At 68.5% G+C, this 55,656-nt stretch carries 49 protein-coding genes and 13 pseudogenes (1 of these 62 only partly in view); 35 read left to right on the top strand and 27 right to left on the bottom strand.

The genetic code is table 11. The features are described from left to right. Positions 1-199: transposase (locus ACZ5WG_RS23030; RefSeq protein WP_468725545.1), on the top strand; the 199-nt coding region annotated here is incomplete at its 5' end. A 117-nt stretch (positions 200-316) separates the two neighbouring features. On the opposite strand, the gene ACZ5WG_RS23035 is transcribed toward ACZ5WG_RS23030, so the two are convergent. After that, positions 317-625 (bottom strand): putative quinol monooxygenase, encoded by a 309-nt coding sequence (locus tag ACZ5WG_RS23035; RefSeq protein WP_468725546.1) that lies wholly within the window; start codon positions 623-625, stop codon positions 317-319. Positions 626-867: 242 nt separating this feature from the next. Between ACZ5WG_RS23035 and ACZ5WG_RS23040 the strand changes: the two genes are divergently transcribed. The 3 genes and pseudogenes from ACZ5WG_RS23040 to ACZ5WG_RS23050 form a co-directional block, all read left to right on the top strand. Further along, positions 868-1,356, top strand: coding sequence for an isochorismatase family protein (locus tag ACZ5WG_RS23040; RefSeq protein WP_468725547.1), 489 nt, complete (start codon positions 868-870; stop codon positions 1,354-1,356). A 371-nt stretch (positions 1,357-1,727) separates the two neighbouring features. Next, positions 1,728-2,381, top strand: a complete 654-nt coding sequence (locus ACZ5WG_RS23045; RefSeq protein WP_468725548.1) for a DinB family protein — start codon at positions 1,728-1,730, stop codon at positions 2,379-2,381. A gap of 243 nt (positions 2,382-2,624) precedes the next feature. Next, positions 2,625-2,798: pseudogene (locus ACZ5WG_RS23050) on the top strand (IS110 family transposase); the annotation flags it as partial. Positions 2,799-2,832: 34 nt separating this feature from the next. Here ACZ5WG_RS23050 and ACZ5WG_RS23055 read toward each other — a convergent pair. Together ACZ5WG_RS23055 and ACZ5WG_RS23060 are read right to left on the bottom strand one after the other, a co-directional pair. Beyond that, a complete protein-coding gene (locus ACZ5WG_RS23055; RefSeq protein WP_468725549.1) occupies positions 2,833-4,011 on the bottom strand; it encodes a serine hydrolase domain-containing protein in 1,179 nt (392 codons plus the stop codon). Between the two features lie 462 nt (positions 4,012-4,473). Further along, positions 4,474-5,397, bottom strand: coding sequence for a LysR substrate-binding domain-containing protein (locus ACZ5WG_RS23060; protein ID WP_468725550.1), 924 nt, complete (start codon positions 5,395-5,397; stop codon positions 4,474-4,476). A 79-nt stretch (positions 5,398-5,476) separates the two neighbouring features. Between ACZ5WG_RS23060 and ACZ5WG_RS23065 the strand changes: the two genes are divergently transcribed. From ACZ5WG_RS23065 to ACZ5WG_RS23090, 6 genes and pseudogenes are all read left to right on the top strand, one after another. Then, positions 5,477-6,205 carry an SCO6745 family protein gene (locus ACZ5WG_RS23065; protein WP_468725551.1) on the top strand — a complete coding sequence of 243 codons (729 nt, stop codon included), beginning with the start codon at positions 5,477-5,479 and terminating at the stop codon, positions 6,203-6,205. Positions 6,206-6,284: 79 nt separating this feature from the next. Beyond that, positions 6,285-6,702: pseudogene (locus tag ACZ5WG_RS23070) on the top strand (hypothetical protein). A gap of 396 nt (positions 6,703-7,098) precedes the next feature. Then, on the top strand, positions 7,099-7,581 hold the full coding sequence (locus ACZ5WG_RS23075) for a hypothetical protein (RefSeq protein WP_468725553.1): 483 nt from the start codon (positions 7,099-7,101) through the stop codon (positions 7,579-7,581). A 113-nt stretch (positions 7,582-7,694) separates the two neighbouring features. Continuing rightward, entirely contained in the window at positions 7,695-7,883 is a 189-nt protein-coding gene (locus tag ACZ5WG_RS23080) for a hypothetical protein (RefSeq protein WP_468725554.1), read from the top strand. Further along, positions 7,840-8,310 (top strand): transposase, encoded by a 471-nt coding sequence (locus ACZ5WG_RS23085; protein ID WP_468725555.1) that lies wholly within the window; start codon positions 7,840-7,842, stop codon positions 8,308-8,310. The genes ACZ5WG_RS23080 and ACZ5WG_RS23085 overlap by 44 nt, the downstream gene beginning before the upstream one ends. Before the next feature lie 58 nt (positions 8,311-8,368). Beyond that, positions 8,369-8,677 carry a hypothetical protein gene (locus tag ACZ5WG_RS23090; protein ID WP_468725556.1) on the top strand — a complete coding sequence of 103 codons (309 nt, stop codon included), beginning with the start codon at positions 8,369-8,371 and terminating at the stop codon, positions 8,675-8,677. A 142-nt stretch (positions 8,678-8,819) separates the two neighbouring features. Here the strand turns inward: ACZ5WG_RS23090 and ACZ5WG_RS23095 are convergent, their stop codons facing one another. The 7 genes and pseudogenes from ACZ5WG_RS23095 to ACZ5WG_RS23125 all read right to left on the bottom strand — a co-directional run bounded on the left by ACZ5WG_RS23095 (position 8,820) and on the right by ACZ5WG_RS23125 (position 12,098). Further along, complete coding sequence (locus ACZ5WG_RS23095) at positions 8,820-9,578, bottom strand: serine hydrolase domain-containing protein (RefSeq protein WP_468725558.1); 759 nt, start codon at positions 9,576-9,578, stop codon at positions 8,820-8,822. Positions 9,579-9,696: 118 nt separating this feature from the next. Then, a pseudogene (locus ACZ5WG_RS23100) lies at positions 9,697-9,939 on the bottom strand (hypothetical protein); the annotation flags it as partial. A gap of 58 nt (positions 9,940-9,997) precedes the next feature. Next, a complete protein-coding gene (locus ACZ5WG_RS23105) occupies positions 9,998-10,126 on the bottom strand; it encodes a transposase (RefSeq protein WP_468725957.1) in 129 nt (42 codons plus the stop codon). 67 nt (positions 10,127-10,193) lie between these two features. Continuing rightward, positions 10,194-10,301: pseudogene (locus ACZ5WG_RS23110) on the bottom strand (Lsr2 family DNA-binding protein); the annotation flags it as partial. A gap of 141 nt (positions 10,302-10,442) precedes the next feature. Further along, positions 10,443-10,883, bottom strand: a pseudogene (locus ACZ5WG_RS23115) (SMI1/KNR4 family protein); the annotation flags it as partial. Positions 10,884-11,286: 403 nt separating this feature from the next. After that, a pseudogene (locus ACZ5WG_RS23120) lies at positions 11,287-11,508 on the bottom strand (RHS repeat-associated core domain-containing protein); the annotation flags it as partial. A 272-nt stretch (positions 11,509-11,780) separates the two neighbouring features. Continuing rightward, complete coding sequence (locus ACZ5WG_RS23125) at positions 11,781-12,098, bottom strand: RHS repeat domain-containing protein (protein ID WP_468725559.1); 318 nt, start codon at positions 12,096-12,098, stop codon at positions 11,781-11,783. Between the two features lie 395 nt (positions 12,099-12,493). Between ACZ5WG_RS23125 and ACZ5WG_RS23130 the strand changes: the two genes are divergently transcribed. After that, positions 12,494-12,838, top strand: coding sequence for an IS110 family transposase (locus ACZ5WG_RS23130; protein WP_468725560.1), 345 nt, complete (start codon positions 12,494-12,496; stop codon positions 12,836-12,838). A gap of 317 nt (positions 12,839-13,155) precedes the next feature. Here ACZ5WG_RS23130 and ACZ5WG_RS23135 read toward each other — a convergent pair whose 3' ends face one another. The 3 genes from ACZ5WG_RS23135 to ACZ5WG_RS23145 are packed head-to-tail and all read right to left on the bottom strand — an operon-like array spanning position 13,156 to position 15,703. Further along, positions 13,156-13,812 (bottom strand): hypothetical protein, encoded by a 657-nt coding sequence (locus tag ACZ5WG_RS23135; RefSeq protein WP_468725562.1) that lies wholly within the window; start codon positions 13,810-13,812, stop codon positions 13,156-13,158. Beyond that, positions 13,809-15,296, bottom strand: a complete 1,488-nt coding sequence (locus ACZ5WG_RS23140) for a hypothetical protein (RefSeq protein WP_468725563.1) — start codon at positions 15,294-15,296, stop codon at positions 13,809-13,811. The genes ACZ5WG_RS23135 and ACZ5WG_RS23140 overlap by 4 nt, the downstream gene beginning before the upstream one ends. Continuing rightward, complete coding sequence (locus ACZ5WG_RS23145; protein WP_468725564.1) at positions 15,293-15,703, bottom strand: hypothetical protein; 411 nt, start codon at positions 15,701-15,703, stop codon at positions 15,293-15,295. Before ACZ5WG_RS23145 ends, ACZ5WG_RS23140 begins: the two co-directional genes overlap by 4 nt. Positions 15,704-16,625: 922 nt before the next feature. Between ACZ5WG_RS23145 and ACZ5WG_RS23150 the strand changes: the two genes are divergently transcribed. From ACZ5WG_RS23150 to ACZ5WG_RS23160, 3 genes are all read left to right on the top strand, one after another. Beyond that, entirely contained in the window at positions 16,626-17,276 is a 651-nt protein-coding gene (locus ACZ5WG_RS23150; protein ID WP_468725566.1) for a hypothetical protein, read from the top strand. A gap of 163 nt (positions 17,277-17,439) precedes the next feature. After that, a complete protein-coding gene (locus tag ACZ5WG_RS23155; protein ID WP_468725567.1) occupies positions 17,440-18,357 on the top strand; it encodes a DUF6891 domain-containing protein in 918 nt (305 codons plus the stop codon). 318 nt (positions 18,358-18,675) lie between these two features. After that, complete coding sequence (locus ACZ5WG_RS23160; protein WP_468725569.1) at positions 18,676-19,812, top strand: hypothetical protein; 1,137 nt, start codon at positions 18,676-18,678, stop codon at positions 19,810-19,812. Here ACZ5WG_RS23160 and ACZ5WG_RS23165 read toward each other — a convergent pair. Then, complete coding sequence (locus ACZ5WG_RS23165) at positions 19,704-20,306, bottom strand: SMI1/KNR4 family protein (protein WP_468725570.1); 603 nt, start codon at positions 20,304-20,306, stop codon at positions 19,704-19,706. The two genes, ACZ5WG_RS23160 and ACZ5WG_RS23165, sit on opposite strands and share 109 nt — an antisense overlap. Positions 20,307-20,397: 91 nt before the next feature. Between ACZ5WG_RS23165 and ACZ5WG_RS23170 the strand changes: the two genes are divergently transcribed. Then, positions 20,398-20,577, top strand: coding sequence for a JmjC domain-containing protein (locus ACZ5WG_RS23170; RefSeq protein WP_468725958.1), 180 nt, complete (start codon positions 20,398-20,400; stop codon positions 20,575-20,577). Between the two features lie 267 nt (positions 20,578-20,844). Here the strand turns inward: ACZ5WG_RS23170 and ACZ5WG_RS23175 are convergent. Further along, positions 20,845-22,156: pseudogene (locus ACZ5WG_RS23175) on the bottom strand (IS3 family transposase). A 446-nt stretch (positions 22,157-22,602) separates the two neighbouring features. On the opposite strand from ACZ5WG_RS23175, the gene ACZ5WG_RS23180 reads away from it, so the two are divergent. The 3 genes from ACZ5WG_RS23180 (at position 22,603) to ACZ5WG_RS23190 (ending at position 25,144) form a co-directional block, all read left to right on the top strand. Beyond that, complete coding sequence (locus ACZ5WG_RS23180) at positions 22,603-23,412, top strand: alpha/beta fold hydrolase (protein WP_468725571.1); 810 nt, start codon at positions 22,603-22,605, stop codon at positions 23,410-23,412. 23 nt (positions 23,413-23,435) lie between these two features. Next, the gene (locus tag ACZ5WG_RS23185; protein WP_468725573.1) at positions 23,436-24,326 is read left to right on the top strand and encodes a helix-turn-helix domain-containing protein; all 891 of its coding nucleotides are present in this window, start codon (positions 23,436-23,438) and stop codon (positions 24,324-24,326) included. Positions 24,327-24,637: 311 nt separating this feature from the next. Further along, positions 24,638-25,144 carry a DinB family protein gene (locus ACZ5WG_RS23190; protein WP_468725574.1) on the top strand — a complete coding sequence of 169 codons (507 nt, stop codon included), beginning with the start codon at positions 24,638-24,640 and terminating at the stop codon, positions 25,142-25,144. Positions 25,145-25,156: 12 nt separating this feature from the next. Here the strand turns inward: ACZ5WG_RS23190 and ACZ5WG_RS23195 are convergent. Next, positions 25,157-26,046: pseudogene (locus tag ACZ5WG_RS23195) on the bottom strand (IS5 family transposase). A gap of 410 nt (positions 26,047-26,456) precedes the next feature. Between ACZ5WG_RS23195 and ACZ5WG_RS23200 the strand changes: the two are divergent. The 7 genes from ACZ5WG_RS23200 to ACZ5WG_RS23230 all read left to right on the top strand — a co-directional run bounded on the left by ACZ5WG_RS23200 (position 26,457) and on the right by ACZ5WG_RS23230 (position 32,752). After that, entirely contained in the window at positions 26,457-26,819 is a 363-nt protein-coding gene (locus tag ACZ5WG_RS23200) for a transglycosylase family protein (protein ID WP_468725575.1), read from the top strand. Positions 26,820-27,405: 586 nt separating this feature from the next. Beyond that, positions 27,406-27,783: a DUF6766 family protein gene (locus ACZ5WG_RS23205; protein ID WP_468725576.1), complete on the top strand. Its 378-nt coding sequence runs from the start codon at positions 27,406-27,408 to the stop codon at positions 27,781-27,783. 216 nt (positions 27,784-27,999) lie between these two features. Next, positions 28,000-28,545 (top strand): hypothetical protein, encoded by a 546-nt coding sequence (locus ACZ5WG_RS23210; protein ID WP_468725577.1) that lies wholly within the window; start codon positions 28,000-28,002, stop codon positions 28,543-28,545. Between the two features lie 113 nt (positions 28,546-28,658). After that, positions 28,659-29,030, top strand: coding sequence for a hypothetical protein (locus ACZ5WG_RS23215; RefSeq protein ID WP_468725579.1), 372 nt, complete (start codon positions 28,659-28,661; stop codon positions 29,028-29,030). Between the two features lie 1,332 nt (positions 29,031-30,362). Continuing rightward, positions 30,363-31,001 carry an HAD family hydrolase gene (locus tag ACZ5WG_RS23220; protein WP_468725580.1) on the top strand — a complete coding sequence of 213 codons (639 nt, stop codon included), beginning with the start codon at positions 30,363-30,365 and terminating at the stop codon, positions 30,999-31,001. Between the two features lie 391 nt (positions 31,002-31,392). Continuing rightward, positions 31,393-32,052 (top strand): MSMEG_1061 family FMN-dependent PPOX-type flavoprotein, encoded by a 660-nt coding sequence (locus tag ACZ5WG_RS23225; RefSeq protein ID WP_468725581.1) that lies wholly within the window; start codon positions 31,393-31,395, stop codon positions 32,050-32,052. 151 nt (positions 32,053-32,203) lie between these two features. Beyond that, complete coding sequence (locus ACZ5WG_RS23230) at positions 32,204-32,752, top strand: GNAT family N-acetyltransferase (RefSeq protein ID WP_468725959.1); 549 nt, start codon at positions 32,204-32,206, stop codon at positions 32,750-32,752. 357 nt (positions 32,753-33,109) lie between these two features. Here ACZ5WG_RS23230 and ACZ5WG_RS23235 read toward each other — a convergent pair whose 3' ends face one another. The 3 genes from ACZ5WG_RS23235 to ACZ5WG_RS23245 all read right to left on the bottom strand — a co-directional run bounded on the left by ACZ5WG_RS23235 (position 33,110) and on the right by ACZ5WG_RS23245 (position 36,210). Continuing rightward, positions 33,110-33,400, bottom strand: coding sequence for a chaplin (locus ACZ5WG_RS23235; protein WP_468725583.1), 291 nt, complete (start codon positions 33,398-33,400; stop codon positions 33,110-33,112). A 402-nt stretch (positions 33,401-33,802) separates the two neighbouring features. After that, positions 33,803-34,762, bottom strand: coding sequence for a hypothetical protein (locus ACZ5WG_RS23240; RefSeq protein ID WP_468725585.1), 960 nt, complete (start codon positions 34,760-34,762; stop codon positions 33,803-33,805). A 482-nt stretch (positions 34,763-35,244) separates the two neighbouring features. Then, positions 35,245-36,210, bottom strand: a complete 966-nt coding sequence (locus tag ACZ5WG_RS23245) for a LysR family transcriptional regulator (RefSeq protein ID WP_468725587.1) — start codon at positions 36,208-36,210, stop codon at positions 35,245-35,247. Between the two features lie 157 nt (positions 36,211-36,367). Here ACZ5WG_RS23245 and ACZ5WG_RS23250 point away from each other — a divergent pair, with 157 nt between their 5' ends. Then, positions 36,368-37,528 carry a M6 family metalloprotease domain-containing protein gene (locus ACZ5WG_RS23250; protein ID WP_468725589.1) on the top strand — a complete coding sequence of 387 codons (1,161 nt, stop codon included), beginning with the start codon at positions 36,368-36,370 and terminating at the stop codon, positions 37,526-37,528. Positions 37,529-37,596: 68 nt separating this feature from the next. On the opposite strand, the gene ACZ5WG_RS23255 is transcribed toward ACZ5WG_RS23250, so the two are convergent. Beyond that, a complete protein-coding gene (locus ACZ5WG_RS23255; RefSeq protein ID WP_468725590.1) occupies positions 37,597-39,351 on the bottom strand; it encodes an ABC transporter substrate-binding protein in 1,755 nt (584 codons plus the stop codon). 216 nt (positions 39,352-39,567) lie between these two features. Here ACZ5WG_RS23255 and ACZ5WG_RS23260 point away from each other — a divergent pair, with 216 nt between their 5' ends. Both ACZ5WG_RS23260 and ACZ5WG_RS23265 read left to right on the top strand, forming a co-directional pair. Continuing rightward, entirely contained in the window at positions 39,568-40,890 is a 1,323-nt protein-coding gene (locus ACZ5WG_RS23260; protein WP_468725592.1) for an alpha/beta fold hydrolase, read from the top strand. A 29-nt stretch (positions 40,891-40,919) separates the two neighbouring features. Beyond that, the gene (locus tag ACZ5WG_RS23265; protein WP_468725593.1) at positions 40,920-42,098 is read left to right on the top strand and encodes a M6 family metalloprotease domain-containing protein; all 1,179 of its coding nucleotides are present in this window, start codon (positions 40,920-40,922) and stop codon (positions 42,096-42,098) included. A gap of 377 nt (positions 42,099-42,475) precedes the next feature. Here the strand turns inward: ACZ5WG_RS23265 and ACZ5WG_RS23270 are convergent. The 3 genes and pseudogenes from ACZ5WG_RS23270 to ACZ5WG_RS23280 form a co-directional block, all read right to left on the bottom strand. Continuing rightward, a pseudogene (locus ACZ5WG_RS23270) lies at positions 42,476-42,751 on the bottom strand (ATP-binding protein); the annotation flags it as partial. Then, a pseudogene (locus ACZ5WG_RS23275) lies at positions 42,675-43,052 on the bottom strand (ATP-binding protein); the annotation flags it as partial. The pseudogenes ACZ5WG_RS23270 and ACZ5WG_RS23275, both read right to left, overlap by 77 nt. A 143-nt stretch (positions 43,053-43,195) precedes the next feature. Continuing rightward, positions 43,196-44,161, bottom strand: coding sequence for an SDR family NAD(P)-dependent oxidoreductase (locus ACZ5WG_RS23280; RefSeq protein WP_468725595.1), 966 nt, complete (start codon positions 44,159-44,161; stop codon positions 43,196-43,198). 527 nt (positions 44,162-44,688) lie between these two features. Here ACZ5WG_RS23280 and ACZ5WG_RS23285 point away from each other — a divergent pair. Together ACZ5WG_RS23285 and ACZ5WG_RS23290 are read left to right on the top strand one after the other, a co-directional pair. Beyond that, positions 44,689-47,169 carry a SpoIIE family protein phosphatase gene (locus ACZ5WG_RS23285; protein ID WP_468725597.1) on the top strand — a complete coding sequence of 827 codons (2,481 nt, stop codon included), beginning with the start codon at positions 44,689-44,691 and terminating at the stop codon, positions 47,167-47,169. Positions 47,170-47,474: 305 nt separating this feature from the next. Further along, positions 47,475-47,909, top strand: coding sequence for a hypothetical protein (locus ACZ5WG_RS23290; RefSeq protein WP_468725599.1), 435 nt, complete (start codon positions 47,475-47,477; stop codon positions 47,907-47,909). 32 nt (positions 47,910-47,941) lie between these two features. On the opposite strand, the pseudogene ACZ5WG_RS23295 reads toward ACZ5WG_RS23290, so the two are convergent. Continuing rightward, positions 47,942-48,573 (bottom strand): annotated as a pseudogene (locus tag ACZ5WG_RS23295) (transposase family protein). Positions 48,574-48,627: 54 nt separating this feature from the next. On the opposite strand from ACZ5WG_RS23295, the pseudogene ACZ5WG_RS23300 reads away from it, so the two are divergent. Beyond that, positions 48,628-49,145 (top strand): annotated as a pseudogene (locus tag ACZ5WG_RS23300) (putative immunity protein). 270 nt (positions 49,146-49,415) lie between these two features. On the opposite strand, the gene ACZ5WG_RS23305 reads toward ACZ5WG_RS23300, so the two are convergent. After that, entirely contained in the window at positions 49,416-50,537 is a 1,122-nt protein-coding gene (locus ACZ5WG_RS23305) for a hypothetical protein (protein WP_468725601.1), read from the bottom strand. A gap of 153 nt (positions 50,538-50,690) precedes the next feature. Between ACZ5WG_RS23305 and ACZ5WG_RS23310 the strand changes: the two genes are divergently transcribed. Together ACZ5WG_RS23310 and ACZ5WG_RS23315 are read left to right on the top strand one after the other, a co-directional pair. Continuing rightward, positions 50,691-51,524, top strand: a complete 834-nt coding sequence (locus tag ACZ5WG_RS23310) for a hypothetical protein (RefSeq protein ID WP_468725602.1) — start codon at positions 50,691-50,693, stop codon at positions 51,522-51,524. Between the two features lie 193 nt (positions 51,525-51,717). Beyond that, entirely contained in the window at positions 51,718-52,728 is a 1,011-nt protein-coding gene (locus ACZ5WG_RS23315; protein ID WP_468725604.1) for a hypothetical protein, read from the top strand. 43 nt (positions 52,729-52,771) lie between these two features. Here the strand turns inward: ACZ5WG_RS23315 and ACZ5WG_RS23320 are convergent, their stop codons facing one another. After that, on the bottom strand, positions 52,772-53,062 hold the full coding sequence (locus tag ACZ5WG_RS23320; RefSeq protein ID WP_468725960.1) for a DUF5958 family protein: 291 nt from the start codon (positions 53,060-53,062) through the stop codon (positions 52,772-52,774). Between the two features lie 23 nt (positions 53,063-53,085). On the opposite strand from ACZ5WG_RS23320, the gene ACZ5WG_RS23325 reads away from it, so the two are divergent. Continuing rightward, positions 53,086-53,883 (top strand): hypothetical protein, encoded by a 798-nt coding sequence (locus ACZ5WG_RS23325; protein ID WP_468725606.1) that lies wholly within the window; start codon positions 53,086-53,088, stop codon positions 53,881-53,883. Between the two features lie 661 nt (positions 53,884-54,544). On the opposite strand, the pseudogene ACZ5WG_RS23330 reads toward ACZ5WG_RS23325, so the two are convergent. Next, a pseudogene (locus ACZ5WG_RS23330) lies at positions 54,545-54,946 on the bottom strand (DEAD/DEAH box helicase); the annotation flags it as partial. Positions 54,947-55,057: 111 nt separating this feature from the next. Between ACZ5WG_RS23330 and ACZ5WG_RS23335 the strand changes: the two are divergent. Then, on the top strand, positions 55,058-55,656 hold the 5' portion of the coding sequence (locus ACZ5WG_RS23335) for a cytochrome P450 (protein WP_468725608.1). The gene runs 637 nt beyond the window's last position; only the first 599 of its 1,236 coding nucleotides appear in the window; it begins with the start codon at positions 55,058-55,060; the stop codon falls past the right edge of the window.

Consider the following 55,656-nt stretch of genomic DNA (forward strand, 5'->3'; position numbering starts at 1 on the left):
CGCCAAGGATCTGGTCCGGCTCGCGAAGTCCCGCTGGCGGATCGAGCACGACTACCGCGAACTGAAAACCCTCCTGGGCCTGGACCACTTCGAGGACCGCTCGTTCACCGGATGGCACCGGCACGTCACCCTCGTCACCGCCGCCCACCTCTTCCTGACCGAACAACGGAGCAACCTAAAAGCCCCTGCCAGGGCCTGACCCTCTACCAGGCCCTGGACCTCCTCCAACACCTACTCGCCACCTGGACCGGCACCTGCCCAACCTGCCAACAACCCGCCCCATGGCAGCCCTACGACACCAGGTAACAAAGCACTACTAGGACCGCTCACGCCCGGCCACACTGACGACGTCGAACGTGCCCGGCTGGAAATCGTCGAGGTGCTCTCGCATACGAGCGACATGGTCCCCGAATGCGGGGTCGGAGCGCCACGCGCTGACGGTCTCTTCGTCAGGCCACGGACCGAAGCTGATGAATCGATCTGGCGTCACCCGGTCACGTAGCAGGGTGCCGTGTGCCTCCGGGAACCGCGACAGAGTCCACTCCGCCAACGCATTCCATTCCGCCACGAAGGCAGGCCCGTGCCCGGCTTTAGCCGTCCAGATGCCCACTGTATAGATCACCACCAGATTCTCCCTCGCCTTGTGACCTTGTGCCGGCGTTGTGGTGGCCAAGGCGTGTCGTTGCGGTGGACGACCGCTCGTGGAACCGACCCGCGGGGGCGGCGGGATCGGGGTTCGCGAGGGCCCATCGGGTGGAGGTCGGGGGATCCCAGATGATTCTTTCGCGCAGTTGCAGCCTGGTCTATTGGCTCCCATCGCATTCCCACCTGGATCCCGGTCCACCGAACGGCCCTACGATCGTCGCCATGACCTCCGCATTGATCCTCATCGACCTGATGCCGCGCATCATCTCCCTCCCGCTCGCACCGCACTCCGGCGACGAAGTGCTCACGCGCTGCCGCGCGTTGGCCCGCTCATTCCGGGCCAGCGGACAGCCGGTGGTGCTGGTCCGGGTGGAGCGCCCGAAGGTCGCCGAGCAGCCGCCGGGCAGCGACTTCGCCGATGGCCTGGTACAGGACGGCGACATCGTGGTGGTCAAGCGCACCATCGGAGCGTTCTACGGCACCGACCTGGACGAGCAGTTGCGCAAGCTCGGTGTGACCACCGTGGTGCTCGCAGGGCTGGTCACCACGATGGGTGTCGAATCCACCGCACGGGCCGCGGCCGACCACGGCTACGAGGTGGAATTCGTGGCCGACGCGATGTCCGGACTGGCCGCGGACGAGCACGAGTTCGCCGTAGAGCGGACTTTCCCGCGCTTCGGCGAGGTCCGGAACACCGCCGACTACAGCTGATACCAGCTCAGCCCGGCACACCCCGCCGACTGGGCGGCGACCGGGTCCGGGCGGTTGCGGGGGCGGCCTACCGGCCCAGCGCACCTCGGCCTTCTCGAGGACCGCGACGAATCGGGGGCTGTCGGCGGACCCCGGCCCACCCGCGCGGATTGGGCTCTTGCCCGCCTGCCCTTTCGCTTCCCCGGAGCCTTCCGCTCTCGAACCGCCTTTCTCGCGAGTCTCCGGGGGCTCCACTGGAGGACTCACGCAGCGCGCCCACACACCGCCGCCCACGCCGACTGCCGGTAGAACGCAGTGATGTGAGGCTGCATCGCCTCAGCGTGGCTGTGGCAGCGCAGGAGCGCATCGGTCCGGCTTTGTAGGCTCCTCGCATGCCACAGTCCAGAGAACCGCTCACGCCAGTGTCGGGAAAACACGTACGCCGGGCCGTCGCCCAGTGCCTCGACGCCCTCGAAGGCATCCCCGCTGCCCAATGGCACGACCGGGCCGGAGGCCTGGAGTGGACGCGCTGGGAGACTCTTGACCACCTCGCGGATGACCTGCTCACCTACGCGCTGCGGTTCGGACTCGCGCAGCCCATGGGCGTGCCGCGCGTCCCGCTGCGCGTTTCCCGCGATCGACCCGATGGCCCGGCCAACGTCATCTTCGGAGACCATGAGGCAGGGCCAGAGGGACTCCTGACCGTCGTGGAGGCGTGCGGCGGACTGCTCGCAACCGTCGTGGACACTGCGCCCGCAACCACCTTGGCCCCACACGTCTTCGGAGCCTCCGACCCGGAGGGCTTCGCAGCTATGGGCGTCGTCGAGACACTGGTCCACACGCACGACATCACCCAGGGCCTGGACCGTGCCTGGGAGCCCCCGCAGGACCTCAGCGAGCGGGCCCTCGCGCGTCTGTTCCCCGACGTGCCCGTCATCGACACCCCATGGTCGACCTTGCTGTGGGCCACCGGACGCATCGAGACGTCCGATCGCCCCCGCCGGACCGACTGGCGCTGGCACGGCGCGCCGCACGGCCGCAGCTGACTCGAACGACGCGGCAATGCATGAATTGCGCACGTCAGTTCGGTCCCGTGCTGCTCGGGGTACAGCAGGACGAAGGTCCACGCTCCCCCCGCCGGGATCGGGGGGAGCGCGGGCCTGTGGATGTTGTCTACACGAGGGTGACGGCCGGCAGTGCGCGGGTCGGCGGTGCGTTGATGCCGCCGGTGGTGGCCTGGACCGCGGTGAGGCAGGGCCCGGGAAGAACTCGTGCAGGGTGCGGAGCTTGCCTCCGGCAAGAGCCACGAGGTCATGTCCCACCGGGTGAAGAAGCAGCGGCTCACCGCCGTCTGCAACGTCTGGGCCTTCGCCTCCCTGAACGCCTCACCCGGCGCCAGGGCCCACTACGACCGCCGACGCGACGCCGGCGACCGCCACACCTCCGCTCAGCGCAATCTCTGGAGGGGGTAGCGGGCGGCCGGCCTCCGCCGGGGAATCACCGGCCCTTCAGCAGTGCGCAGACGAAGTCTTCCTGGACCGTGCGGAGCCGGGCGAGGAGGGCGGGTTTGATCCCCTTGCTGGTCTGGGTGTTGATGGAGAACGTGAGGGAACGCGTCCCGTCGGGGGTGGCGGCGGCGAGCTGCGTGTAGCCGGGGAAGTTGCCGGTGTGGCCGTGGAGCACGCCGCAGCGGGTGGTGTAGCGGAAGATCGCGAGCCCGGCGGCGTTGGTGCCGGGTCCGGCGGGCTCGGAGGAGTCGCCGGGGCGGAAGGTGAGCTGCTCCTTGCGGGTCTTCTCCGACAGCAGGGCGGGGCCGGCGTACGCCCGGATGAAGGCGCCCAGGTCCCTGGGGGTGGAGACGATGCCCCCGGAGGCCCAGACCCCCGAAGCGCTCAGGGCCTCGCTGATGTCCTCGGGTTCGGCGGGCGGGGTGACGTCGTAGCCGTGCAGGAACGGGTGCGGGAGGCGGTGGCCCAGGGGCAGGCTGGTGCGGTGCAGCCCCAGCGGGCGGTACACGAGCTCCTTGAGGAGGTCCTCGTAGCGGCGGCCGGTCGCGGCCTCGGCCATGAGGGCGACGGCGATGTTGTCGGAGTTGGAGTACTCGTACAGGGAGCCCGGGCGGAAGAGCAGCGGCTCGTGCGCGACGTAGTTGAGGAGCGTGCGCGGGTCGAAGACGTGGCGGGGGTCGGCCTGCAGGATGCTCAGGAACTCGGGGTCGGCGGTGTAGTCCGGCAGGCCGCTCGTGTGCTGGAGGAGCTGACGCAGGGTCACCGGGTGCCAGGCGGCGGGCTGGGCGGGCAGCACGCCGCCGATGGTGTCGTCGAGGGAGAGGGCCCCCTGGTCGACGAGCCGGAGCGCGACGGCCCCGCTGAACGCCTTCGCGATGCTGGCGATGCGCATGTGGTCCTCGAGCTGCGGCGGCCGCCCGGTGGCCAGGTCACCGACGCCGGCGGTGTACACCTGTGTGCGGTCGCCCCGGGTGAGCACGGCGATCACCCCGGGCGGGCCGTCTTCCTGGCCGACGAGCTGTTCGAGCTGCCGCTGGAGCCGGCCATCGTGGCCGGGGTCGGCCCCCGCCGCCTGCGCGGGCGGGAGGAGCGAGCCGAGCGCGGCGGCGGTGAGCGCCGCGACGGACAGTCCGGCGCGGAAACGGTGTGCGGGGGCGCGGGTGGGCACGGATGTCTCCCGGTGTGCGGTGGGGCGGCAGTGGGCGTACCTGCCGGAGCTGTCTGCCTAGCAGCCGGGCAGGCGTCACGGGCCCGCGCCGCGCGCTGCCGGGGGCCGGTCGGCGGACACGGGGTCCCCCGCACCGGGGCGTGTCCGGCCCCGGAGCGGCGGCACGGCTTGGTGGGCCGGACGGGGGCCGGGTGCGGCACACGAGGTGACTGTCCGCGGCACGGATAAGCCTGGCGGTCACTGCGGGTAGCGAAGGGGGCGCCGGATCCAGGACCGGATCCGCTCCCTCCGACCGCGAGGAGCAGCACCATGACCTGCCACCCTGACAGGTCGGGGCCCGGGCTGCGCGCCGGGCAGGGGGAGGGGTCTGCAGGGCGGGCCACTGTGCTTCCTGGCGCACCGCACCGCACCGCACCCCACGACATGGTCCGGGCCGCTGCCGTGGGGGAAGCGGCCGCAGGGTCAGGCCTCTTGGCGCTCCCTGTCCCGGGTTTGACCTTCCTGGGCGGCTGTGCACAGTGCTGCGATGACGGCGGTGGTTGTCGGGTTCGCGTTCTCGGTGTGACGGGTCGCGGCGAACAGGAAGCGTTGGATCGGGTGGTCAGCGATGGGAGTCGTACGAATTCCGGGTGTGGTCGCGTCGATGGCCGTGCGGGGGACGAGCGCGGTGGCGAGGCCGGCTCGTGCGAGGGTGAGCTGGGTGGTGATGTCGGCGGTGATGTAGCGGGGTGTGGGCGTGAAGCCGGCCTGGTGACACGCCTGCAGGATGGCTTGTCCGCAGTCCGTGGTCGGCGGGGGTACGGCGAGATCGTGCGCGGCCAGCTCCTGCAGGATGACGGGCCGGTCGTCGCCCTGGTCGGCTGAGGTGACGACGAGCAGTGGATCGTCGAGCAGCGGTGAGACGTTGATGCCCCGGGGTGTCGTATCGGGCAGGTGGTGATAGCGCTGTCCCAGCACCACATCGACGGTGCCGAGTGCGAGTTCGCGTAGTTGTGCCTGGTCGGTGATGAGGCAGGTCACGGTGAGCTGCGGGTGGCATGAACCGAGTGCGGTGAGTGCGGGGGCCACGATCCCGGCGACGGTGGACGGCAGAGCGGCGAGCGTGGCCGTGGCGCCGACCGTGCCCTTGACCGCCGCGATGGCACTCTCCGCCTCCTCCAGGGCGGCGAAGATCAGGTCGGCGTGCTCGAGGAGGACACGGCCGGCCTCCGTCAGTGCGACGGTTCGCCCGTCGGGGCGCAGCAGGTCGACTCCCACGTCGTTTCTCAGAGCGGCCAGTTGCTGGGACACGGCACCGGCGGTCAGCGCCAGGGCGTGAGCGGCAGCGGTGATGGAGCCCCGGGCGGCGACGGTCTTGAGCATGTGCAGGCGGCGGACATCGAGCATGACTCGATAGATTAGCTAAAGGATGCCATCAGAAGAGCGCCTCTTGACCTACTGAGTTGTGGTGGGCGACCTTCGGGCCATGGAAATCTCTCAGTGCATCGCCGCTGTGGCCCGCCCCATCCACGATTTCGGTGACGAGTTCATGTCCGACGAGGCGACCGCCGAGATCGGTCTGCGCGCCGGGTTCGCCCCAGGCCGCGGCTTCTACTGCCGCGGACGCTTCGGAGTGCTCGGCGAGGCTCCGGTCACGGTGGTCCAAGCGGTACAGGGCTTCCTCGGCCCCCGGCTGGTGACGACAGGCTGGCTGACGGGACAGCCCGTGATGCCGGCGCAAGAGGCCGCCGCCTGTTACGCGCAGGCTGTCCGCGCGTGGGGGCGCGCACACATCCCCGCCGACATCGACGTGGAGCACTTCAACCACCTGGCACAGCAGCTGATCGATGCCGCCGACGCCGACGCCCTGCCCCTGTTCGCCGGCTGGCGCGCGCAACCCTGCCCCGTCGACGACCCGGCCGGCTCGGCCATGCAGCTCCTGCACGTACTACGCGAACACCGGGGCGCCTGCCATCTGGCGGCGGTGCGCCTGTGCGGGCTGAGCGCCCGAGAAGCCATGGTCATCAACCTCGGTGTCGAACAGGCCGCCCACTATGGCTGGCAGGAGCCGCAGCACGTCGACACAGCCCGGATCCCCCGGCGGCAACGTGCCGAGCGGATCACCGACGAGATGCAGATGCCCCTCTACGCCGGTCTGACCAACCGGCAGCGCACCGAGTTCGTCGGCATCGTCGATGCGCTGACCGCCTCCTGACGAGCGGGCCGGCGCCACCATCAGCGACCTGAGCGCGCACTTGGCCGGCCAGGCTGACCGGGTGAGATCGCCGGCTGCCATGGGACTGACCGCAGAGACAGCCGCGTATCGGACCGGTACCGGGGATCCCGGACGACTGGTGGGTGAGTTCCGGCGGGCTGTGCTGCTTGTGCCCCTTGCCGGTGGTTCCACGGAAGCCGACAACGGGTTGCTGTCAGCTGTCTCGGGCGGGATCCGCTGGTTCTACGCGTTCACGGACGAGGATGCCCTTGCCTGATTCGCCGAGGCTGGTGGCGAAGCCGACCGGGAGTGGCTCTACCTGGCAAATTCTGGGCGCGCGTCTGGTCGATGCGGTCGTTCCGGAGGTGGCCGGCGCCGCCGGAGTGGCGGTGAACGTGGCCGATGCGGACGGGTCGATGCTGTTCCCGCCCGTCGCCGGGATCGTTCCCGACGCATGTGCCGTGGACGTCGAAGCCGAATCCGCGGCGGTTGCCTGATGCCCGGCGACGTCATTGTTCCCCATGGCCACCCATGAATTCCGCCGCCTCGGTGCAGTATGACGAAGCGGCGCTCCGCCGACCCCAACGGACTCGGCGCGCTCGGCTGATGTCCGACTGCTGACGCGCGTCGGGCCGGGACAGGATGCGGTGTAGCACTGTGCAGTTTCACCGGCCATCGACCGAGATGTCGCCGGTCAGCGGATCTGATCACTCCGGCCGCCGTCTACTGCGAGACGGGCCGGGGCGGGCATCCGGCGGTGGGGAAGGTTTCGCCCCGCAAGCTTCCTGCGGAGTGTGTCGGTTGCGGGGCCCCGAGAGAAGCCGCAAGTTTTGAGCATGTTCAAATGGGGGCGTGCAGCCGCGGGGCCGACGCCCAACCTCTGGGGGAGGCCTGTGAACATGCGCGGATGGTGTGCGATCGTTCTCGCGGTGACCGGGGCGGTGCTCACTGCGTCCTGTGGGTACGCCGCAGCGATCCACTCGGCGGAGATTCCGCAGGAGCAGTTGGTAGGGACGTGGACGGGCCCTGCTGGGACGTCCCTGACCTTCTCGCAGGATCACACCTTCACGGGAACGGGTTTCGACAAGGTCGAGGCGATGGGTGACTGCGCTCACCCTGAGGTGCGGTCCACTGGTCGCTGGGCCTTCTATGTCAGCTCTGAAGGCAACGGCCTCATCGTCCCCGACGAGACTGCCACGCGTGGTAACGAACTTCAGTTGTCCTTCGCCGATGATCCGGCGTGTACGGTGCGGGTCTACCTCTACGGATACTTCGGCGATGCAGAGGACCCCAGCATGTGCCCCACAAGGGACCCAGATGCCGGCTGCCCTGCGGGCGGCTATCTGAAGCGGGATGAGGTCACTTCCCGATCCTGACGCTCACGGGTGCCAGAGAGGTCGCCTTCTCCTGATGTTTCATCCTGGATTAGTCGGCGCGGCGCCAACCTCCGACTCTGGCTGCCCAGCTGCCCACGTGGAAACTCCGACTGATGCTGACCAACGCGGGCCGCAAGCGCGGGATCACCGAGTACGCCGAGCGGCTCCACACGCTCTTCCGGCAGCCCGCCGCCCGCCTGGCGCCCGCGGTCGAAGAGGCCATGGGCATCCAGGCCAAGGCCCTGCTCACCCAGCTCAATGCCCGCCTGCAAGGCCGTCGACGAGCTTTCGAAGGCGGTTGAGCGGACCTTCCGAACCCACCCCGACGCGCCGATCATGCTCAGCTTCCCCGGCGTCGGGCCCGGAGTCGGCGCTCGCCTCCTGGCCGAGATCGGTGACGGCCGCACCCGCTTCGCCACCGCCGGCGGCCTGAAGGCATACGCGGGCGCGGCCCCGATCACCCAGGCTTCCGGCAAACGCAAGTACGTAGGCCGCCGGTTTGTGAAGAACAGCCGACTCAACCAGGCCGGATACCAGTGGGCCTTCGCGGCCCTCAGCCACTCACCCGGAGCCATCGCCCGCTACCGACGCCGGCGCGAGGCAGGAGACTGGCGTGCCCAAGCCCTGCGGCACCGGTTCAACCGCATGCTCGGACAACTCCGTCACTGCCTTCCAGAATCATGTGCTCTTCGGCGCATCCATCACGTTTCCTCCTCCCGCGGCAGCTGACTGATCACTGAGGATCCGGCTCATGACAGGCTGTCCTCCTGAGCACGGAGGGGGAGCCATGACAGAAGTTGGCGGATGGATCTGGGAACGCAACCTGCGGTCGTTCCTGGAATTGTTGTCGCACTATGTCGGCTACGGCTTCGATGCCACCGACTGGGAGACGGTGACACTGGCGGTCGAGGCGACCGACGATGAGCGGGCCGACGGCTGGTACTCGTATCCCTTGGTCGGCGAGCATCGACAGGTCGAGATTCGGCTTGCCCGCGCGGTCGGCGGCGATGAGGTCATGTTGGCCGTGAAGGGAGTTCTGACGCCCGAACTGGAAGTCCGGGCTGACACCCTGCTGGCCGCCTTTGCGGCTGGCTGACCAAGGTCAACTTGACCCGTTACTGAGGTTTTCAGGGTGGGGTCGGTGGGTTGATAGACAGACGGTCAGCCATCGTGCAGGTCTCTGAGGAGTTCGACGCCCATGCGGTCGGTGTCGCTGGAGGTGCCGCCGATTCGGTGGATCAGGACCCAGGCGCCGTTGGGGAGCGCGCCGGCGAAGGCGGTGGAGGTCCCGGTTGCGCCGTTGTGCCAGGTGACGAGGCCGGTGGTCTGCCAGGTGGGAGCGGTTTCCCGAGTTTCCGGTCGACGAGCAGGCCCTTGAGCAGGTCGGCGGTGGCGCGGGGGGTGGCCCAGAGGCCGCCGGAGGGGAGGATGGCGCCGTCCAGGGTCCACTGGGGTCGTCTGCGTCCGAAGAGTCCCGTCGGGTACAGGCAGCGCTCCGCCGGGGGGCGGACGGTGATCTCGCGGATGCTGAGGGGTGTGAGGACGTGGTCGTGGATGAGTTGTTCGTAGGGCTGCTGGGCCGCGGCGGACAGGGCTGCGCCGAGAGCGGCGTATCCGAGGCTGGAGTATTCCTTGGTCGTGCCGGCGGGTGCGACGGTCATCTCGTCGCAGGTGCCCAGCAGTCGGTGCAGGGCGGCGGTGTCGAAGCTGCGGTAGGGGTCTTTGCCCGGCAGCCCGGGAGGCTGCCGGGGGAGACCGGAGGTGTGCTCGGCCAGATGCTGCAGGGTGATGCCGGTCCCGTGGGGCGCCGGGAGCCAGCGTTCCACCGGGTCGGCGGCGTCGAGCAGGCCGGCTGAGGCCATGCGGCCGAAGGCGGTGCCGGTGAGGACCTTGGTGAGTGAACCGATCTGGACGTAGCGGTCCGGGTGGTGGCCATGTGTGGTGCGGGGCGCGGAGGCGCTGGTGAGGACACATGTGGGCGCGGGTGTCCGTAACACGGGTTCGGATCCTTTCAGGGGCGGGCGGGTGGAACGGCGCAAGTCGGGGTCCGGCGGGCATGCGGTGCCGGTGGCGGGCCACCCAACGGTAGATGGGTCGTGCGGCGGTGCGCAGGAGGGGGGCCTGGATGGCTGCCCCGGCCAGTTGGTAGCGGCGGCCGGGGGAGTGGCGCATGTACTCGGCCAGGGCCTGTGCGCCGCCGGCGATCACTTGGTCGTGGCGGAGCAGGAGGACTTCATGGTCCAGGCGGGCCCGATGCGGCTGGGTGACGGTATCGGGGAGGAACTGCCAGGGGGCGGGCGCGCAGGGTCGGTTGGCCCCGGGCGGAGATCCGGTTGATGACGGCCTGGCAGAAGGCACAGTCTCCGTCGGAGGCCAGGACGGGCTGAGGGTGGGCTGTCGGGCTCATGAACGCCTTCTACATAGATCCGGCCCCACGGCCCGTACCCGACGGCACGTCGCGCCACGGCACACCGGTACGGACCCGGAAGCGGATGCCGTCGATCAGCTGCCGCCGGGACCAGACGGGCGGCAGCCCCGCCTTCATCCTCTTCGGCAACAACGGCTGCAACACCGCCCACTGTTCGTCCGTGAGGTCTCCAGGTCGGCAGTGTTCAGCTGTTGTGGCGTTCCCAGGCTTCGCGGACTCCGGAGGGGATTCGTCCTCGGGGAGGAACGTTGTAGCCGTTGGCCCGGGCCCATGCGCGGATGGCAGCTGTATCGACTGGGGGCTGGTCCGGGATCGGTTCGGGTTTCCACAGGACCGGTTGTGAGGGAGTGAAGGACGGGCCGCCCTCGAGGAGGCCGCGGGGGAACTGGGAGACCTTGGTCTGCCCGCTGAGTACGGAGGTGAGGAAGTCGGCGAGGGTTCCGTCGAAGGTGAACCATTGCGGGCCGCGGGCTTCGTTGACTGCGATCCGCCAGCGGTCGGGTTCCTGGGCGGGGTCGGTGATCCAGAAGATGTGTTCACCGTTGTCGGTGCCGCCGATGGTGAAGAGCTGTTCTGGGTTGTATGGGACGGGGTGGGTGCCCTGGTCGAAGTCCTTGCGCAGGTATGCGCGGATACGGGCGGGCATGGGGCCGGTGAGGTTGACGAACTCGGTCGGCCCGTGGGGGTGGTAGATGTGGATGTAGTTGTTGAAGGCGCCGGCGCCGTAGTGCTGCGCGAGTTGCTTGTAGTCGGTGGGCAGTGTCATGCCGAGGGTGGATTCGACGTGATCCCAGGCAATGTGCATGGCCGGGCGGGGGGCCGGGCAGAGCCGGGTGAGGGCGCTCAGGTCGGTCACGGGTTTCCTCGGCGGCATCGCTGCTGCTGGGCCGCGTGGTTGGGGTTGGGGAAGGCGGTGTCCAGCTGGGAGCCGTTTCTGCCGTCGGCTGCCATGTAGATCCGTGCAGGCACGGAGTGATGGTGAACAGGTTGTCCAGCGTGTCGCCGGACCCGCCGAGCATTCTGGCCAGCATGGGCCCCCGGGCCTGGTTGTGCTCGGCGCCGTGGATGAAGCCGGGCGGCTTGAGCGTGTTGCTGGCGTGGGTGCCTTCGTTGAGCATGTTACGTGTCACGGTGGCGTGCATCTCGAAGGGGCGCTCGTGCTCGTCACGGACAAAGACTACTTTCCCGCCCCAGATGGGGTCTGCGTCGCAGCCGGCCAGACCCAGGGGGTCCCACAGGGTGAACGGGTTGGGTACGTAGGTGTAGTGGTTGAACGCGTGGGCGAGGCCGAGCGGGTCGGGGCTGATGTACCGGCCGGTGGCCGGGTCGTAGTACCGGTTGAAGTTGTGGTGGAAACCGGTCTCGGGATCGAGGATCTGTCCCGGGTACCTCAGCGGGGTGAAGGCGCTCGCGTCGCGGTTCCACTGGGTGGCGCCCCACGCCGTGCTGCGAGCACGCCAGGCGACCGAGCCGTCGGGGGCGACCAGGACCGAGGGCATGCCTGACAGGTCGGAGATGATCGCGAAGAACCGGCGATCGGTCTCCCTCTGGGCGCTGTCCTTCTTCACCTCTCGCTGGGCCAGGGGAAAGAGCCCGGCGTAGTCCCACACGATCGTGGTCCTGCCGTCGTCCTGTTCGGCCAGCTGGCAACCGTCCCAGGTGTAGGTGCAGGACTCGGCGACCGTGCCATCGGGCGCGAGGCGCTCCTTGCCTACCCGGCGGCCCAGTGCGTCGTAGCCGAAGCGCGTGACGCGCCCGTTGACGCTTTCGCTCAGGTGGCGACCGGCGCGGTCGTGCTCCAGGACGATGTCGGCATGAGCGTTGGTATCCGTTGGCAGTGTCCTGCCGGCCCGTAGGAGAAGATGGAGGCGGCACCGTCGTCGTGGACAAGGCGAATGACCCGGCCGAGAACGTCCCGCTCGAAGGCGATGCTCTGTCCGGCCGCATTGGTGCGGCGGGCGAGCTGGCCTGCGGCATCGTGCTCGTAGGTCAGAGTGCGGCCGTCGAAGTCCGTCTCCGTGACGAGCCGGCCAGCGGCATCGTAGGCGTACGTCCACGTGAGACCACGGGGGTTTTGATGCTGGTCCACCCAGCCCACCTCACAGGGATTCGTGGCCGCAAGACCGACCGAAACGATGCGGCCTTCCTCGCCCGAGCCGGTGCCGCAGGAATGGTGATCGCCTCGTTCGTGGCAGGTTGCGACATCCGTGAGCTACGAGATTTCACGCGACGGCGGACTGAGCTGGCGAGGGCTGCGGGCTGGGAAGCCCAGCGTCTCGAGAAGGAGCTCGAGGACACAGGGATGAAACTGTCCTCCGTCCTCAGCGACGTGGACGGGGCCAGAGGCCGGGCCATTTTGGAAGCTCTGATCGGCGGGGAACGAGACCCGGCCCGGCTTGCCGACTTCGCGATCCGTCGCGCCCGGCCAAGATCCCCGAACTCGTCGAAGCCCTCGACGGGGAGTTCACGGACCATCACGCATTCATGGTTCGGCACTGCCTGGACGAGATCGACCGGTGGAAGAGCATCATCACAACGTTCGATACCCGGGTCTCCGTGCTACTGGCGGACCAGGAGAGGTACCTGGCCGATCTGGCCACCATCACCGGCATCGGTCGTCTTGTCGCGGAGATCATCCTCGCCGAGACCGGGGGTGACATGGCCGAGTTCTCCTCAGCCCACCGCCTCGCGTCCTGGATCAGCGTCTGTCCCGGGCAGAACGAGTCGGCCGGCTTGAACAGGTCCGGCCGCACCCGGCCGGGGAGCAAGAACCTAAAACGCCTGCTCGGGATCGCCGCCATGGTCGCCATCAGGAAGAAAGACTCCTAGCTCGGTGTCTGCTTCCGACGGCTCGCAGCCAGACGCGGAGGCAAACGGGCCTTGGCCGCCGTGATGCAAAAACTCGCCATCGCGATCTGGCACGTCCTTCGGGACAAGACCCCCCTACCGGGAACTCGGAGCCGACCACTTCACACGCCGCGCTCCCGAACGTTCCATGCGCCGAATGATCAAGGAAGCCAACAGCCTCGGACTGACCATCCGCTTCGAACCGACCAATTCCTGACCGGTCAACCAGGGGGTCATTTTCGTGTCAGTCCCCGCACTGCCGTCGACCGCGGCCAGCCTATGGACGGCACCGGGAACCGTCAGCGCGGCTGATTCGACCGGGTCGGAGGCAGTGCCTCACCGTCAGCCGCCGGCTTTCCGATGGGCGCGTCGCTGCCGGCCCAGATGTAGATGCGTGTGGTGCCGGGCTGGAACTCGTGCGCATGGATCTCCGCACACAACCGGAGTGCGCCGCTTTCGGGCGTCTTCGCCTCGCGAGGGCAGACACTGGTGATGCGCATGCCCTCGACGAAGGTCTCGGGCTCGGGCAGGCCGAGGTGGCTGAAGCCGTCGCTGCGGGTGTACCCCGGCTCTTCCGGGTGCCGGTTGCGGGCCATTTGGGTGCCCTCACGCCGAAGCGGCTGCAGGAACCGGTCAGCCTCCGCGGTCGGCACGGTGAAGGCGAGTAGCGCAACGTCATACTGCACGTTGGTATGGAGCCCGGCCCGCCGGTCGCTGGCCGTCTCCGGCACCCGGAGGCCGGTCACGCTTGCCGCCCACTCGGGCGTGGCGTTCTGCTCCCAGCAGCACTTCTTCTGATCCTCGGTGGGGTACCGCAACCCGTACGCGACCATCAGGACCGTGCCGAGGACGCCGAGAATACACAAGGCCGAGAACACCCAGGCGCCGACGGCGAGGCGCCGCCGCCAGGACCACTTTTGCTTCCCGCGCTCGGCCGGAGCCGCCGGACCGCTCATCGGTCGATCTCCCCGCCGCCGTCGCGGGCGTGGCGTCCGGGGTCACTGCGCTCGCCGGCCCGTCCGGGATCATCGGGGGCGGGCACTGCCGCACCGTTACCCAGTTCGTAGTGCTTGACCGAACCGCTTCCCGCCATGTTGAACTCCTGGGCCAGACCGATTTTGTGTTGCTGGCCCGGCTCGCCGTCGGGTATTTGAAACTTCCCGATGTGTACGCCCTTGCCCTCGTCCCAGTTGTACCGGTCCCAGACGTTGACCTGGTAGTCGAGCCCGACCACCGGTCTGCCGTCGGCGCCCGGCACGACGGTCACCACCCCTGTCACATTCGACCGGGCGGAGCCGACCGCGTAAAACCAGTTGGGGTCCGCCCCCTGGGAGAAGGAGTAGTCCTCATTCCTTGTCTCGACGGGCATGACAACCGGGCGGCCACCGCTCTTTTCGTATTCCGCCAGCGCCTCCTCCCGCCACGTCGCCTCGTTGTTCTGGAGCAGCACCTGGTCCACGTGGGCCCGGAAGCCCTTGTCGTCGGTGAGCATCTTGTCGACCGGGAGCTTCATGGGGGTGCCGGTGTTGTCGAGGTAGTGCTTCATGTTGCGCGAGGCATCGTTCAGATCGCCCCCGTCGGCGCCCACCACGAGCATCTGCATCTTCGTCCTGGTGACCCAGTCGTCCCATCCGGCTCGCTCCGCTCCGTGCTTGCCGGACCCTCGGTCGGGTGCTACCTGCTTAACCGACGGGCTGAAGAGTCCGGCGGCGAGCAGGTCGTCCCTGTGGGCGGTCCACAGCTGTGCGCGGGCGTCAGGGCTGAGCGACTGCCACAGCCTTCGCAGCTCGGCCTGCTGGGCCGGCTTGGCTTCCTTGCCCAGCGCGGCCAGCTTCATGGCTCGCGGCAGCTGGTCCTGGTCCAGCGAGGTGTATTCGGCGTGGCCTGCGTTGTACGGGTCGGCGCCATGGGCGGCGCGCAGAGCCCGGGTGGCGGCCGCGTCCACCTCCGCCGCGTGGCTGACGATGCCGGTCAGAGTCTCGGCGTACCAGCGCACCATGTCCTGGGTTCGTTGGTTGGGGCCCTTCGCATCGCAGATGGACGGTTCCACGCGGACCTTGCCGCCACCGCCATCCGACACCAGCAGCCCAGGGTCCGGCTCGGGTGTGTGCAAGGGGTCGCCCTGCCTCGCCTCGTCAGCCAGCTCCTTCGCCCGCTTCTGGATCTGCGTCAGCTCGGCATGAGCGTCCGCGAGCACCGCGTGGATGCTCTTGGCCTCGCGTTGAAGGTCGTCCACCTCCTTCGCAGCGCTGCGGACGAACTCCCGGGTGACGGTGGAGTTGACCCCCTCCCAGCGGGCCGCCTCCGACTTCTTCACCAGGCCGTCGCGCACGGTGCCATGCAGCTTCATGAGTTCCTCCGAAGCTGTCTTCCACTCCGTCACCGCCTCGTTCAGCTTGCCCAGGTCGAGGGTGATGAGGTCGGTCCAGGTGAGGGTCACTTCACGTACTTCTGTATCTCGGAGACCGACATCGCGGACCCGTCGCGGTGGCGCAGGCTTGCCGCGATGGCCTCGTCGTCGTTCGCGTGAGCTTTCTTTGAGAAGTCGAGGTGGTTGGAGATGTGCGCGTACATCTGCAGCACCGTCTTGACCTGTGAGTCCCAGGTGGAGAGGGTGACCGACAGCTCCGGCCCCACGCCCAGGTTCCGGGTGGAGCATTCGGCAGCGGCACGGGCGGTCGCCCCGGTGCCGGCGATGTCCGACTTCTTGCGCAGGTCTCCGTGGACGACGAACGCCTCGTGTCCGACGGCACCCAGGTCGTCCTGGGTGACGACCAGGTCGTACGACGAGCCGCCCTCCGTGGCGGCGTTCTGCTTGGCGGCTGCCCATTCCTCGTCGAAAGTCACCGAAGCTCTCCCCCTGGTGTACGAATCGGAAGGGATCACCCTAACAACCATCGCCAGAAGGGGCGTTCAGCGCGGCAGGTCCAGCTCGGCAACGACGGTCTTGCCGACGGCACCCGCTCCCGCACCTCCCAGCGGGCCGCCCGGGGCCTGTACAGGATCAGACCGGGGCCGGTGTCCGCGAGCGGCGAGGGCCAAGGGGACCGCGCAGGGGGCCGGCGGGCGTCGCTCGCCGCGGGTCTCGGAGACCTCGTTACGGAGCGTGTCCTTGGACCGTGTCCTATGTGGTGAGGCGGATTCGGGATTTACCGCTGAAACGTTGGGTCAGCGCGGGGTGACGGCGGCCATGTCTGCCCTCTTGGCTGTGCGGCGCCGGCCGCCGACGTAGGTGGCATCGTGGTGGGCACCACGTCGCCGAGACTTCCGGTCGCGGTGATCCCACGGGTTCCTCATGCGGATAAGTCGCGTGACCGCGTCACGGGTTGAGTGTCTTGTTGAAAACCTCTGACCCGACAGCTCAGGCACTTGAGTCATCCGGGGGTTGCCCTCCAGCCGGGCGCTCCACCTCAACGCCGAGTGCGGCGAGTCGGCCAACGATATGCGCGCTAAGCGATTCCCGGGCGACATCGAGGTGGCGCAGTTCGGCCTCCGCTTGTGCGACGAGTTCCTCAGGCAGCGGGCACCCGGCCTCCACGCACTCGGTCAGGGTGTAGGCCGCATCCCCCAAGACATGCCCGGGGGTGGTCACGTCGATCGCGTGATCGTTCCGGACTCCGTACGACATCAGAGGGTCGGGACCCAACAGCGCAGCGGCGGCACCGACACGGCCCGTGCTCGAACTCCACCTGGTCGAGCGAGTGCCATTCCGCAAGGTCAGCGGCCACCGGTGCTGTGCCTGCCGTCACGGCCAGTCCAGAATACTGCCGTGGCCGAAGACAAGCAGAGCGGCATAGAAGCGCGTTCATTCCTGACATGCACGATAGAGGTGGCTCGGCAGCTGGGCGTCGGAGACGTCGCCATGAAGGCGAGCGACAATGCCCGCAGCCTCGCCCTCGCGGTGCGTAAGCCCTTGCTCGAACGCGCTCGTCTGCCGGAGGAGTTGTTCGCTCCGCTGATGGCTGCAGCCGTGTACGACCCAGATCCCAGCTTCTGCCGCTGGTTCGTTGAGCCGGCGGTCTACGCATTCGGACGCCGCCGTGTGATGGCGGCATTGGTCGACTACCTGAGGAATGGCACAGGTGCCGAGCGAGCGGGTGCCGTGCGGGCCTGGTACAGCGCCCATGTGCCCTTACGTGCAGATCGATCCCCAGCGTACGGACCCGGCGGGGTACGTGATCCCGCTCTGGACAAGTCACAGGACATCAAGGACTCGTGGCTGGAGGCATCCATGCGAGTGTTCGCCAAAGCCACTGACCTGCAGATGCGCCACCAGGTCCTGCTGGGCCTGCCCACCTCCCGCGCGGCCTACCCCCCATCTCTGCACAAATTACTTGAAAGCACACTCGCATCCGCCCAAGTCCATCCCGACCTACACATCCGTCGCTGGGCCGCAGCAGCAGGCCACGAGGGGGTCTGAGCCCGATTCGTCCCTCCTGGCAGATACGGGACAGCCCTTAGGGTCTGCCGTCAGACCTCGGCCAGCGAGTATCCAGGATCAGGGCTGGTCGAGTTGTCGCAGCAGCGGTTGCGTCGAGGATCCCGGGAGGTCTGATGTAGCAGGGGTGTGCCAGAGTCTGCGCATGCTCGAGATCGTGGTGAAGACGGAGAACTGGGAGCGGCACGTCCGTGTGTCCGCCGAGGAGCTGGCTGGGTTGGTCCGGCGGATCGGTGGTGACGGCGACCTGTTCCTGGTGGTCCAGCGGATACCCGACCTGCCGGACGTTTTCGCTCAGGTCTGGCACAAGGCCGGTGGTGACTACACGCTGGAGTATCGCGATGGTGCCGCCGACCGGCACTTCCAGGTGATGGCCGACGGACCCGAGGCCGTGATTGCCGCGATGACCGGCTGGGCCCGCCAAGAGGCTGGTTGGGATGCTGGCCTCGCCTGGTCGCTGCTGGACATGGGACCCGCCCGCGAGGTGCCGCCGCTCGAACTCGACGAAGACGAGCGTGCAGAGTTGGAGAAGCGCCTCCGCGAAGTGCTGGTCGGCGGCTATACCTCCCGCGCTGAACTGGCTGAACTTGCTGAGGAGTACCTGGTCACCCAGGACCGCCGGCCCGTTTCGCGAGAGCAGGCGCAGGCGCTGGCTGACCGGTTGTGGCTGGAGCGGGTCGCGGAGCAAGCCTCATGGCAGGGCGAAACCGACCCCGAGCGGCTCACCCGCGCGTTCACCGCCATGGAGCAGGCGGGGATCACCGCCCGCGAGAATTTCACCTGTTGCCGTAGCTGCGGCCAATCCGAGATCGGCGGCGAAGCCGGACCCAACGCCCGCGGCTTCGTCTACTTCCATACCCAGTGCACGGACTCCGCTGCAGCCGGCCACGGACTGATGCTTCTCTACGGCGGCTTCGACGGCTCCTCCGAGACCACGGCAGTCATCGGCCAGGAGGTCGTGGCTGCCCTCGAAGCGGTCGGCCTCCATGCCGAGTGGGACCACGACCCGGGCCGCGCCATCACCGTCACCCATTTGGACTGGCGCCGCCGCGTGATCGGCTAGGGATCGACGTCAAAGATCACACCCACATGAGGAGCGAGGCGAGGGCGACGGCTGCCCGGCCCGGCGGATTTCCTCGCTCCGGGGGTGTCATCGAGGAGCCCGAGGAGCACATTCAGCGCCCGGGCCTCGCGTTACGTTCTTGTCGCGGATCTCGGCGATCTTCTTGGTCTCGCCGGCGTCGAGACCGACGACTGAGATGTACTGCCCGAAGGCCAAGTACATCGGTGAGCTGACAATGAGCGTTCCCGGTATGCTAACTGTCCCCGTCGGCATCGTCACCGGTTGAATATCACGCATGGCTCCCGCCGAGACAACGACATGCAGAAGCAGCCCAGCCCGCTGGGGTCGGCACCGCTGGTTCTCAAGGAACCCCAAGCACCTTCTTCGCTTTTCCTGAATGCTCCCGAAGCCTGCCGAGAAACCGACCAGAAGGGGGTTCTTCAGTGCACAGCAATCGATTACAGCATCGGTAAGTACCAGCCAAGTTCTGCTCAAACGTCTTCAGGCGGGCAGCAGGCGACGAATGACGCTCCGCTGGTCTCCTGGTGCAATGAGCCGAGCGTGACCGGATACACTCTCAAATGTCGCCAAGGCTGCCACAAGCTGGCAGTCCTCACCAGGTGGGAGAAAGATGGGAAGACGATCGGTACAGCCGTCTTCCTGGTTCGGGAGGAAACACTCCTCAGTGATTCGGCGCGCTTCGAGCAGCGCATGTTCATCAGCCCGATGTCCATCAGCCCCGAGCTGGGTAATGTGACGCTGGACTACTGGGACGCGCTCTGTACGACGAACTGCAGCAGTTCCCTCAGCGGAGCCTGGAGCGGTCTCACGACCTGGGTGCCGGTCGTGGACAGCCACACTGCTTCCGCGACACGCACGTTCACGTGGACCAAGCCGACCTCTGGAACGTCCGAGGAATTCGACCGCGGAACGATTCTGAAGTTCAGCGCGGCCTCGCCAGCCGCAGCGGGGGCAGTGAAGACAAAGGCCCCGAGCTGGTCCTTCTTCGATGAGATGTGTGACAACAGCCTTGCGGTCGCCAACTCGACCGGATGTGTGTTCGCCAAGCACATTCCGACGTGGTCGGATAGCACCGACAGGTATCCTCCTGCAGCCGCCTACTACTGGGTGATGCGAGAAGGGCTTGCCTCGCACCCGGGAAGCAAGAAGCATGGAACCGTTGCACATCCAGAGGCGACGCCCGACGATAAGGGAAGAGTCCAGTGCGACGAATTCCCGTTTGCGGCGAGCGAGGAAAGCGGCGGGCAGTCCCTCACCAACGGTGGCGGCTGTGTGCAGCTCTGGGGTCCGGCCGGAGCCGGACCCCAGTACCGTGCCTGGGAAAGCTACCGCCAGTCGATGTATGCCGCCCCGTCAGGCGATTGCACCAGGGATGAGCGAATCTCGTCCCCGGTCACATCACTGATCGGGGTCCCATCGGACAGCGCTCGATAGGTGGAATCAAACATCTCGGCCAGGCTGCTCCAGCGCTTCATTCCCCAGACCTCGAGATCGGAATCGATTTCTAGAACGGATCCGAAGTCCGGCCCTTCTCGGTGATCGACCACCAATTGGGACCCGACGTGAGTTTCAGCTATCGGAACCCACCGCACATGCGCCACGTTTCCCACCACGAAGTCGACGAGGTCGTCCTCAAGGCTCCACGCAACGGCCTTCTCCATGTCGCGCTGCCCCAGCCGCATACTTTCCGAGCCTAGGAGAAAATATCCTCCCGGAATGAACCCACCTGGTCCGGTAAGCCCCCGGTCGGCACGAACCCCGTCATGAAGGGCAAGCCATTCCCTCAGTTCGGAATGGAGGGTGAATCGGTTCGCCGATATCGACCGGATATCCTTCGGATCGGCAGCAGGGTTGAGGCGACCGATATCGTCCGGAGCATTCGTCTCGAGCCATCCCCTGAGAAGGGCCACCGACGTTGCGAGATCCATCAGACCCACCCTCATGTGAACTGCCGACTTCGCGCATCCTAGCTGCACGACCCGCTCACGTTCGAATGCTCACTACAAAGAACCTCCTAACCTGGGTAGTTTCGGACAGGAGGGTCTTCGGCCCCGTTGTTTCCAGCTCGAAGGCGCGAAGCGGTGGAACCTGTACGGGGCGACCCGCACGGACCCGCTCCGCCTGGACGTCGAAGCGCCCGAGAAGCCCGAGGGGCCGCCATTCGCCGAGGTGGTTCTGCAGGCCGGGGACATGCTGTAGGTGCCGCGGGGATGCTGGCACGCGGTGGCCGCCACCTGGGGCCGGTCCCTGGACCTGACATGCGGGCTGACCTCGGCGACTGGACACCACCTCCTGGTGTGGCTGGCCGGACAGCTCCTTCACTGGCCCACCCTGCGCGTGAGCGTACCCACGGTGGCCGGTGCCGCCGAGCGCACCCTCCCCGTTACCCCGAACTGCTGGAGGCGGCTAAGGAACTCGAAGAAGGTTAAGGCCGCCAGGGGCTTTGACCCCGGATTTTGAACACGTCTATGCGGCTTGGGCCAGGGTAGTTGTTGCTGGTTGGAGGTCGCTTTCGTAGGCGATCGGAGATCGCTGCCCGAGGCGGGAGTGCCGGCGTCGGGTGTTGTATCGGGTCAGCCAGCGGAAGGCGTCGAGTCGCGCCTCACGCTCGCTCGACCAGCCTTTGCGGCCCTTGAGTGTCTCTCTCTTGAAAGCGGCGTTGAAGCTTTCCGCCGCGGCGTTGTCCGCGCTGGACCCGACCGCGCCCATGCTCTGCCGGACCCTGCTGACCTGCAGAGTTCAGCGAAGGCCCTACTCGTATATTGCGAGCCGTGATCGGTGTGCATCACCGCTCCGGCCAGGCCCCGCGGGTCCGCTCCGCTGCCGCCAGGGCGTCGATGACGAGCTCGGTTCGCTCTACGTTCTTCCTGGGAGGCCCCAGCCATTCGTAGGGTTGCGGCACCCAGGGGAGGCGGGTGTGGCTCTCGGTTCGCTGCCGCCTTGTGGCTCCACATGCATGTGATCGGCGATCGCCCACCCGGCCAGACGGCGTGAGGCGAGGTCGATGACAGGCGCAAGGTAGAGCGGCTTCGCGCCGCTGATCGGCAGATAGGTGATGTCGCCGACGTACTTCGTGTTCACCGCGGCCGCGGTGAAGTCACGACCGATCAGATCCGGCGCCTTCGCCACCGTCGGTTCCGCGACAGTGGTCCGGTGCCGGCGGCGCAGACGGACTCCCCCGAGCCCAATGCTCCGCGTGATCCTCGCGACACGCTTGTGGCTGACCACCAGGCCTCGCTCGCCGCGGAGTTCGGCGGTGATTCTGGGGGCTCCGTAGCTGCCGTCGGACTCCTGGTGGATCTCGCGTATCCGGGCCGCGAGCCGGTCCTCGACGGTCTGCCGGGCCGTCCGGGCGGCCGCGGTACGGCGCGCCGGTAGTAGAAGCTCGAGCGGGAAACGCCGAGAATGTCGCAGAGCCGCTTCACGCCGTGACGGCGGTGGTGATCATCAACGAATTGGCAGCGGTTCACCAGCGCGTCTCCGTCGCGAAATACCGGGCCGCCTCGCGGAGGATGTCGCGTTCCTCCTCCAGCTCACGGATCCTCTTCCGTGCCGTGGCCAGCTCCGCCTGAACGTCGTCACCGCCCGCCTTCGCAGCGGACAGCGGTGCGGAGTGGGCCCCGGGCCGGCGCCCGTCGGCGGCCCGGATCCAGTTCCGCGGGGTCTCGGTATTCACCCCGAGATCAGCGGCGACCGACTTGACCGTCGCTCCCGGCCTCGACCGGTACAACGCGACCGCGTCCTCCTTGAACTCGGCGGGGTAGTGCTTCATCCCCACGGGGACTCCGTTCTCCTGGACATCAAGATCCAAGTCTCTCCGGTGTCCAAAATCCGGGGTCAAGGCCCGCCGGGTTCTCCCCCTCAGGCCTGACCCTGGCGGTCCCCACCAGTAGCGACCTCACCCTCTGGACCCGACCTGAGCTCTACTTTGACGACTGAGCGGACAGCGGACGACGACGCCAGCGCAACCCTCGCCTGCACGGGAGTTCGACAAACTGAGCAGTGACAGTCGTCGTTGTCCTGTCGCGGTGCAGCTGGTACATAGGGACTCGTTGACCTGCATGAATGCCAGGTGGTTCGAGACTGCCGATGGCTGCCGATCTCAAACGTCCTGGCTTTCGCGGAAGTCCCGCTCGCCGTGGAGACGAAAGTCCTGGCGATCGTCGGCCCCGTGACGACATTTGTACAAGACCGAGGGCCGGCAGCCCAGGCATCCTCCCGTGTATGGGTATCTACGACGGTAAGCGTTTGCACGGAATGCACGTGGTCCACGACGGCCCGCGGGAGGCGCCGCCGCTAGTGCTCATCCACGGATCGGGGGCCTCGGGCAGCTTCTGGGGCCCGGTAGTGCCGGCACTGGCCAGCCGGTATCACGTCATCCGGATCGACCTCCCGGGCCACGGTCAGTCCGCGCCCGCGCCGTCGTACGACGTGCCTGAGCAGGCAGCCAGCCTGGCCGCGGCGCTCGATGAGCTCGGCCTTCGTCCGGTCACCGTGGCCGGGCACTCCAGCGGCGGATACATCGCCACCGCCCTCGCCGAACAGCGTCCGGACCTGGTGGGTTCGCTCGCACTGATCAGCAGTGGCCCGAGTCCCGACGCGCTCCTTCCGCAGCCCGTCCTCCTTCGGGTCCTGATCGACCCGCCGCTCGGCCCGCTTCTATGGAGAATCCGTTCCGACGCGATGCTCCGCCGGGGGGTGACCGCGGTGTGCAACCGCCCGGTGGACGTCCCGGACGACCTGGTCGCCGAGGTACGGGGCATTGGCTACCGCACGTTCAGGACGCTGCTGCGCCAAAACGGCGCGTACATCGCCGAGAGGAGCGTACCCGCGCGCCTGACCGCACTCGACGTCCCTGTTCTGGTGATCTTCGGCGCTGCCGACCGCCGCTGGGATCCGTCTTCGGCGCACCACTACGACACGGTGCCGAACGCGCGAGTCGAGCAGCTGCCCGACGTCGGGCACTTCCCCATGCTCGAAGCGCCGGAGCCGACCGGCGAGTTGCTGCTGCGCTTCGCAGCGACGGGCCGCTGACACCCATCGCCTAGCCTGGTGCCGTGAGGTCCACCGAATCACCACCTGACTGGGCGTCGGTGGAGGTCGCCGTGCCCCGGCAGCCGAGCCGGCTGCCGGGGGTCAGCATGGCTGGATTCCGCCAGCGTGCTCCGGCGCGCGTGGATATCGCCATGGTCGCGCACCCATCGGTCACTCTGTTCGTGGACCTGAGCGACGGAGACAGCCTTGTCTACGACGCCCACGGCGGGCGCGAATGCGGCAGCACGGTCGTTGGACTGGTACCGGGTGACCTTCGGCTCGGAGGCCGGGCGGCCAGGGGGATCGAGTGCCTCCAGATCCGGTTGTCACCGGTCCTGGCGGTTGCGGTGTTCGGCGCATCGACCGACCTCAGCGGGACGGTGGTCTCCCTGGAGGATGTCTGGGGCCGCGACGCGGGGCGAGTTGAGGAAAGGCTGCGGGCCGCCGCGTCGTGGGACGAGCGGTTCACGATCGCAGTGGATGCCCTTGGCCGACGAATGAGCGCCCGCCCGTCGCCTGATCCAGAGGTGGCCGCTGCCTGGTGGCTGATGCTCACCAGCCGGGGACGGGTGCGCGTCGACAGACTGGCGAACGAGGTGGGATGGAGCCGCAAGCGCCTGTGGTCCCGCTTCCGGTCCCAGATCGGCCTCACCCCCAAGCACGCCACCCGGCTGGTGCGTTTCGACCACGCCGCCCATCTCCTCGCGGCGGGTGACCCCGCCGCCCAGGTGGCGGCCGCAAGCGGCTACGTCGACCAGGCCCACCTCCACCGCGAGGTCAAAGCGTTCACCGGGGTGACACCCACCGCCGTAGCCGCTGCGCCGTGGCTCGCCATCGATGACGTCGCGTGGCCGACCTCGTTCGCGGACCTGAAACCGTCGACGTCTCCGATCCGTCAGATTCCGGCGAAGTGAGCTGAGGTCCCACGAGAGACGAGGCATCGTCTCTCAACACGTGCCCGGATGAGAAGCGGACAGCACGAACGAGAACGGGTGGGAATCCGACAGGCTCAACGCGACAGGACAGTCCTGCTCAAGTGACAACCATCTTGCTCAGGAACACGGTGACAACAACCGTGTCAAGAGCCTGTCCGGCGGATCTTGCCGGGCAGCCCGCCCGCGCTGACTGGCTGTGGCGACTCACCGGACAAGGAGCTGGTGGGGCAGGTTGGGCCCGCCGTTAAATGCCTCGACATCGGGCGCGGTGATCGGGGACGCTTCGCGCGATGACAAGAATCGACGACACGCCGCCCGCGTGGGACGAGCGCACCCAGCTCACCACGTTTCTCGACTACGCACGTGACACCGCCCGCGCCAAGTGCGATGGCGTCTCGGTGGAGAACGCCCGCAAGGCGCTCTTGCCGGGCTCACCGCTGATGACCATGAGCGGATTGATCAACCATCTCCGCTGGGTCGAGTACTACTGGTTCCAAGTGGTCTTCCTCGGCGAGGAAGACCAGGGCCCCTGGACCGAGGAGGACCCCGACCGCGAGATGCGCATCGCCGTCGACTTCCCGCTCACGCAGTTGCTCGACGAATACGCCGAACAGAGCGCCCGTTACCGCGAACTGGTCGCCGCGAACGGTCTGGACAAGCAGGCCCAGCGAGCCGTCCGCGACGGCCTCCATGTCGACCTGCGCTGGATCCTCCTCCACCTCACCGAGGAGACAGCCCGCCACAACGGCCACCTGGACATCCTGCGCGAGATGCTCGACGGCACGACCGGCGACTAGATCCGGCAGAGATCACGGGCGAAGCCAGAGTCGGATCGAGGCGACGGTGACGGTGCCTTGGAAGACGTAGCCGCGCTTGTCGAACCTCGTCGCCACGGCCCGGAAGTTCTTCAACGCGTTGATCGTCCCCTCGACTTCGTTCCTGCGCTTGTAGATCGTCTTGTCGAAGCCTGCGGGCCGGCCGCCCTTGCTGCCCCTTCGTCGGCGGTTGGCCCGCTGGTTCTTCGGTTCGGGAATGGTGTGCTTGATCTGGCGTCGTCGCAGGTAGCGGCGGTCGCGGCGGTTTCGGCGGGAGGAGTACGCCTTGTCGCCGCCGAGATGGTCGGGCCGCGTGCGCGGGTGTCCGCCGCCGAGGCGGGCGACATGGATGCGGTCCATGACCGAGATGAGTTGCGGAGCGTCGCCCCACTGGCCCGGAGTGATCAGCAGGGCCAGGGGGCGGCGTCCACCCTCACCGGTGAGGTGGATCTTGCAGGTCAGACCGCCCCGGGAGCGTCCGAGTCCCTCGTCGGGGCGGTGCTGCCGGGGCGTACGTCTTTTCCCGGCACTCGTGGCGGTTTCCTACGAGCCCCAGCGGCGTGCTGATGGGCCCGTCAGGAGGTCGAGTCGACGCTTACCATCGACCAGCCGATCCGGCCTTCCGCGTCGGCGTCGGCCAGGACGGCCGCGAAGATCGTGCCCCAGGTGCCGTCCGCCGACCAGCGTCTGTGCCGTTCGTACACCGTCTTCCAAGGGGCGAAACGCGCAGGTAGATCCCGCCAGGGCACCTCCGTGCGCAGTCGGTACAGGATCCCGTTGATGACCCTGCGGTGGCCGGCCCAGCGGCCGCCGCGCTGCCCGGACTTCGGCAGATGCGGCTTCAGCCGGGCCCACTCCTCATGCGTTAAGTCTCCCCGCCCCATGCTCATGCCAACGACCCGAAGTCGCGATGGTCACGAGATCCGCCGGACGGGCCCTAGCCAAGTCGGTTGCAGTGCAACGGTGTTCGGCGAGCGCGCGTGGGGTGAGACCGAGGACGGCGCGCGTAGCAGGGTGGTCTTGCGGGCGTAGTGCTCGCCGACGACGGCGATGGTAGTGCTGGGGCGGCGTGGAGGCTGCACTGGTTGAAGCCGGTCACCTTGTCGTGTCACGGTCGGGACAGGTTCTTTCTGCGCAGGGGAGACCTCACGAGGGGCCGTGGAGCGTCCGTTCGGGTGGCGTCACTCCTTCGCCGACGGCAAGTGCCGCTGAAGGTACGTCGGTCCGTGCTGTGCTGTGGCAACGGCCCGAAGGTGGTCGTACGCGGGACCGCCCCAACAGCGAAGGAGGACTGATGTCGCGCCAACGCAAGGACCGGCGAAGCCGGAGCATGGTCGGCCAACTGCTGGCCTCTGCAGTCTTGTTGAGTGTATTCCTGCTGAACGCCTCCGGGGCTAACGCTGCTGCGGTCCACTCCAAACCGAACCACGACTGGGACGCCATCGCACGGTGTGAATCCGGTGGGAACTGGCGGGCGAACACCGGCAACGGCCATTACGGCGGATTGCAGTTCACCCAGTCGAGCTGGAACGCGGCAGGAGGCCGCAAGTACGCACCACGCGCGGACCTCGCCACAAAGGCGGAGCAGATCGCGACGGCGAGGAGACTCGCCGAGATCCAGGGCATGGGGGCTTGGACCTGCGCACGCCGCCACTGAAACGCTCGCTGCGACAGGGGAGTGGGGCCGCCCCGCCGGGGGAGCTCCCGACTGGACGCGCCGACGGTCAGCAGTTGTTGCCGATCGCGTCTATTTTCTTGCCGAACCGCCTCTGGTGGTTGGAGCGTGTTCACCGAACTTGGGCCGCATGTCGGTCCTTGTCGGGCGCCCAGTTGGTGAAGGCCCGGACCTGTTCATCGGTTCATCCGTTGGCGGGCACTCCCGGACCCCACGGAGGCAGAGGTGGGACGATTCCCGGGTGCTTCTTGGGCGGGCACCAGAGTCACGGCGGAGGCTTTGCCGTGGGCCTACCGCAGACGGGCGCCGCTCTTGGGCGATCGGTGCGCGGGCGTGGTCACCCGTTCGGATGCCATGGGATGCCGACGCGGTGGGAGCGGCAGAGGCTGGGGGCCATGTCCGCCAAGCCGATCACCACCCGCCCCGACCAGCAGGGCTGGCGTCGTGTCCGCTATGACGACGTCGCCATCGGCGTGGCGCACCGCCCGGCCGAAATCCGAGCCTTCCTCGCCGCTGCTGGGATGGAGAACGCCGAGGAAGTGGACCTCACCGACACCGACTTCGCGGAGTGGAGGGGCGCCGGCCCCGAGGGTATGGAACGTCAGCGAGAACTGACGGCCGGAGTTTCTGCAGTTCTTCCTCTACCTCTTCGGCACGGTCTGGCTCCTCCAACGCGGCTACCGAATCCAAAGAACTCCACAAGGCAGGACCGGAATCCGACCGGGAACAGCGCATCGGTGACCACGCCCGAGCCTGCTCGCCCCGCTGGGCAGGCAGGAAGGATTGGCGGCAGAAGCTGTACTCACGCTCCATGGGTACCCTCATGGCCCTACTCTTCCTCCTGTCCTGGCTCGCACAGTCCATTGCTGGCACGGCCGCCTCCAACGAGCAGCAACTGTGCCAACGCCATCCCCTCGTCTCGGTCATGTCCTCTGGCGTGGTGTAGCGGCGGCAGCTGTTCTCTGCCCCGGGTGGTCAGAACCTGATCCGCGGGCTATTTGCGGCCCGGCCGCGATCGGCCGTCGCGGTTGCGGTACTTCGCTGCCCTGCCGCCTCAAGCCTCGTGAAGAGTGACCGCCGACAACTACGACTTGAGCGCGTTCAGACACTGAATGAGACCAACGATCAGATGGTCTGAAGGAAGCGGGCCTGCTATCCCGCCATGGGCACCGTGATCACGACCGTCAGTCTGGCCTTCGTCGGATACCTGGCGACGTACCTCAATGGGCTGAGGCTCGCGCAGCGACAGGCCCGGCTCGCCCGAGTGAACCAGCAGTTGAGCGACTTCTACGGCCCACTCTTCGCGCTCATGGAGTCCAATAGTCGCGCCTATGAGGCGTTTTGCGAGAAGTATGCCCGCCCTGATGGGGTCCACCCCTTCGACCACGAAATTCCCCCCACCGAGGAGGAGCTCGTCGAGTGGCGCATCTGGGCTACGACTGTCTTCCCGCCCAACATCCAGAAGATGCGCGACGTGGTCGTCACCAAGGCCGACCTTCTCATCGAGGAGGAGGTGCCGCCTGTCCTGCTCGAACTGTGCGCCCATGTCTCCGGCTACGAGATCACCGCGGCGCGTTGGGCGACTGGTGAGTTCCGCGAATACAAATCCGTCATCCAGTTCCCGGGGCCGGAGCTGAAGGAGTACACCACCACGCGCTTCGCGCGACTCAAGATGGAGCAGGCGGCCCTTCTCGGTCGACGCCGGTGAAGTCCGAGGAGGACTGGACGTACATCCCAGACCAGCGATCGGATGATCCAAACGAAACGGCCTAGGGGTGGAGTGTGTTGCGTCAGTGTCGTACTGCGCTGATCTTGCTCGCCATGGCCCTCGCCCTGACGGCCTGCAGCAGGTTCACCGTCATGCCGCCGCCCGACGGCGAACCGGTCGTTCTGAAGCCGGGCGAACTTGCGACCACGTGGACCGGTGCCGACGGCGGCACCCTCACGATGAAGCAGGACGGGACGTTCATCGCCGATAAAGTCTGCATCGCCGTCGGCTGGTACGACGGTTTGACCTGGTCCGGAACAGGCACCTGGGAGCAAGGCTCCAACAAGAAGCAAAGCTCCGTCGGTGTGTCCTTCGACGCCCATCACCCCGAAACGGGTGAGTGGGAGCCCGAGCCCTACGCCGCCTTGAGGCAAGGCGAGGTCCTGAAGCTCTGGGTCGCCGTCGGCGATCCGGGCAACGACTAACCGAACTGCGTGCTGACCAGCGCGGCGAGCTGACCCGCCTGCAGCGCGGCCGGGTGAGCTACACGTTCGAGACGTTGCAGCGCCGGGCCGCTGCCCGCGGCCGCAGCGCCCCGCCCCTGCCGGCCGCGTTGCGGCCGGCGCCTGCCGAGCGCGGTCGAACCGCTCGCGGACCTGGGGCCGGACGGGCTGGCCCCCGCCTTCCTCGACGTCCTCGGCGACACGCTGGACGAGGGGGTCGCGCTGATCAGGGCCGCCCACCCGGAGTCCGTGCGGGCAGGATCGAGCAGGTGTACGGGCGACGGCCGGCCCCGCCGTGGATCCGCGCCCTGCAGGGCGGGACCGCCGACGCCTGGCGGACACTCGGCCGGGCACAGAGGGCGCCCACGAGACGGTATTCGCGCCGGTCTGGCCCCTGGTCCAGGATCTGCACCGGACGGAGTTCACCCGCCATGCCCTAGCCGTCGCCGAACACGGCCTCGGCGCCGGCCTGATCGACCTGGCACCGGGGTCACCGGCTGCGCGACGGAGTCTGGGAATGGCCCAGGCGGGGTGCTGGGGGTATGCGAGAGATACACCTCGGCGGACGCGGAATGATCCTGCGCCGGAAATTCCACTGGCATCGCGACCCGCTCGTTCAGCACCTGCCGGACCGCCCGACGCTGCTCACCCACCCGGCAGGCCGGGGGCTGCCGCTCGTCCCGAAAGGGGGCGGCCAGGCGGGCGAGCCCCTCGCGGGAGTCCTCGGGCGCACCCGGCTCGCGCTCCTGCGCTCTTGGACGAAGCACGTACGACCACAGGACTGGCCCGCCGTATCGGGGTCAGCAACGCCACGGCCTCGGCCCACGCCGCGGCCCAACGCGCCGCTGGTCTCCTCACAAGCACGCGCACAGGCCGTTCGGTGCACCATGCGCGAACGCCCTTGGCGGAACTGCTGCTGACCGGCGGCACCGACGGCTGACACCCGGGCAGGGTGACGCGCTTGCCGCACGCCCGGGGGTGCACCACTCCTGACCGTCCGTCGCAGCATTGGCCGCCCAGCCGAGCCGCGGGGCGTCACGTGCAGCCCCTCCGCCGCACCTCGAACACCCTGAGCGCCGGTCTCGACACCAGGAGCATCCCGAGGCTGCCCTGGCAAGAACCGCAGCCACTCCAAGAGCTTTGAAGGCACCTGCTGATTGGGGCGAGCCGGGTCGGCTGGTTGCGACAGGGCTGTCACAAGCATCGAAGATCGCTTGACCTTGCCCCAGAGGGAGAGATGACAGTGTCTCTGCCGACCACATGAGCGGGTGGTCTGTGTCCGCCGGTCAGGCCAGGACGAAGAGGGGAGTTCGTGTGATCGCGACCTGCGTCATTCTCGACATCGGCGGCGTGCTGGAGATCACGCCGGAAACGGGATGGGTGCGACGGTGGGAAGAGCGGCTGGACCTGCCACTGGGCACTATCCATGAGCGGATGCACGACGTGTGGCGGGCTGGGAGCGTCGGGGACATCAGCGAGCGAGAGGTGCACGAGCAAGTGGCGGCCCGTTTGGCTCTCGATGCCCCCCGGGTTGAAGCCTTCATGGCTGATCTCTGGGCGGAGTATCTGGGGACGCCGAACGTGGAGCTCATCGACTACGTGCGGGGGCTGCGCGGAAGGTGCAAGCTGGGCATCCTGAGCAACAGCTTCGTCGGCGCGAGGGAGCGGGAGACGACGCTGTATCACTTCGACGAACTGGTGGAGCAGATCGTCTACTCGCACGAGATCGGCATTGAGAAGCCTGATCCGCGTGCTTTCGAGGTCGCATGTGCCAGCTTGGACGTGCGGCCGGAGAACTGCCTGTTCATCGACGATGTCGCAGTCATCGTTGAGGCCGCCCAGGCGGCGGGCATGCAGGCGCATCTGTTCGAGGGCAACGCCGGGACCATCACTCGCATCGCAGCTCACTTGGACGCCGGGCCCTTGGTCCCAGGGCGTGTCCCGCTCGGATGAAGTCGGCCTGGCCGGTCTCAGGTGGTTGCCGGCCAGGCGTTCGCCCGCAGCGGGCCGGGACTCCTCGCCCTGGCCGTCGGCGTCCGGCGCATGAAGGGCGGACCGATTCGAAGGCATCACTCCAGGAGGCGGCCCGGCCCCGGCCTCTCGCCGACGGTCGCCCTCACGTCGCTCATGGCGCCCGGACTCACGGCGCGCCACCCAAAGCGGGGCGAGTTCTGCGACCAACTCGCCCAGATGTTCGCGCGACAGCCCGCAGGAGGCAGGATGGGACATGACCGCGCGGGCCTGTTTGATCTTCAGACACCAGACAACTCGCGTGGGTGTCTCCATGTCCCCGCACTCACCGACGAAGATCAATCGCGGGTCGGCCGCCATTAGAGTCGGAGGCATGACGACACCCCTTGCCGGCAGTGCCTTCGACTCGCTCCGCCTCGACGCCGTGCCCGACCAAGAGGCGTTGCGCCGGGCCTACGAACTCCCCAACGACGCGGCCGTGCGCAAGCAGATGACCGAACTCACCGAGCAGACCCGGCGGTTGATCGGCTGCTCATCGCTGGTCCTGGTCGCCAGCGCGGACGCCGAGGGCAACTGTGACGTTTCCCCGCGCGGCGGCCCCGCCGGGTTCGTCGCCGTCTTGGACGCACGGACGGTGGCGATACCGGACGCGACCGGCAACAAGCGTCTGGACACCCTGCAGAACGTCGTCGCCACCGGACGGGCCGGGCTGCTGTTCGTCATCCCGGGGCGCACCACGACGCTCAGGGTGAACGGCCGGGCCTGCGTCTCCACCCGTCCGGAGCTGCTGTCGCAGCTGACGGCCGTGGGCAAGCCGCCGGCCAGTGCGCTGGTGCTGGGGATCGAGGAGGTTTACCCGCACTGCCCCAAGGCGCTCCTGCGCAGCGCGGCCTGGAAGTCGGAGCAGTGGCTGCCGGCGGACGCCCAGCCGACCTCGGCCGAGGTGACGCTGGCCCAGCTGCGGATGCCGGAGCTGACGATCGCTGACATCGAGCAGGCGGAGGCGGATTCGCTGAAGTACCGGTACGAGTAACGGGCCGACCGGCGATTGCTGAACCACCAGCCCGCCGAACCCCCAGACCAGCCCGCCCCAAGTTCAAGCGCGGGGCAGCCTGTTACTGAGGTTGAAGGCGTGATGTCGGGGCCTGATGCGCCCGACGGGGGGAGTAGGTAGGTTGCCTGTCATGGCTGAGCTTGGACCCGCTGTCTGGCCGCCCGCCCCGTTGCGGACCGAGCGGCTCGTGCTCCGCGAGCCCGTGGCCCGGGACCGTGCGGCGTTCATCGACCTGTTCGCCTCGGCAGAGGTGCGGACGTACCTCGGTGGCCCCCGACCACGTGCGGAGCTTGAGAATGCAGTGCTTGAAGTGCCCGGGCGCCGCCCCGGCGTGTTCGTGGTCGATCACGACGGGGCGATGATCGGTATCGTCACGCTCGACAGGCGGGACGCGGAGCGTCCGGGGCACGTCCGTCCTGATGCCGGGGAGGCCGAGCTCAGCTACATGTTCCTGCCGGAGGCGTGGGGACGTGGGTACGCCCTTGAGGCATGCACCGCGGCGCTCGGCTGGTTCGTCGACGCGTTTCCCGGCGAGCCGGTGGTGCTGTGCACCCAGGTGGCCAACGGCCGTTCGGTACGTGTCGCGGTGAAACTGGGGTTTACCGAGGTGGAGCGGTTCGAGGAGTTCGGCGCCGAGCAGTGGTTCGGCGTGTGGTCCTCGATCCCGCGGACTGGTTGAGTGCGTACTCGACAGCCATGCGACCACCGAGCGGGGTCCCACGTCCGGTTCCTTGAGCGCGGCTTCACAGGAGCGCATGCTACGGCGGACCACAGCATGGCCCGTCGGTTGTTTGAGGGAGGAGACGGTCGGAGGTTAGGGCCGGGGGCCGACGCCGAGGCTGCGCCGGACTGAAGAGGCCCCCTCTTTACGTGAGACGGGCCGCTGCGGAGCATCACTGGATCTCGTCATGAGATCGGCCTCCCCTGGAGGATGAGGGGAGGCCGCTCTGTATGGGGCTTACCGCTGCGGCTGGTCTAGATGGCGGCGCTGGCTGTGACGGCGCGATGAGCGCGCCGGGTCCGGGCTCTGGTGCTGTCAGTGCTCGCCGTGGTGGTCGGCCTTGTGGTGGCCGCCCTTGAAGTCTCCGCCGTCGTTGATGCACACGTTTCCGAAGGCAGGGTTGAGGATACCGACGATGTTGACGGTGTTGCCGCAGATGTTGATCGGGATGTGGATGGGAGCCTGGAGGACGTTGCCGGACAGGACACCGGGGGAGCCGATGGCAGCGCCCTCGGCCACGGCGTCGGCGGCGGCCATGCCGGCCCCGCCTGCCAGGACAGCACCAGCGGCGACGGTAACGGCTACGGCCTTGGCGATACGAAACATGGGGATCTCCTTGAACTCACACCTGCCGCAGGGATTACGGCATGGACGACGTCCCCCACAACCGCCCGAGCCGCCCGTCCGTCACGGGCGATGGGCCGAACCAGTGACCGGGGCATCGGTGCGGCACTCGAAACGCCCGCTCGCGGGCGCCGGCCGACCGGGCGGAACCAAGGCGGCCCCGGCCATCTCCGAGCAGATGATCGGCGCCGCTCGCGGCTGGTGGGTCAATCAGGGCATGGCTGGTGACGAATACCGGGACTACGTCCGCGCTGGGCGCCCCGCCAAGCTGCGCAGCGCGTGCCAGCGCCCTGTGCAAGACCTGCAAGGACCTGCGGTCCGCAGGCTGAGCCCGCAAAAGAGCCTGAGTCTTCCTCCGCGGAACGCGGCCACGCGGTCAAGCCGTCAGCGCCCCAGCGCGCTACGGACCGTCAGCCCGTGGTGGCGGCGCAGTCGGTGCATCTCCCACCAGGACAGGGCTGTGACGGTGACGGGGGCGCCGAGGATGAAGACCGCCCGCGCGCCCGCCGGGACCTGCGGGTAGGCGCCTGTGGCCACATCCAGGAGCGCCATCTCCCACACCAGGATGCCGGCGAGGATCGGCGGCACCACCTCGTGGATGTCGGCGGTACGGAAGACGTGAACGAGCGACAGGCCGATGCCGTAGAGAGCGAAACCGATCGACCACAGGCACAGCACCCCGATGACGATCTTTCCCGGCAGCCCGACAGCGTCCCGGAGCCCCGCCAACTCCGGCGCCATTGCGAGCGCAGAGGTGCCCATGGACGCCATGATGGCCACCACCGCGCCGAGCGAACGCAGGGCCCGTCGCAGGTAGACGCGCCGCAACCCGCCCCCCGCGGCTGCCACGAACGCGCCGACCACCACGGGGAAGGTGCAAACCAGCACCAGAACGCTGGACCAGCTCTGGTTGAGGCGATCGTCCGCCACGGCCTTGACGTCATCGGCGCTGACGACGGCGTTGTAGGTGACCATCAGGCCCACCCAGGCCACGAGCCCCAGCGCGGTCCGCCACAGCTGGAGCTTGCGGACCTCCGGATCGTTCACGATCCCCGGACGCGAAGGGCGGAAGGCCAGCTGGGCGGCGTAAAACGGGTTGTAGAGGCCGCGCAGGATCTTCCGCCCCCGCGACGGCTCGACGCGCGGCGGCGCAACCGGTGGATAGGCCCACGCGTACGGATACCCCTGCGGCGGGACCGGCTGCGCGTACGGATAACCCGGCGGCGGGGCGTACGGGGGTGCCGGCGGCGGTACCGGAGAGCCCTGGCCCGCCCACCCCGCCGGCGGCTGACTGCCCGCGCCGCCCACCGGGCCCCCGTACCCGCTCCCGCCGTAACCGCTCACGCCACGCACCCCCGCTGTTCTGCCCTGTCCTGTCGAACCCACGCATCGTAGTCGCCACGAACCCACGAAGCGGGCTACCGGCGGCCCGTGATGGAGCGACACTCCGGCGGCGGGATCCGCTGTAGCAACGGCCGTCCAGGACCCCATGCTTGAGTGCGCCCTCCCCGCGCCGGATGGGCCTTGAAGCCCGGGCCCGGGGAGCGGCCCCGATGGTGCCCGGGGGTACGTGCCAGTGTGGCGGGCGGGGCGCCGCGACTTATCCGATCGACTGGGAGGCCGCGGCCGCGGCTGGCATCTACGGGCCGGTCATTGCGGGTTGCCTCTGGACGGCGAAGTCAGTCCGGCGGAACGCCGTGACCTGCGCTGACCAACTTCAGTGGCAACGCGGTCGCGTGGCACCGCGCCCTCCGAGCGCTGCGACCTGCGGCGACTGGATTGGATGGCAAGGACGGCCGCGGAGCGAAGGGTGCCTGACCTGCTGCTCATGCGGAGGGCTGGGCCAGGGCCGGGTGTCGGCGGCGCCAGTTCGCGTAGACCGGGCTGGCGGCGCAGCTGTCCAGGTAGCCGGCCGCCGCCGTGCGGAGGATGGCGTCGCCGTGGGGGGTCAGCGGGCCGTCGCGGTGCCAGGCCAGGACGTGGCGGTACCAGAGCGGGTTCCCCGCGAGGGGGCGGACGGCGACGCCGGGGGTTTCCGCGAAGGTGGCCTGGCAGAGACTGACGGCCAGTCCCGCGCGGACCAGTTCGATCAGCTGGCGCCCCTCGGCCTCGTGCGGGGCGGACGGGCGCCGGCCGGTCAGCGCGCACACGGAGGACCAGTACTCGCGGGTGCGGTCGCCGTCCGGCCGGGGCATCGCCCAGTCGTGATCGGCGAGTTCGGTCAGGGACACGGCCTCCTGGCCGGCGAGCGGGTGCGTCGCGGGCAGCAGGGCGAAGACGGGTTCGGTGACCAGGGGGGTGAGGACCACCCCCTCGCGCGGGGGCAGGACCTGCTCCGGGTGGTCGCCGAGCACCGCCGCCTCCAGGCGGCCGGCGGCGAGGTCGTCCAGGAGGGTGACGGGGGAGTAGTGGCACCGGGACGTCACCTCGGCCTCGGGCAGCAACCTCCGTACGGCCAGGACGAGGTGGCCGATGAGGGGAGCACCGACCGATCCGACGCGGACCCGGTCCGGGGAGGCCAGGTGGCGGGCCGCGCGGGCGGTGTCGGCGAGGAGGGAGTCGATGCCCGGCAGGACGGCGTGGGCCCGGGCCAGCACCAGCTCGCCGAAGGCCGTGGGTGTTGCTCCGGCCCGGCGCCGGTCGAAGAGGACACCGCCGAGCATCGACTCGATGCGGCGCAACTGCGTGCTGAGGCCGGGCTGGGTCATGGACAGCGCGGCGGCCGCCCGGGTCAGGCTGCCGGCCTCGGCGATCGCGCACACCACCCGCAGGTGCCGTACCTCCAGTTCCATGCCGCGCATGTTATGGAGCGACGACAGCTATCGGACAGGAGCCGGATCCCCTCAATCTTATGTGAAATGTCACACGTGATTCACGGGAGGTTGTGCGTCCATGAAACCCAGACCCAGACCCAGGCCCAGATCCAGACGCATCCGCCGCCTGACGGCCATGCGCGGGCTGTCGGCCGCCCTGGCCGCCGCACTGCTGCTCCTCCTGCTGGTGGCGCCGACCGCCGACGCCGCTGACAGCCCGTCGGCCTGCGCCCTGCGCGGCACCACCGGCTGGACGGACGAGGGGCACGACACGGACTACTCGGTGTTCCGGCGTCCCCTCGGCACGGTCAAGGTCGGCATGTTCTTCGTGGACTTCCCGGACGCCCCGGCCACCGAGGCTCCGAGCGAGGACTCCGCGCAGATCATGCCCGGGGCGGACTGGCTCTGGTACGCCTCGTACGGCAAGACCTGGCTCGCGATCGACCAGCACCAGCGGTGGGTTCGCATGCCTCGCGCCTCCACCGACTACGGCTTCTCGCGCGGCCTGACCCACGAGACGCACGAGGCGTACGTCAAGGACGCGGTGGCGGCCGCCGATCCGTACGTGGACTTCTCCGGCTACGACATGGTGTACGTCGTGCCGACGCGCAACGCGGCGGCGATCTCCTTCACACCCACGTACGTGTACGAGCCGGGCACGGCGGGTGTGGTGGCCGACGGCCGCCGGGTCAAGTGGGCGGTGACCTTCGGCCAGGACATGTGGCACTGGGGTGCCAAGCTGGTCGCCCACGAGACCGCGCACACCTTCGGGCTGCCCGATCTGTACGCCTTCGAGTCGGGCAATGACGCCCACCGCTTCGTCGGCGGCTGGGACGTGATGGGCCTGGTCGGCGGCCGGGGGCCGCAATTCTTCGCCTGGCACTCCTGGAAACTCGGCTGGACCGGGGACGGCCAGGTCGTGTGCCGGGCCACGAAGGGCAGCGACACCGTGTACCTCACGGCGGCCGAGTACGGCAGCGGCACCAAGATGGCGGTGGTACGCACCGGCCCCACGACTGCGTACGTCGTCGAGTCCAGGCGGGGGATCCAGGCGGACGCGGGCTCCTGCTCGACCGGCGCCCTGGTCTACCGGGTCGACGCCTCCGTGCGGACCGGCCAGGGGCCGGTCAGGGTGATGGACGCCAAGCCGGCCGCCGCACCCGCCGGCGGCTGCCGCCCGCTGGACGACGCCCCGTTCTGGGCCGGCGAGTCGTTCACCGATGCGGCGGCCGGAGTGCGGATCGACGTGCTCGCCGCCGACGGGTACGGCGAGACCGTACGCATCACGAAGTCGTAGGCGCGGCACGGACTCGGCAGCGCCCCCGGCTCCGTGCCAAGGAGCCGGGGGCACTGCGCGGGGTGGGATCAGGTGCCGCTCTTCGCCGGGTCCTTGAGCCCGATCGTGGCGTAGTCGAGCTGGCCGCCGAAGGACGTGTGGCCGAAGGCGCCGGCGATGTTGGTGCCGAGCAGTAGCGGCATGCGCTCGATGACGGCGGGCGCCGTCGGGGCCTTGGCGAGGATCTCGCCGTCCAGCTGCCGCCACGCCGTGTTGGCCTGCGCGGCGTCGGTCATGCCGGCGATCTCGTCCATCCGCTTCATCGTCGCCTCGTCGCGGAAGAGCGAGTGATTGCCGGAGTTCCCCTTCTCCTTGATGTAGCGGCCGTCGAAGAGGAAGGGCAGGAAGGTGGAGCCGGAGGGGTAGTCGGGGCACCAGCCGGTGTAGACGAGGTCGGTGCGGCTTTTGGTGTCACCGATGGTGTCGTAGAAGGCCGACGGGTCGACGGTGTCGATGGTGACCTTGATCCCCGCCCGGCCCAGGGACTGCTGGATCGCCTCGGCAGCCCCCTTGTCCCCGTTGGAGACGGTGATGGTGGTCGTGAGCCCGTCCGGCTTGCCCGCCTCCTTCAGGAGCTGTTTCGCTTTCTCCACGTCACCCGTGGCCGGGATCCCCAGTGTGTCGGGCTGCTTGCCGCCGAAGAGCGAGCCGGGCATGAGTGCGGTGGCGGGGTCGCCCAGGGCCGGGCCGCCCGAGGCGGTCAGCACCGCTTCGCGGTCCAGGGCGTACAGCACGGCCTGCCGGACCTTGACGTCGTCGAAGGGGGCACGGCCCGTGTGCATCTGCACCATCTCGGTGCAGTTGGTGGACTCGGCCAGCAGGCGCGCCTTGACATCGGCCTTGGTGAGCACTTTGGGGGTGCTCTCGGGGCGCAGCTTGCCCCAGGAGACCGCAGAGGCGTCCACGCCCTCGGAGGCGATGAGCCGGTCGTCGATCTGATTGGCCCTCAGTCCCATCACCACGACCAGCTTGTCCGGGTACGCCTTGCGCACGGCGTCCGTTGCCGGGTCCCAGTGGGGGTTGCGGACCAGCACCAGCCGCTTGTCCCGGTCGTACGACTCGATCTTGTAGGGGCCCGAGGAGAACGGGCGGCTGTCGTATTGGGGGCCCTTGTCCTGGGTCCTGGGCACCGGAGCGAAGGTGGGCAGGACGGTGGCGTTGGGGAATTCCGCGAAGGGCTTGCGGAGTTCGAAGACGATGGTGTGGTCGTCGGGGGTCTGGACGGAGTCGAGGTGCTGTCCTTGAGCGGGGCCCCGGTAGCCCTCGGCGCCGGCCAGGTAGCGGGCGGCGTAGTCCGGGCCGCCGGGCAGGTCGGGGGAGAAGGACCGCTCGACGTTGTACTTGACGTCCTGGGCGGTGATCGGGGTGCCGTCCTCGTACGTGAGTCCCCTCTTGAGCTTGAAGGTCCATGTCTTGGCGCCGTTGGAGGAGACGCCGAGGTCCTCGGCGAGGTCGGGGACCAGCTCTCCGCCCTTCGCGCCCGGTTCCGCCTTGTACGTGACCAGGGTGCGGTAGAGCAGCCGGGTGCCGAAGTCCATGTCGCCGATCACCCAGTTGCGGGCGGGGTCGAGGTGGGTGAAGTCCTGGTTGGACAGGACGGTCAGCGTGCCGCCCTTCTGCGCGGTGCCGCCGACTATCGCCCCCGCGTTGGCGAGTGCGGGGTTCTTCTGGTCCTTGTCCTGCTGACTGCTGCCGGAGTGGGCACCGCTGGAACAGCCGGCCATGCCGAGTGTGACGGTCGCCGCCAGGGCGGTGGCGACGGCGTGGAGAGTGCGCTTGTTCATCAGTGGTCACTCCGTGAACAGTCGGGCAGCCCGAGGAGGCTGGAATGTGACCGATAACATAGTTATGTGAAATGGCACCCACAATTGTCGCGCCTCCATAGCGCGGAGTTATGGGTAAGTGGGGGGCTCCACAGTCACCGTTGGCCACGCCATGCTGTCGCGCAATGTCACACGTCACTATGCGGCCTTGACGCCATGCGGCCGCGAAAGGGACCCATGAACCCTGCGTACGCGACCGTCGACCACGTCTTCACCGTTCCCCTGGACCATGAGGCCCCGCACGGTCCGACTCTCCAGATCTTTGCCCGGGAGGTGACCGATGCGCGCCAAGCAGGCCGGCAACTGCCCTGGCTGCTCTATCTGCAGGGCGGCCCCGGTGGCAAGTCGCCCAGGCCGTCGGCCGATTCACCCGGCTGGCTGCCCCGGGCCCTCAAAACCCACCGGGTCCTCCTCCTCGATCAACGCGGCACGGGCCGTTCCACCCCCGTCACCGCCCGGGCCGCCTCCCGCTTCGCTTCACCGGCCCGGCTGGCCGACCATCTCGGCCACTTCCGCGCCGACTCGATCGTCGCGGACGCCGAACTGATCCGCCGGCAGCTGTGCGGCGACGAGCCCTGGGAGACCCTCGGCCAGAGCTACGGAGGTTTCATCACCCTCACCTATCTCTCCCAGGCGCCCGAAGGTCTGCGGGCGTGCTACGTGACCGGAGGCCTGCCCGGCCTCTCGGCCACCGCCGACGACGTCTACGCCCGCACCTACCCCCGGGTGCGGGACCGCGGCCTCGACTTCTACGCCCGCTACCCCGACGACGCCGCCCGGCTGCGGGACATCGCCCGCCTCCTGGCCGCCACCGATGTGCGACTGCCCGACGGAGATCGGCTCACCCCCCACCGCCTGCGCACGCTCGGCCTCGCCCTCGGCATGGGCGACGGCTTCGAGCGGATCCACTGGCTCCTCGACGAATCCCTCGACTGCGAAGCGAAGCTGACCGACACGTTCCTGCACCAGGTGATGACAATGACCGGCTTCACCGACAACCCGCTCTTCGCCGTCATGCAGGAGACCCTGTACGGCCAAGGCGCGGGGCCGACGGGCTGGGCGGCGGCCAGGGCATTGGCGGGCTTCCCCGAGTTCGCCGAGGGCGCCGACCCCTTCCTGCTCACCGGAGAAATGGTCTACCCCTGGATGTTCCGAGAGATCAAAGGCCTGCGCCCCTTCGCCGATGCCGCCGATCTGCTCGCCGAACGCCCCGACTGGCCACCGCTGTACGACCCTCGCCGGCTCGCCGCCAACCGGGTCCCGCTGGCCGCACTCGTCTACCACGACGACATGTACGTGGACGCCGGGCTCTCCCTGCGCACCGCGCGCGAGGTCGGCGCAACCAAGGTATGGGTCACCAACGAATGGGAGCACGACGGCGTCACCGCCTCCGGCAGCCGCGTGCTGTCCCGCCTGATGGACCTGGCCGCGGGTCGGGAGGACCCTCGCAGGTCCTCCCGACCCGCCTCGCCGCGCCCTCCCACCCGCCCGCCCGCGTAACCCCTCAACCTGCCACCGACGGGAGAGACATGACCACCCCGCTCCACCGCCTGCGGCCGCTCGCCGCGGCCGTCGCCCTCATCTCCTGCCTGTCCGCCCCCACCGCGGCCGCTGCCCCCGGCTCGCCGCCCCCAGCCGCCGGCTGCGCCCTCCCCGGCCGGACCGGCTGGACGGACGAGGGCCACGACACCGACCGGACCCAGTTCCAGCCCGCCACCGGAACCCGCCGCGTCCTGACGCTGTACGTGGACTTCCCCGACGCCCCAGCCACCGACTCCATCGAGCCGTACGCCTCTCACCTCGCCCCGGCCGCCGGCTGGATGGGCCGCGCGAGCTACGGCCGTCTGCGATTGGACAACACCTCACTGCACCGCTGGATCCGGATGCCCGCCGAGTCCACCTCCTACGGCTTCGCGCGCGGCCTCACCTTCGAGGCCCACGAGAAGTACCTCCGCGACGCGATCACGGCCGCCGACCCTTACGCGGACTTCTCCCGCTATGACATGGTCTATGTCGTCCCCGCCAGGACGGCGACCGCCATCCCCTTCTCACCGACCTACCTGTACGACCCGGCGGCGCCCGGCATCACCGCCGACGGAACCCGCCTCAAATGGGCCGTCACCTTCGGACAGGACATGTGGCGCTGGGGTCACAAGGTCGCGGCCCACGAGACCGCCCACACGTTCGGGCTGCCCGACCTGTACTCGTTCACCGGCGCCACCCACCAGTACGTGGGCGGCTGGGACGTCATGGGTAACATCGCCGGCCACGCCCCGCAGTATCTCGGCTGGCACTCCTGGAAGCTCGGGTGGACCCGCGACGACCAGGTCGCCTGCCTGCACGCATCCGGTCGCCGAACGGTACGGCTGACCCCGGTGGAACGGCCGGGCGGAACCAAGATCGCCGTGCTGCGGACCGGCGAGACGACGGCATACGTGGCGGAATCCCGCCGTGCCGAGGGCAATGACGCGGCCGCCTGCTCCACCGGCGTCCTCATCTACAAGGTCGACTCCGCCGCCCGGACCGGCGAGGGCCCGGTTCGGATCATGAACGCGAACCCGACCGCGACCCCGCCCACCGGCTGCACCCCGCTGGACCTGGCCGCGTACGCACCCGGACAGAGCTTCACCGACCCCGCGACCGGCGTGCGCATCGACGTCCTCGCGGGCGGACGGACGGGAGACACGGTGCGGCTGAGCAAGGAGTGACTTCGGGCCGGGCCGACCGCCGTCCACCTGATTCCCGGGGCCTCACCATGTCGAGTCTCGCCGACACGTCGCACCATCCAGCTGCGGTGGCCCGACATGGGAAGCCTGCTTCGGGCGGCGGGCGTCCAGGACGCCCGGCTCGCCGGCCGGACGCGCTGCCCCCAGTAGACGGTCAGCGACATCCATCCTGGGCCACCTCGCAGGCCTCGACGTCGCTTTCCGTGACGCCGCCCGCAAGGACCTGGGCCCCACGATGGCACGGCCCCCGACGCAGCTGTGCCCTCGCCGCCCGCCCCTGGCGCGAGGAACTGCCCCAGGTCACCGAACGCCTGTCCCCATTTGCTGAAGGTCTTGTTCGAGGTCAGGATGATCGAGCCCTTCTCGTATCGCTTTGAGATGACCTGGAAGACCACGTTCGCCTCGCCTCGAGCGAGGGGCTGGTAGCCGACCTCCTCCAGAACAAGTACGGCCGGCCGCAGGCAGCTGCCGAGTTTGCTGGTCAGGTGCCCGGCTGCTTCGGCGGGCGGTGAGGTTGCGGACCATGTCGTCGGGGCTGGTGAAGTAGATCGAGTAGCCGGCCCGGCAGGCCGCGACCGCCGGGGCGACGGCGATGTGTGTCTTGCCCACCCCCGGCGGCCCGAGCAGGGCGGCATTGGCCTTGGTCTCGACGAGCGACAGTGTGGCCAGGACCTTGGTCTTGAGCGGCTGGCTCGAGTTCGGGCTGGAAGGAGAACTCGTTGTCGTCGAGTGTCTTGTGGTGCGGCAGCTTGGACTATCGCAGGCCCTGCCGGAGCGGTGTTCGTCGCGAACGGCGAGCTCCTCGCCGAGCACGAGGCCGAGGAAGTCGAGGTAGCCGAGCGCGGTGGCATCGGCTCGGCGGGCGAAGGAGTCCAACGCCGTGGAGACGTGGGCAGGCAGGCAGGCAGGCAGAGCTTGGCGGTGGCGGTGGTGCAACGCCGTGCCTCACCCGCAGCTGGCTGTCATGCGGTGGCCAAGGCACTGCCATGGTGCAGTAGCCGGGGAGGGTATCGGCTGTCGTGGGAGCGAGAGCGCCATGAGTGGGGGTAATTCCTTGTGGCTGATGCGGAGGGGCCCGTTCAGAGGGTCGCCGCGAACGCGTTGACGCCTGTGAGCTCGGCTGAGAGTTTCCACAGCCGCGCCGCTTGTCCGGGGTCCGTCGCGTAGGAGCGTACGCCCCCGGTGAGGTCGCCCTCGCCTGCGGGCTCGGCGATGTCGCAGTCCTCGCAGTAGACACCGCCCATGCCGGCCAGCTGCGGGGAGGTCGCTGCCCACACCTGTGTTGCCGCGCCCTGGCTCGGGGTCTTGAACCCGGCGTTCGTCGGGTTGCCGTCCTCGTCGATCCAGCCGGCAGCGACCATTTCCTCCCTGGGCACGTGGCGCCCCAGCTGGGTGGCAATGGCGCCGGGGTGCACTGCGAACGCCCGTACGCCGGAGTCCCGGCCGAGCGCATCGAGCTGTACGGCGAACAGTGCGTTGGCGGTCTTCGCCTGCCCGTACGCCTGCCACTTGTCGTAGCCGTGCTCGAACTGCATGTCGTCCCAGTGGATGTCCGAGAACTGGTGGCCGTTGGAGGACACCGTGACGACTCGCGCTTCGCGCTGTGCGATCGTCGGCCAGAGCCGGTTGACGAGCGCGTAGTGGCCGAGGTGGTTGGTCGCGAACTGCGCCTCCCAACCCGGTCCGACTCGCGTCTCCGGGCAGGCCATGATCCCGGCGTTGTTGATCAGCAGGTCGATACTGCGGCCGGAGGCGATGAAGCGTTCGGCGAAGCCGCGGACACTGCCGAGGTCGGAGAGGTCCAGTTCGTCGACCTCCACGCGGTCGATGCCGGCGACCGCCTCCTGGGCGGCCGCACGGCGCCGGGCGGGCACCACGACATGGGCGCCGGCACCGGCGAGCGCCCGCGTAGTCTCCAGTCCGATGCCCGAGTAGCCGCCGGTGACCATCGCGAGCTGTCCGGTCAGGTCGATCCCGTGCAGCACCTCCTCCGTGGTGCTCTGGGCTCCGAAGCCTGACCCGATCCTGTGCTGAGGAGTTGCCATCGTTCCAAGCTAGGTGTGGGAAAGCGCCCGAAGTGACAGACGTGGCCGAGCCCTTGCCTGCTTCACTCCGGAGAGCAGGTCCCCGTTCGCTGAACAGCGCAGACGGCTTCCAGCGTGCTCGAGGTCCAGAGCCCGCGGACCTGGCTAGCGGCTCGTCTTCGAGGGCGTCCTGCCGCACACGCCGCCGATGTACCGCCGTCTGTCCGCGCAGCCGGCCCGCGCCCGCCGGGAGGGCCGCTTTCCCGACCTGATCGACACCGTCCGCGAAGTCCACGTCCCGCCGGCCTGGCCGGAGGCGACCACCTTCGTCGCTCAGACGCCCGGCTGGTTCCGCCTCGACCGCACCGCGAGAACTTGGGCACACGGTGGACGACCCTCTGCAGACGTGCAGCAGCGCGGCGATACTGAAGGTAAGCCGACTGCTCGACCCCTGGTCTGTGATCACTCTGGGTAGTCGCCGCGGCAATGCCCGCTGTGCGGCCCGTTCGGCAGGTCGAGCAGGTCGAGCAGGTCGAAGGGTGGCAGCGATGGACGCACCGGCGCCGGGATCGGGTGAGCTGCCCGAGGACCCGTTCGCGCTGCACAACTCTGCCTCGGCGGTTCTGGACGGCCACGGCAGGGTCGTCGGCTGGAGCGAGCGGGCACAGGAGCACCTCGGTTACCTGCCCTATGAGGTGCTGGGCCGGATGGCTTTCGAACTTTTGGTCGACGCCCGTGATCGTGAGGCGGTCCGGGATGCAGCGGCCGCGTGCGAGCGCGACCGGGGATGGTCCGGCGTTCTGCCCGTCCTGCACCGCAGCGGGCGACGGGTGGAGCTGGGCTTCCGTGCCCGCGCTGTCATCCGCGCCGGCTCGGCCCGCGAGTGGTTCCTCGTCGTCGCCCCGGCGGAGGAGGTGCTCCAGTGGGAGACGGATCGGTCGGTCCTGGACGGCCTGTTCCGGCGCTCACCGATCGGCCTGTCCGTCCACGCCCCCGATCTGAGCATCCTGCGGATCAACCGGGCGCTGGCCCGGTTCACGCAACTCTCCGCGGCGGAGATCCGGAGCCGACGCATCGGCGACTTCCTCATCGGCCCGGACTTGAAGACCATCGAAACCCGGCTGCGACGGGTGCTGGAGACGGGCACCCCCCTGATCTTCACCGAGCAGCCCTGTCGCCTGAGGAGCGACCCCGGCCACGAGCGGGTGGTGTCGGTGTCGGCGTTCCGGATGGAGGACCCCGCCGGCGGGATCCTCGGAGTCACCCAACTGGTGGAGGACGTCACCGACCGCTACCGGGCCCGGCGGCGGCTTGCTTTGCTCAACCGGGCGAGCGCCCGCATCGGGACCACACTGGATCTAGGCCAGACCACCCGTGAGCTGGCCGACGTCGCCGTCCCCGACCTCGCAGACGCCGTCTCGGTGGATCTGCTGGAGTCGGTTGCCCGGGGTGAAGAGACCGCCGAGGAGACGAGCGGACTGGTCCGCAGGATGGCCGTCCACTCGGTCATGGCAGAGGCGCTGCAGGTGATGTACTCCGTCGGAGAGGTCTTCCACTTCGACCCTCGTACCCCGCAGGCCAGGTGCCTCGCCGAACAGCAGCCCATCCTCGAACCAGTGCTCCAGAGCAGCCCCGGCTGGTACTTCCAGGATCCGGAGCGCACACAGCGCGCCTTCGGTCTGCACGCTCACTCACTGATCGTCGTACCGCTGACGGCCCGCGGTCTGCTCCTCGGCCTGCTCAGTCTGTGGCGGGCCAAGCGGCCCGAGCCGTTCGAGGAGGACGACCTCACGCTCGCAGAGGAATTCGCCGCGCGGGCCGCCCTGTGCATCGACAACGCCCGCCGCTACACCCAGCAGCATCAGGCAGCTTTGACATTGCAGCGCAGCCTGCTGCCGCAGGAGTTGCCCGAATACAGCGCGGTCGAGGTCGCGCACCTCTATCTGCCGGCCGATCCCGCCACCGGCGTCGGCGGCGACTGGTTCGATGTCATCCCCCTTTCCGGAGCACGCGTCGCCCTCGTCGTCGGCGATGTCGTCGGCCATGGTCTGCATGCTGCGGCCACCATGGGCCGCCTGCGCACAGCCGTGCACACCCTGGCCAGCCTCGACTACGCCCCGGACGAGGTCCTCTCCCACCTGGATGACCTGGTCAACCGCCTGGCAGATGAGCAGGAGCCTGCAGACGGACGCTCGCGGGGCCGGCAGATCGTCGGCGCGACGTGCCTCTACGCGGTCTACGACCCCACCTCCCGGCACTGCACCCTGGCCCGGGCGGGCCACCTGCCCCCCGCCGTGGTGACCTCCGACGGCACGGTGAGCCTGCCCGACCTTCCCGAAGGGCCGCCGCTGGGTCTGGGTGGACTCCCCTTCGAGTCCGCCGAATTGGAACTCGCCGAGGGAAGTCTGCTGGCGCTGTACACGGACGGCCTGGTCGAGGCCCGTGGCCTCGACCTCGACGAGGGACTTGAGCGGCTGCGAGGAGCCCTGTCCCGGCCTGGCCGCTCGCTGGAGGAGACCTGCACGGACGTGCAGAACGCCCTGCTGCCGGATCACCCACCGGATGACGTCGCACTGCTCCTCGCCCGCACCCGCGTGTTGGCGCCGGAGCAGGTCGCCTCCTGGGAACTGCCCGCAGAGCCGACCGCCGCCGCCCGGGCACGGCACCTGACGGAGACCACACTGACCGGGTGGGGCCTGGGGGATCTGGGCTTCACCGCCGAACTGGTCGTCAGTGAACTGGTCACCAACGCCTACCGGTACGGCGGCGGCACGCCGGTAACCCTGCGGCTCATCCGCGACCGCAGCCTGATCTGCGAGGTCTCTGACAGCAGCAGCACCGCTCCGCACCTACGACGGGCGCGCACCACCGATGAGGGCGGGCGCGGTCTCTTCCTGGTGGCCCAGCTCACCGAACGATGGGGTACCCGCTACACCCGGGACGGCAAGACAGTCTGGACGGAGTTTCCGCTTGTCACAACAGCGGAGGGGCACTCCGCTGCTGTGGTGAACCTTGCGCTCAACTGCTGACACCAGGTGAGTCGAAGCCGGGTGGACTCCGTTGGCATGAGTGTCCGACTCGGGATTCACCGCGCATGCTGGAGGGATCACCACGGGACCTGCTGATAGTCCTTCAGGAGGACGCCGTGGATCGGTACCCCGGCCTGCCCTTGCGCGATGGGGGTGGTAGATGTGGACGGCGCCGTCGACGATGTCCGGTGGCGGGCGCCAGCCGGTGGCGGCGACCAGCTTCGCTTCATTGCGCCCCTACGATCTCGTTGTCGATCTTCACGTACAGTCGTTTTTAGTAGTCGACGGTGGGATGCGCTATGGGGATGGTCGAGGAGCTCTGGCAGGCGGGGGAGATGCCGCTCCGCGACGGGCTGTACCGTCCGGACGACACTGGACTGGAATTGCATGTCGACGGTCCGGGGGCTTTCCATCCGGATGCTGGGCAGTCGATTCCCTTCCGTATCGGAGAGCCGTTCGACGTGGCCCAGGCCATTGAGGAGCACGGCATCGACGAGGTGGACACCCATTTCGAGAGCCCGCTACCGGACGGATCCGGGTGGATGTCCGGCGGGGGCGGCGGGATGGGCAACATCGGCTACCTCGCCCGTCTCGACGCCAACAGCTCCTTGCAGTGGGTTGCCGTAATGTTCCACTCCAACCCGTTCGTCAGGGTGCGCTACGAAGGCATGAGCGCCGTCTTGACCAACGACTGGGGGAACCGGCTGATGCTTGACCTTGTGAGCCCTGCCCTCGGCTGACCCGACCCTGCTCAAAACGGTAGGTCTTCCTCTCACTTGGAACCACTCGTCGCGAGGATGCGTTCCATCAACCGGGCAGCGACATCTCCTGGTGTGCGACCTCGGTGCTGTTCGAGGTCGAGTTGGCCCTTGAAGGTCTCGTTGACAGACCCGATGATCTGTCGCAACGGCTTGAACAGTGGCGCACCGGGCGGCTCCGGCTCGCCCTTGCGGGCCGGCCGCGGCAGCTGGATGCCCTGTTCGGCCAGTTGGTGAAGAAGCGGCTGTGACTGGCGCAGTACCCGTACTCGGCCCGTCCGGCCAGGTCGGAGCGTTTGACGGTCTCGCGGGAGCGGCCGCATTCCACCGGCGTGGAGTTCACAATCCACACGACGTCGCTCCACACCCGGGTGTCGGTGGCGAGCAGCCGGGTGATGCGCCGAAGCAGTCCGGCTGCCATGCGCTGCCGCTTGTTGTAGCCGGGCTGCTTGGGCAGGTACGGAAAGAGATGCCAAGTGAAGCCGAGCATCGCCTGCATCGCCGCCAGCGTGACCAGTTCGGCGTCGGTGAGCTGCAGGGCGATTCCCACGGCAGGCCGCCACGGCGCGAGATGCGGAGATGCCTCCAGCAGATCGTCGGTCTTCACATAGAGTGCGGTCGCGAGGGTGTCCAACTCTGCCTTCACGCACCGACGTTGGGTGCCCTCGCCCTATGCGCGCAGCCGATCCCTTGGAACACCATGATCCTCCCCAAAGAACGCGACCCCCGCTTCATCACCATCCGCCGTGGGGGGGGGCGCTTACGGACTCCGACCATCGGCTCCTGGCTTTGTGGGCTGCCGCGTGCGCGGAGCACGTTCTGCACCTCTTCGAGTCGGTGCAGCCCTCGGACCCGCGACCCCGCGAGGCGATCGAGCAGATTCGGGCATGGACGCGCGGCGAGATCCGGATGTCTCAGTCCCGAGCGGCGGGTGGCCATGCCATGGCTGCAGCAAGAGAGTTGAGCGGAGCCGCTCGGCACGCCGCATATGCTGCCGGACAGGCAGCGGTGGTGGCGCATGTCGCCGCACACGAGCTTGGCGCTGCGGCCTACGCGATCAAAGCCGTGCGCGCGACGGCACCCGGACGACAGGGTGAGAGCGTCGGCAGGCTCGAGTGCCGTTGGCAGCGCGAACAGCTCCCGGATGTGATTCGCGAACTCGTCCTAGACGATCAGCGGTTGCGAAATGAGATCTGCTGGTCGGTATTCGACTGTTGACGGGCGTGACGGCGTTTCTGCACCGCCCCCTTGGAATCGCTCGGCAGTGGTCGCGGGCGGTGGTGGAGGCCGCCGACCCGGAGGCGGTCCGGGCCGCGCCGCCGGGCCCATGGAGCCCGGCGGCGGACCGGCAGACGGCATGTTGCTCTCGCATCCGGCACCCGGACGAGAGGGCCTTCATCCGACAGCCTCCCAGGCACGTCTGGGAACAGGCCGGTCAGGTGCGGGTCACCCGGTGTACCGGCGGAGATCACTTATTCCTGGCGTGCGCTATTCCTCGGCATCGGGCTGCGTTCGATCGGGGAACGCACGCAGACTCAACTGTGGCGCCCTGTGGTCGGCGAGCCACTGCATCCGGTTGTCATCCGCCGCGAACCCGGCGCGTGCGGTCCGGGTCCACTCCTCTCGGTCGAGGACTTCGAGGTACGCCGCCCGGAGCGCTTCCTGCTGCGCCGCGGTGCACCCCGCAGCCTCGGGAGGCTCCGTGGTCAGGTGCTGAGTGAGCACCGCGATCGTGAAGTAGCGCTCGATGGTCGGACTGAGTGAACCCACATGGCGAGCATGAGCCTCCAGGACCACTCTCGAATGGGGGTAGTGAGCGAGGGTGACTCCCATCCCACCGCAGTCGCTCATGAGATGGAGTAGCCGACCGATGTGGTCGACCATCTCGCTGTCGGTGTCGAGGTCTGCAAGCGCCTCATGGAGTCTGGCGACCGTGGCGACCTTGCCGGCGAAGTATCCGTTGAGGAAGTCGCCGTCGCAGGCCCGGCGCAGCAGCCATGGTCGGGCAGCTGGGTCGTCGAGTCTGCAGAGAGCTTCAACGACATAGACGCGTCCCCAGCCGGTGACTCGCTCGGCAAGCCAGAGCAGGGCCTCGACTCCTCCTGGCTGACTCTCGAAAGCGTGCGCCGCCAGTGGCCCGAAGCGGTTGGACAGCAGCCCGATCGTTTGAATCAGCGGGATGTCGTCGGCTGTTCCCACGGCACAGACCAGGGCAAGCCCAACGGTGACCGAGCATCGATCGGTGCCATGTCGGACCAGCCAGCGACCCGTTTGGCGAACGCGTTCTCGGTCCGCCCGCTCAGCCGCGGCGGCGATGTGCTCGTTGGGGTGAATCGGGATGTAGACGTCGTGGAAGGCATCGGCCAATTCGCCGGGAAGGGCGGAGGCCAGCGCGAAATGCGCGTCGAGGATGAGCGCCACGTCCCTGCCGGCCAAGTGCCGTTCTTCAGGTGCGCGCGGGCCTTTCCGATGACGGTGCAAGCCGTCGTCGGGGTACGGTTCCCCGTCGCGATGAAGCGGCTCACCGGGAGCCAGCTGATGGAGCCGGAGCGCGTGGTCGAACAGTGTCGTCGGTGATCCGGGCAGTCCTATCCCGGTCGTCTCGCTCATCGGCGGACGGAGGACTCGATTCTCTTGATCATGGCCCAGAGCATGCCATGACAGCTGTCACCGCAACAAGCCCTCGACGTGGCGACTCGCTGCATCAGACACCGGCGCACCCTGGGTCGGCTCCGGTATGCGGGCCTGACGTAGCGTTCGGACATGAGCATGTCGCAGCCCCCCGGCCCTTACGGGTCTCCGCAGCCCCCGCATCCGTACGGTGGACAGCTGCCGGCCCCGCAGTCCACACCCCATCCGCACCAGCAGCCGTACCCGGGGCACCCCTACCCGCAGCAGCCGTATCCCGGTCAGGGAGTGTGGGGCCAGCCCCCGATGGGCCCGCCGCCCAAGAAGCGGACGGGCATGGTGGTCGGGATCGTGGCGGGCTCGTTCGTGGTGCTCGGCGTCCTCGGATTCGGCGTGAAGCTGCTGGCGGGGGCCGGATCCCTGGCGAGCGGAGCCGGCTTCCCCGAGGCCCGGTACCGGCTCACCGTTCCCAAGACCGTGCTGGACGGCAAGTACGAGCTGGTCCAGGACCTGTCGGGCACCGAGGGCGAGAAGGCCTTGAAGGGCAGCTACGACTCGAAGATCCGCAATCCGAAGCCGGTCGTCGGCCAGTACACCTCCAACTCGCCGAAGGGAGAGGGCGCCCTGGTCTTTTCAGGGATGTACGGCCAGTTCAAGGAACCCGATGGTGCCCGCAGGAAGATGCTGGACGGCGCGGCGGACGCCGAAGGTGCGACCCTGGCGGTCCCCGCCCGGGAGATCACGCCCTCCGGTTCCGGCATCACCCTGTCCTGCCAGGTGCTGACGATGAGGCAGGGCGGTGCGGAGAGCACACTGCCGATGTGCGCCTGGGCGGATGAGAACACCGGCGCCTCGGTCGGTGTCGTCACCGCGGAGATCGTGGGGCAGAAGCCCGGGTCCGTTGACCTGGTCAAGGTCGCCGAGACCACCCTGAAGGTGCGGGCCGAGTCCCGGCAGCCGATCGGCTGACCGCCGCCGCTTCCTCCCGCACTGAGCCGAGTACGTGCCGTTCGTCTCGGCCGGGTCCGGTCAGACGACGCCTGTGGTCGTAGGGGGACCTCCAGTAGCCCTCGCGCTGGCGGTAGCGGAGCGCGGTTTCGCCCCCGCGACGCCAGTCCTGGCTGTGTCTTCACTGGATCAGACGGTGATGCAGTATGTGCGGATGATATTTGGTAGGAAGACGTTCCTGAGCGCCGTGGCCGATTTCGAGAAGGCCGTAGGCGCACAGGACGTGCAGGGGGCGGAGCGGGCGTTCGCGCAGCTCCACCGGACGTCCGGGAAGGCAGGCGACGGCGAGTACCGGGAGGCGGGGCCGCGGTTGGCGGCGCTGCTCCCGGGGGTGCCTCCCGGGCCTCGGGCCGCGGTTGCGGTGGTTGTCGGGGCGTGTGTCGAGCGGGGTGCGGACGCAATGGCGTGTGCGCCGGGGATCTTCGCCGGGGCACGGGAGGGGTTTGCGGCCGCCGGTGAATTCTGTGCGCGCTGGGCGGATTCGGGGGGCGGGGACCTGCCCGAACCGGATGACGATCTCACCGAGGCGATCGTTGAGCGGACAGGGCACGAGCTCGCCATCGGCTGGTTCACTCTGGAGCAGTGGGAGATGGCGAGTGTCGCCATGCTCAATACCCGGGCCGTACGCCAAACGCTCGAGGGTAAGGCAGAGCTGCTCGCGCTCGTGGAGCGGGTTGCCGAGGCCTCGGGTCACGAGTTCAAGTGCCTGACGTACGCGCTGCGCGTGCTGGACGACGAGCCGCTCATCGTCCTGCACCGCGACACCGGGACTGGATACGCCCTGCGCATGAGCGGAATCGGTGACAACTTCCAGCTGCACACCCTGCTTGCGGGCGTGCTCATCGGTGGGATGCACGTGCCAGGCGAGGCGCCGTCGGCACAGGAGATCGCCGTGTCCCGGGACGCTGCGGGGCAGGTCCCGACAACCGGGGCTTTCAATCTGGTCGGCGTGGACGGAGGGTGGATCTTCAACGAGGGCAACCCGTCCGACATCCACGTCGTGGACGGTGTCCGGCTGATCGCTCTCGACCCACCGCCGTACCGGCGGAGCTGGCCCGCCGGGCGGTTCTTCCCCGGCATGCACGGCGACCTGGTGCTGGAGCGGGTGCTCGGCGCGGAGGAGACCGCCGGCTGGTTCAACAAGATGGCGCCCGCCAAGGGGTGATGCTGCTATTCCGAGGCGCGGCTGAAGATGGGAGCGACGGCTGTTATGGCTCCTCGTTTGCCGTAGGCAGGTTGTGCCATGGGTGTCCGCAGGTGTCCTTGCAGTACGTCTTCCGGCGGCGGGTGTCGGCGACGGTGAACACGGAGACGAGCACACGGAATGCCTTCAGGTGTTCGTCGGTGGGGAGGTTGGCGAACCCGGTGCGGGGTGGGTCCATGCAGATCATCACTGAGGGGTTGGCCGCGGGCTTCACCCCGGACCGCGCTACTCCCGCTGTCCCTGACAGCGAACCTGGCCCGATTGTCGCCGAGTTGGACCGACGTCCAATCGTCAGTGGAGTGCGCTTTCCTGTCTGTCATGGATCTGACGCAATCGATGCTCAATGACCTGCTGGACCGGATCGACGCCCCGAGTGGATCCCTGCACTTGTCGCTGGACACCGACCCGCAAATGCTCGTAGACAGGCTGGCCGACCGTTACGGGGCACCACGGACCCTGGTCTTGGACGGCTTCACGGACCCGGCCGTGGACGAGTCCCGTGGCGCGGCTCTTCTCACTGTCCTCGAAGGCCGGGGCGAGACGATTCGGGCATGGGCGTACGGGGGTCAGTGGATCGGCGCCGGGACCGCTCGGGACGCGCAAGGGGTCGTCCGGCCAGTGCTGGCGGCCGCGCCGCGGCGGGTACAGGTGCCGGCTACAAGGGGGACCGGCCGGGACGAGGACTGGGTTGAGCGGCTCATCGCCGTCACCGCCTGGACCTCGCCCCCGCAGCGAACGGACATCGACTGGGCGCAGATCGAGGCAGAGGTGGGCACGCGCCTTCCCGGCGACTACAAACGCATGGTGGAGACATTCGGGGAAGGCGCCTTCGATGGATACCTCACCCTGAACCCGGAGCCGTGGACCCGCCTCAGCAAGGACGGCCTGCTCATCTGGGCGAGCACCGAGCACGAGCACCTGTACTGCTGGCGGACCGAGGACGGCGACCCCGACCGCTGGCCCGTCGCGGTCCGGACCTTCGACGGCGAGGTCGTCCCCTTCGACTGCCCGGCTGCGGAGTTCATCTGCCGCATCCTCCTCGACCCGCAGCACCGGTTCACGATGGCCCACTACTTCGACACCCACTGGTTCATGAACTACCGCGAGAACGAGTGACCCAACCCTGCCGCCATCGTCAGACGGGCCCGGTGAATGCGCTGTGCCCGGTTCATCCGGGCGCGCCCGGACCGTTTCGTCTCCAGTGGGGCTCCGCATCCTTCGCAGTTGTCGGGCTGGTGCTTGGGCGGCGTGTCCGGGGCGCGCTTCGGCAGAGGCGACTCGCCTCCTTGACGTGGTCGTCGCCTTGCCCGCTCGCTGCAGCGTTATGAGCACCAACGCGTGCGGCTGCTGCGGCCGAGCGGAATTTCGCAGGCTCCGCAGGTTGGCATCGGCGCGGCCAGAACAGCAGTGAGGGAGGCGGCTTCCTCAATTCGCCGTCGGCGTGACGGCAGGCTTGTGAACAGTGTCGCTGCAGGTCTCTGCCCAGCCGCTTGCCCTGCCGGAATCCAGTCCTCCGCCATGCCGGACGGCCAATGAAAGACGCAGAGTCGGTGCCCCGCGACGGGTTGCGGCGTCGTCCATCACGTCGTCGTGGATAAAGGCGAACACCTCCACCGACGCCGCCACCCGCAACACCGAATTCAGGTACGGTCGGCAGCGGGGGCGGCGTCCTACGGTGCGCTGATGCCCGACGAGCCCCCAGCCCGTATCCGGTCTGCTGTGCTGGCCAGGCTGCGCACGGGGGAGCCGGTTCAGGCGGTGGCAGAAGTCTGGGATTAGCGGTCCGTTGGGGGAGAGAGAAGTGCAGCAGTGCTGACTCCGCTGCGGCCTCGGTCCCTTCCTCTTGGCCGTCGCCCTCTCCGCTGGCTCCGACGATCCGGCCTTCCGAGTCCCGCCGGACGTGCACCCTGCGCCGCCCGCTCGTCAGGCCCCGGTTCGCGAGCTGTTCGGAGTGTGAGCGCAGGCCTTGGAGTACGGCTACGAGGGGTGCGTACGAGGCGGAGGCGACCATGTCGTAGGGGTTCTCGCCGGGCTGGAGGAACACCGGCACGATGATGCGCGCCGTCTTCGTGGTGCCGTCCGGGTTCGGGCGCAGGGGCCGCCCGATGTGTGAGTCGATCCCCACGGGGTTTCGCCCCGTCGGTGCGGCGCTGCCCGAGCGGGGCGCTCTGCCGCCCGTGCCCGCCCGTCCGGCGGACGTCCCGATGCGCTCTTTCGATCGGGCCGGGGGTCGGGCAGGATGCCCGGTGCACCGGGAACTCCCGGGCACCGGCCGCGAGACGGAGGCTGTGTGTCAGCAGGGCACGAGCAAGCGGAGCAAGCGCTTCGGGACACGTTCTACCGCGATCCCTACCCCCGCTACGCCCTCGCCCGCCGAGCCGAGGGGCTGACCTGGATACCAGAGGTCGACGCCTGGTTGGTCGCGCGCGAGGGCGACGTACGGGAAGTCCTGCGGCGCGCCGAGGACTTCTCCTCCGCGAACGCGTTGTTGCCCGACGTCCCGCTGTCGGAGGCTGCGCTCGGCGTCCTCCCACGCGGTTTCGGCCCGCGGCCGACCGTGGTCTCCTCGGACGGCGCCGCCCACCTGCGCTACCGGGCCCCGTTGAACCGGGGCCTGTCCTCCGGCCGGATTGCGGCGCTGATGCCGTACGCGCGCGAGCAGGCGCGCGAGCTGGTGGACGCCTTCGCCGCGGACGGCTCGGCCGAGCTGGTGGAGGCGTACGCCCGGCGGCTGCCCGGACTGGTCATCGGGCGGCTCATCGGACTGGATCCCGCCGATGTCCCGTCGGCGGTGCACGGCGGCTACCGCGCCGAGGAACTGTTCTTCCGCCCGCTGTCACCACCCGAGCAGGCGGCCGCCGCGGAGGACGTCGTGGCGCTCCAGCACTT

This window comes from Streptomyces sp. NPDC032745 (assembly GCF_055579465.1).

Coding starts and splice junctions, on each gene's coding strand:
- ACZ5WG_RS23040 (WP_468725547.1), top strand. CDS start 868: ATGACCTCCGCATTGATCCTCATCGACCTGATGCCGCGCATCATCTCC.
- ACZ5WG_RS23045 (WP_468725548.1), top strand. CDS start 1,728: ATGCCACAGTCCAGAGAACCGCTCACGCCAGTGTCGGGAAAACACGTA.
- ACZ5WG_RS23060 (WP_468725550.1), bottom strand. CDS start 5,397: ATGCTCGATGTCCGCCGCCTGCACATGCTCAAGACCGTCGCCGCCCGG.
- ACZ5WG_RS23065 (WP_468725551.1), top strand. CDS start 5,477: ATGGAAATCTCTCAGTGCATCGCCGCTGTGGCCCGCCCCATCCACGAT.
- ACZ5WG_RS23080 (WP_468725554.1), top strand. CDS start 7,695: ATGCTGACCAACGCGGGCCGCAAGCGCGGGATCACCGAGTACGCCGAG.
- ACZ5WG_RS23085 (WP_468725555.1), top strand. CDS start 7,840: ATGCCCGCCTGCAAGGCCGTCGACGAGCTTTCGAAGGCGGTTGAGCGG.
- ACZ5WG_RS23090 (WP_468725556.1), top strand. CDS start 8,369: ATGACAGAAGTTGGCGGATGGATCTGGGAACGCAACCTGCGGTCGTTC.
- ACZ5WG_RS23105 (WP_468725957.1), bottom strand. CDS start 10,126: ATGAAGGCGGGGCTGCCGCCCGTCTGGTCCCGGCGGCAGCTGATCGAC.
- ACZ5WG_RS23130 (WP_468725560.1), top strand. CDS start 12,494: ATGGTTCGGCACTGCCTGGACGAGATCGACCGGTGGAAGAGCATCATC.
- ACZ5WG_RS23135 (WP_468725562.1), bottom strand. CDS start 13,812: ATGAGCGGTCCGGCGGCTCCGGCCGAGCGCGGGAAGCAAAAGTGGTCC.
- ACZ5WG_RS23155 (WP_468725567.1), top strand. CDS start 17,440: ATGCTCGAGATCGTGGTGAAGACGGAGAACTGGGAGCGGCACGTCCGT.
- ACZ5WG_RS23160 (WP_468725569.1), top strand. CDS start 18,676: ATGCAGAAGCAGCCCAGCCCGCTGGGGTCGGCACCGCTGGTTCTCAAG.
- ACZ5WG_RS23165 (WP_468725570.1), bottom strand. CDS start 20,306: ATGGATCTCGCAACGTCGGTGGCCCTTCTCAGGGGATGGCTCGAGACG.
- ACZ5WG_RS23180 (WP_468725571.1), top strand. CDS start 22,603: ATGGGTATCTACGACGGTAAGCGTTTGCACGGAATGCACGTGGTCCAC.
- ACZ5WG_RS23190 (WP_468725574.1), top strand. CDS start 24,638: ATGACAAGAATCGACGACACGCCGCCCGCGTGGGACGAGCGCACCCAG.
- ACZ5WG_RS23200 (WP_468725575.1), top strand. CDS start 26,457: ATGTCGCGCCAACGCAAGGACCGGCGAAGCCGGAGCATGGTCGGCCAA.
- ACZ5WG_RS23210 (WP_468725577.1), top strand. CDS start 28,000: ATGGGCACCGTGATCACGACCGTCAGTCTGGCCTTCGTCGGATACCTG.
- ACZ5WG_RS23215 (WP_468725579.1), top strand. CDS start 28,659: ATGGCCCTCGCCCTGACGGCCTGCAGCAGGTTCACCGTCATGCCGCCG.
- ACZ5WG_RS23225 (WP_468725581.1), top strand. CDS start 31,393: ATGACGACACCCCTTGCCGGCAGTGCCTTCGACTCGCTCCGCCTCGAC.
- ACZ5WG_RS23230 (WP_468725959.1), top strand. CDS start 32,204: ATGGCTGAGCTTGGACCCGCTGTCTGGCCGCCCGCCCCGTTGCGGACC.
- ACZ5WG_RS23235 (WP_468725583.1), bottom strand. CDS start 33,400: ATGTTTCGTATCGCCAAGGCCGTAGCCGTTACCGTCGCCGCTGGTGCT.
- ACZ5WG_RS23245 (WP_468725587.1), bottom strand. CDS start 36,210: ATGGAACTGGAGGTACGGCACCTGCGGGTGGTGTGCGCGATCGCCGAG.
- ACZ5WG_RS23250 (WP_468725589.1), top strand. CDS start 36,368: ATGCGCGGGCTGTCGGCCGCCCTGGCCGCCGCACTGCTGCTCCTCCTG.
- ACZ5WG_RS23255 (WP_468725590.1), bottom strand. CDS start 39,351: ATGAACAAGCGCACTCTCCACGCCGTCGCCACCGCCCTGGCGGCGACC.
- ACZ5WG_RS23260 (WP_468725592.1), top strand. CDS start 39,568: ATGAACCCTGCGTACGCGACCGTCGACCACGTCTTCACCGTTCCCCTG.
- ACZ5WG_RS23265 (WP_468725593.1), top strand. CDS start 40,920: ATGACCACCCCGCTCCACCGCCTGCGGCCGCTCGCCGCGGCCGTCGCC.
- ACZ5WG_RS23280 (WP_468725595.1), bottom strand. CDS start 44,161: ATGGCAACTCCTCAGCACAGGATCGGGTCAGGCTTCGGAGCCCAGAGC.
- ACZ5WG_RS23285 (WP_468725597.1), top strand. CDS start 44,689: ATGGACGCACCGGCGCCGGGATCGGGTGAGCTGCCCGAGGACCCGTTC.
- ACZ5WG_RS23290 (WP_468725599.1), top strand. CDS start 47,475: ATGGTCGAGGAGCTCTGGCAGGCGGGGGAGATGCCGCTCCGCGACGGG.
- ACZ5WG_RS23305 (WP_468725601.1), bottom strand. CDS start 50,537: ATGAGCGAGACGACCGGGATAGGACTGCCCGGATCACCGACGACACTG.
- ACZ5WG_RS23310 (WP_468725602.1), top strand. CDS start 50,691: ATGAGCATGTCGCAGCCCCCCGGCCCTTACGGGTCTCCGCAGCCCCCG.
- ACZ5WG_RS23315 (WP_468725604.1), top strand. CDS start 51,718: ATGATATTTGGTAGGAAGACGTTCCTGAGCGCCGTGGCCGATTTCGAG.
- ACZ5WG_RS23325 (WP_468725606.1), top strand. CDS start 53,086: ATGGATCTGACGCAATCGATGCTCAATGACCTGCTGGACCGGATCGAC.